Genomic DNA, 56,067 nt, shown 5'->3' on the forward strand with positions numbered 1-56,067 from the left:
GCGCCAGGCCCATCAGCCGGCGGGTGCCTTCGAAGATCAGCACCGCCAGCAGCGTACCCACCGCGAGATCGAGCCGGGTCGGATCGCCGTCCCGGGCGATCAGGTCAGCATAGAAGATCCACTGGTACAGGCCGCAGATGAAGCCAAGACCGCCGATGAACCAGCCGATGGCGCGGCCGGTGTTGTTCTTCGCGGTGAAGTTGCCGATCAGACCGAAGGTCATCAGGATCAGGAAGCCGACATGGACGCCGCGCACCACCTGGCTCGGCAGCACGTTCCACGCCGCGATCACCAGCTGGAAGGTCGCGAAGGCGATGCCGATCGCATAGGCCAGCTTGCCCCAGCCGCCCGGACCGAAGCCTTCGGGGAAACCGTGCTCGAAATTGTCGAACTCAACCTTGACGGGCTCCGCGCCCTCAGCCTGCAGCATCAACGTGGTCCTCGAATATGATCAACGCTCAAATTGGTCATGCCCGGCCAAGCGCGAAGCGTAGCTTCGCCGGATGTGCCGGGCATGACAGTCTTCATCGATCGCCCTGACAGACGGGATGGCCGGGACAGCGGCGCGACGACGCGCCGATAACGGCCATGACGACAGGATGGGCGCAATCGGCCTGTTACTTGATCAGGCCCTTTTCCTTGTAAAAGCGGATCGCGCCGGGATGCAACGGCACCGGGCTGCCGGCCGCAGCGGTCTCCAGCTTGATCTCCTTGCCGGCGGCATGGGAATTGGCCAGTTCGGGCAGCGATTCATAGACCAGCTTGGTCATCTGATAGGCCAGATCGTCGGACACCGCGGAACTCGTCACCAGATAGTTGACCACGGCGGCGGTCGGAACGTCCTTGTCCTGGCCGTTATAGGTCTTGGCTGGAATGACCACCGACACGAAGGGCGGGCCGATCTTGTCCACGGTCTCCTTGGGAACCGAGACCACGGTGATGTCGGTGGAGGTGCTGAGATCCTTCAGCGACGCGACGCCGAGGCCGGCCGACTGCAGCGTCGCGGCAAGCTGGCGGTTCTTCATCAGATCGACGGATTCGGCGAAGGGAAGGTATTCGATCTTGCCGAGATCCTTGTAGCTGAGCCCCGCTGCCGCCAGGATCGCGCGCGAATTCAGCTCGGTGCCGGACTTCGGCGCGCCCACCGACAGGCTCTTGCCCTTGAGGTCGGCCAGCGTCTTGATGCCGCTTTCGGCAGTGGCGACGATCTGGATGTAGTTCGGATAGATCGCACCGATCACCCTGAGCTTGTCGAGCTTGGCCTTGAAGCCGGCTTCCTCGTCGCCGTCCCAGGCGGCCTTCAGGGAATCGCCGAGGGCGAACGCGATCTCGCCGCGCCCCTGCTGCAGTAGGATCAGGTTCTCCACCGAGGCCTTGGTGGCCTGGACTTGGGTCTTCACGTTCGGAATCTTGTCGCTGTAGATCTTTCCGATGGCGACGCCGAGCGGATAGTACACGCCGGAGGTGCCGCCGGTCAGAACGTTGATGAATTGCTGGGCATGTGCGGCCGGCGCAGACAGCAGCGTGGCGGCGGCGAGTGCGACCGCGGTCATTTTCGATTTCATGATTTCTCTCCCGTCAAATTTGGCCGGAAAGTGGACGGATGAAGGCGCGCGGTCAACCCATCCGAATGGCCAATAATGCAGTCGCAGCAATATGTTTTGCAGATCCGGGCAAGCCGCAGCCGAAATTTCGCCGGACGGCACTTGCCACGCTTCGGCAAACCGGGATCAATATGCGGCAACAGATGAGACCGGCACAGCCGGCGCTGGGAAACGGTTCCGGGGGGAAGATGGCTGCAGACAAACCGCGCGATGTCGAAGAGACGGTGGTCGTTTCCAACGAAGCACTGCTCAAGGCGGAGGCCTATATCGAGGCGGACGAAGGCGCCACCAACCGGCTGATGGGATGGGCCGGGTGGATTTCCACCGCCATCGCCGTGGTCATGAGCCTGTTTCATCTCTACGCGGCCTACGCCATCGTGCCGACCCAGGAGCTGCGCTACACCCACGTCGCCTTCACGCTGGTGCTGAGCTTCCTGCTCTTCCCGCTGGCGACGCGGTTTCGCAACCGGGTGCGCTGGTGGGACGTGGTGCCGGGCATCGTCGCGGTCGGCACCATCGTCTATGCGCTGTGGGGCGGCGATGATTTCACCGACCGCGCGACACTGCCGGACCACTGGGACGTCATCGTCGGCGTGGTGTTCATCGCGCTGCTGCTGGAGGCGACGCGGCGCACCACCGGGCTGATCATGCCGGTCGTGTCGCTGTTCTTCATCGCCTATGCGATGCTCGGGCCGCATCTGCCGGCGCCGTGGACCCATCGCGGCTACGACCTGCCGCGCCTGGTCGGCCATCTCTTCATCACGCTGGAAGGCATTTTCGGCGTCGCGGTCGACGTCTCCGCCACGCTGATCATCCTGTTCACCATCTATGGCGCGTTCCTGGCGATGTCCGGCGCCGGAAAATTCTTCATCGACTTTTCGCTGGCGCTGATGGGCGGCAAACCCAACGCCGCCGGCCGCACCGTGGTGCTGTCGTCGTTCCTGCTCGGCGGCCCGTCCGGCTCCGGCGTCGCCACCACGGTGATGATCGGCACCGTCGCCTATCCGATGCTCGCCAAGGCCGGCTTCGAGAAGAACGCCGCCGGCGGCCTGCTGGCAGCGGGAGGCCTCGGCGCGATCCTGTCCCCGCCGGTGCTCGGCGCCGCGGCGTTCCTGATCGCCGAGTTTCTCAAGATCAGCTATCTCGACGTGATCTGGATGGCGACCATCCCGACCTGCCTCTACTACCTGTCGCTGCTGATCATGGTGGAGCTCGACGCCAAGCGCTTTGGCGCCCACGACGTCAACTTCAAGCCGGAGATGACCATCGGCCAGATGACGAAGCGTTACGGCTTCCACTTCATCTCGCTGATCGCCGTGGTCATCTTCATGCTGATCGGCTACTCGCCGTCGCTGTCGGTGTTCTATGCCACCGCCGTCACCTTCGCGCTCAGCTTCCTGCGCAAGGAAATCGCACTGGTGCCGAGGAAACTGGTCAAGGCGCTGGCCGACGGCTCGATCGGCGCGCTCAATGCCGCCACCACCTGCGCCTGCGCCGGCATCGTCGTGGGGGTCGTGACTCTCACGGGCCTCGGGCTGAAGTTCTCGTCGATCGTGATCGCCTATGCCGGCGGCAGCCTGCTGCTGACGGCGATCTATACCGCGCTGATCGTCTGGATTATCGGTCTCGCCGTGCCGGTCACGGCGTCCTACATCATCTGCGCGGTGATCGCGGCCCCCGCTCTGATCAAGCTCGGCGTGCCCGACTACGCCGCGCACATGTTCATCTTCTATTATGCGGTGCTGTCGGAAGTCTCGCCGCCCACCGCGCTGTCACCCTTCGCGGCCGCCGCGATCACCGGCGGCGATCCCTACCGCACCACGCTGCAATCGTGGAAATACACCCTGCCCGCGTTCCTGGTGCCGTTCGTGTTCGTGCTCGACCCGCAGGGCGTCGGGCTGCTGCTGGCGATCCCCAAGGGCGGCTCATGGATCGACGTCGTCGAGATCACCATCAAGACCACCTTCGGCCTGCTGGCGCTCGCCGCCGTCGCGCAGAATTGGGCCCTGCGACAAACCACCCCGCTCGAACGCGGCCTGCTTCTGCTATCGGGATTGCTGCTGGTGTTTCCCAGCCTGATCGAGGCGATCCTGGAATCGCTGACCGGGCGCGACATCAGCTATACTTTTGTCCCGGGTCTCGTCATCGGCCTGGGCGTGCTACTGTGGCAATACAGAACGCCGGCGCCTTCACGACCGGCCGTCACGATATGACAGGGAGACGCACGATGCTCAGCAGATTCAGGAAGACGACCGTTGCGCTGGCCGTCACATTGACGGCGGGATTGGCGTTTGCGGGTGGCGTCTACGCCCAGCAGAAGACCATCGCGATCGGCACCGGCGGCACCGGCGGCGTGTATTATCCGCTCGGCGGCGCCATCGCCAATGTGCTGTCGAAGGCATTGCCGAACACCCAGGCCACCGCGGAAGTCACCGGCGGCTCGGTCGATAACCTCAAGCTGATCGCCTCGGGCCAGAGCGAACTCGGCTTCAGCATGGCTGATGCAGCGCTCGATGCCTATAACGGCCAGGACAAGTTCAAGAGCGGCAAGGTGCCGCTGCAGAGCCTGCTGGTGGTCTATCCCAACCGTATGCATGTGGTGACCGTCGAGGGCACCGGCATCGAGAAGATGGCCGACCTCAAGGGCAAGCGCGTCTCGACGGGCTCGCCCGGTAGCGCCACCGAGGTGATGGCGTTTCGCGTGCTGGAAGCCGCCGGTATCGACAAGGACAAGGACGTCAAGCGCGAGCGACTTGGCGTCGCCGAATCCGTGAACGCGATCAAGGATCGCAAGATCGACGCCTTCTTGTGGGTCGGTGGCATTCCGACCGCGGCGGTGACCGATCTGGCGGCTTCCCCCGGCATGAAGATGAAGCTGATCGACCACAGCGACACGGTCGAGAAAATGAACGCCAAATACGGCAAGCTCTACAGCGCGAGCACCATCAAGGCCGGCGCCTATCCCGGCACCGACAAGGACAACGCCATTGCCGAGGTCTGGAACATCATCGTCACCGGCGACAAGATGAGCAATGACGACGCCTATAACATCGTCAAGACGCTGGTGGAGAAGAAGGCTGACATTGTCGCCGTGCACAAGGAGGCCGAGAGCTTCTCGCTCGACAACCAGATCCAGGAGCGCTCCCCGATCCCGTTCCACCCGGGCGCCTTAAAGTATTTCAAGGAGAAGGGCATCGGCGGGTAACACTGCTGCCGGTAGTTCGATAGCGCGGCGTTGCTTTTCTGCCATCGCTGTGGAACCGGATCGCCAGCGCGTCGTTGGCTGGCGACACGGCAGCAATAGCGAGGATCGTTTGGCAGGCGCGGATGCAGACAGGGTAAAGCGTCCGCTCGATGCGCTGAATTTCTTTCTCGCCGATGTGCGGGACGGGCTCGGGCCGTATCTGGCGATCTATCTGCTGACCGTCCAGAAGTGGGACGAGGCGTCGATCGGCGTGGTGATGTCGGTTGCTGCCTTGGCGGGGATCATCGCCCAGACGCCGGCCGGCGCGCTGATCGACAAGACCACGGCCAAGCGCGCGGTGGTCATCATCGCAGCCATGATCGTCACCCTCAGCTCGATCATATTGCCGCTCTATCCCGGCTTCCTGTTTGTCGCAGCGACCCAGTCGCTGACCGGAGTCGCCGCCGCGGTGTTCGCGCCGGCGCTTGCCGCCATCACCCTCGGCATCGTCGGCCCCAAGGCGTTCGCGCGGCGGATCGGCCGCAACGAGGCCTTCAACCATGCCGGCAACGCCGTTGCGGCGACGCTGGCCGGCAGCTTTGCCTGGTTCTTCGGGCCCATCGTGGTGTTCTGGCTGATGGCGGCGATGGCGGTTGCGAGCATTCTCGCAACGCTGGCGGTGCCCGGCGACGCCATCGACGACCATGTGGCGCGCGGCCTCGACGACAGCACCGCGCGCGGCGCCGGCCACGGCGACCAGCCGTCGGGCTTCCAGGTGCTGATCACCTGCCGGCCGCTGCTGGTGTTCGCCGCGGCCACCGTGCTGTTTCACTTTTCCAACGCCGCCATGTTGCCGCTGGTCGGACAGAAGCTGGCGCTGGTAAATAAGGAGCTCGGCACCACGCTGATGTCGGTGTGCATCGTCGCGGCGCAGCTGGTCATGGTGCCGGTGGCCATCGTCGTCGGCCGCACCGCCGATATCTGGGGCCGCAAGCCGATCTTTGCCGCCGCGCTGGCCGTGCTGGTGCTGCGCGGCGCCCTCTATCCGCTGTCGGACAATCCGTACTGGCTGGTCGGCGTCCAGTTGCTGGACGGCGTCGGCGCCGGCATTTTCGGCGCGCTGTTTCCGCTGGTTGTCGCAGACCTCACCCACGGCACTGGCCACTTCAACGTCAGCCAGGGCGCCATCGCCACGGCGGCGGGTCTCGGCGGTGCGCTCAGCACCGCGGCGGCCGGACTGATCGTCGTCAAGGCGGGCTATAGCGCTGCGTTCCTGTCGCTCGCGGGCGTCGCGGCCGTCGGGCTTGGTCTATTTCTCGCGCTGATGCCGGAAACCCGGCCGGAGTGAGCTGCGGCGCCAGGACGCAGATGCGGAGGCCCCCCATACTTAAGAAGTGGCAACCTGCACTGGTATCGGCGAGTGGGACCCCTTATTACCCTCGTCATGGACCCGGCGCACAAGATGCCGGCATATCGAGGACTCCCAACTGATGTCATCTGCTCCCTTCTCGCGGCCGTCCCGCCGCTCCCTGATTGTCGGCGCTGCCGCCACGCTCGGTACGTTGCCACTGCTCTCGCGCAAGGCGCGCGCCGACGTCTGGCCCGCACGGCCGGTCAAGATGGTCGTGCCGTTCGCCGCCGGCGGCACCACCGACGTGCTGGCACGGCTGGTGGCGGCAAAGCTGTCCGAAGAAATGGGCCAGCAGTTCATCGTCGAGAACAAGACCGGCGCCGGCGGCAACATCGCAGCCGACTACGTGGCCAAATCCGATCCCGACGGTTACACCTTCATCGTCGGCACGCCGGGCACCCACGCCATCAACAAGTACGTATTCAAGAACATGACGTACGACCCGATCAACGACATCGCGCCGGTGATCGTCATCGCACGGGTCCCGAATCTTTTCTCGGTGACTAATACGCTGCCGGTGAAATCGGTCGCTGAATTCATCGCGCTGGCCAAATCCAAGCCTGGCGAGTTCTTCTACGCCACGCCGGGGCTCGGCAGCACGGCCCACGTCGCCACCGAGCTGTTCAAATCCATGACCGGCGTCGATATCGTTCATGTGCCCTACAAGGGCAGTGCCCCGGCGCTGACCGACCTGATCGCCGGCCGGGTCCACCTGACCATCGACAACCTGCCGGCCTCGCAGCCCTTCGCCGAAGCCGGCTCGATCCGTGCGATCGCCGTCTCCACCGCCACGCGCTGGCCGCTGCTGCCGGAGATCCGGACCATCGCCGAGGCCGGCGTGCCCGGTTACGAAGCCGCCTCGTGGTTCACGGTCGCCGCGCCGGCGAAGACGCCGAAGGAGATCATCGTCAAGCTGAATGCCAGCATCGACAAGTACATCAAGACCGCGGATGGCATCGCGCGCATGCGCAAGCTCGGCGCCGAGCCGGCCGGCGGTTCGCCGGAAGACATGCAGGCCTATGTGCTGTCGGAAACCGAGAAGTGGGGCAAGGTCGCAAAGTTCGCAGGCATCAAGCCGGAGTAACCGACACTCTCACGGCAGGCAAAGGCTGCTTGTCCTTTGCCTGCCGTGAGTCCGCGCGCAGACCGTCTCGCGCGACCGACAAGCGCGCCCGGGAAACGAGAATCGTTCGCGCCCGCAGTCGCTCAAGTTTTAACTGCATTCGATCGTTTAACCTTACCGTCTCATTTCTGTGAGGGCTCCAGGAGTTTCCTCAATTTGAACCTCTGCGCAGCGGTAAACCCGACCCAATCCAAACTGGAGCGGGCATGCATCAACTGACAGAAGACGAACTGAGACGAGCGGCGTTCGGACATCGCAAGGTGACGCCGCGTGTCTGCGTGGCCGACAGCAAGGCCCATATCCGGACGTTTCTCGCCGAAGCGTTGGACGAACTCGGCTTTGTCACCAGCGACTGCGCACGCGCCGACGATTTGCACGCAATTCTCGAGACAGAGCTGCCCGATCTCATCGTCATCGGTCTCTCTGTGAAGGGTATCGAGGCCGGCAGAATCCTTGAAATCCTCGCTGCCGCAAAGTTCGACGGCAAGGTCCTGGCGATCGGCCCGCGCGAGTCGGTCATGCTCGTGGCGGTGCAGAAGCTCGCGGAGGACTACGGCATCGCCATGCTGCCGCCGCTGTCGACGCCGTTCAGCGCCGGCACGCTGCGCGACGCCGTGGCGCTGCTTCTGCCGACCGAGCCGGCGCCGCGCCCGGCAGTGGACGTGGCCGAGGCACTGAAGGCCGGCTGGCTCGAATTGTGGTACCAGCAGAAGATCAACACCCGCACGCTGGCGCCGTGCGGCGCCGAGGCGATGGTTCGGATGCGGCATCCGAACTGGGGCGTGGTCCCGCCGGATTACTTCCTGCCGGACGACAAGGATCCGCATTTCCGCGCGCTGTCGCAGTTCGTAATCTTTCGCGCCATGGAAGACTGGCGCACCCTGCTGGACCACCAGGGCCCCGTCGACCTCTCCATCAACCTGCCGGTCGCCTTTCTCAGGGATCCCCGGGCGGTGCGCGACTTGTGCCGCTGGATGCCGACCGATCCGGCGTTCAGCGGCCTGCTGCTCGAGATCAAGAGCGCCGAAGTGCTGGACAACCTCGATCTGGTCATCGACGTCGCCAGGCAGGTTCGGCCGCATAACATCGCGATCTCCATCGACGGCATCGGCGCGGACTGGCCGGCTCTGCTGTATATGGAGACGTTTCCCTTCGTGGAACTGAAGGTGGACCGCACATTCGTCACCGGTTTCGCCGACGACCGGCTGAAGCGGACGGTGTGCAGCCGAATCATCGAACTGGCCAACGGCTATGGCGCCCGCACCGTGGCCACCGGCGTCGAAACCCGCGCCGACTACCTGACCGCCCATGAGTTGGGATTCGGCCTGGTGCAGGGCTATCTGTTCGGAAAGCCGATGGGGGTCAGGAAATTCAGCCGCGCCGCCATGGCCCGTCCGCTGCTGGCGTCGGGCTGAGACGGCGCTAGTCGAACGTCATATCCAGGCACTTGGCGACGTCGGAGCCAAGTCCCGAGGCGATGGTGATGCAGCCGCGAACCTTTCGCGCGGTGTTGTCGCTGGCCCATACCGCATAGCCGCCGTTGCCGAAGAACGAATTGGTATTCGGCGGCTCGGTCTCGGTGGCGTCGAACGAGTAGCTGGAGTCGGTGTCGAAGATGCGCGGCTTTTTAACGCAGCCGCCATCGCTCTGGACGTTGATGATCTCCTTGGCGTCGCGGGTCATCGACAGGCTGACCGAGCAGCGGAAATATTCCGAGGTCTTCGCGTTGAACAGATAGGCATAGGATCGGCAGGTGGCGGTCGACAGCTTGCCGGCGCTCAGCCCCCGGCCGCAGGAAATGCGCTGGTTGCTGACCAGCTTGAAGTCATCGGCCGCCGCCGGCGACAGCCACCCGACCATCGCGACAATCAACCCGTACTTCGCCCGCTGTCGCATCCGAATCATCCCCGACTGTTGCCGGCCGGCGATCATTCGCCGCCCGGTCTGGCCCTGCATCCACGGTAGCTTCCGGCAGCCGCGCCGGGAATGACAGACTCGCCGGTGCACTGCAGGACATCCATCATGCCAACCGTTCGTTATTTGTTCAAGACAGCGGCCGAATTGGCAGCCACAATGGACGGATTGCGCGATGCACGATTGCCGTGGGTTGAAAACCCGCACGAACCATCGGAGATTTGCCGATGGCACCGACACGCGCCCCCCAGCTTGCGGGGGCGACATTTGGAGACACCCGTATGACCAGACCATCGACCATGATGCTTGCCGCCGCGATCGCACTCGCGACGCTGGCAGCCCCGGCCGCGGCGCAGGCGCCGACGCCATGGGTGCTGTCACCCGACATGGGCTATGGCTACGACGCCCAGGGCAAGACGCAGGCCTACAAGATGGGCACCAACAACGCAAAGTTTCTGCTCAAGGGCGCCAAGAAGGTGCCGAAGAACACGCTGTTCTTCATCGGCGAAAACGGCCAGCTCTACATGCGCAGCGGGCCGTTCCTGGAAGACGACGGCAGGTTCAAATTCGGCCCGGGCTGAGCCCGCATGACGACCAGATGACATCGAACGCCTCTCCCGAAGCGGCCGGAGAGGTGTTACAGAGCGCTTCGTTATTTCAGAACAGTTGAAAGCGCTCATGGCCCTCCCAGTTTCCCCGCTCGCCCCCACTGTTGTTCCTGACATGCCGGAGATCGCCGGCGTACGCCTCGCCACCGCCGCAGCGGGCATCCGCTACAAGGGCCGCACCGATGTGCTGCTGGTGGTGCTCGACAAGGGCACCACGGCAGCCGGCGTCTTCACCACATCGAAGTGCCCTTCCGCCCCGGTGGACTGGTGCCGTACCAACCTCAAGGGCGGGCAGGCCCGGGCGCTGGTGGTGAATTCCGGCAATGCCAACGCCTTCACCGGCAAGACCGGCAAGGCCTCGACCAAGCTGACCGGCGCCATCGCGGCGAAAGCGGTGGGCTGCAAGGCCGAGGATATCTTCCTCGCCTCCACCGGCGTGATCGGCGAGCCGCTCGACGCCAGCAAGTTCGACGGCGTACTCGGCACGCTGGCGGACAGCGCCAGCCCCGGTGGCTGGATGGATGCCGCGCGGGCGATCATGACCACCGACACATTTCCGAAAGTCGCCACCGCCACGGTGAAACTCGGCAAGGCCAAGGTGACGATCAACGGCATGGCGAAGGGCTCCGGAATGATCGCGCCGGACATGGCCACCATGCTGGCCTTCATCTTCACCGACGCGCCGATCAGCGCCCCCGCTTTGCAGGCGCTGCTCAAGGCCGGCGTCGGCGACACCTTCAACGCCGTCACGGTCGATGGCGACACCTCGACGTCGGACACCCTGATGATGTTCGCGACCGGTGCCGCCGCGGCGCATGGCGCGCCGAAAATCACCAAGACGAGCGATATCCGGCTGAAGGCCTTCGTCAAGGCGTTGCAGGCGGTGCTCGCCGACCTGGCCGAACAGATCGCCCGCGACGGCGAAGGCGCGCGAAAGCTGATCGAGATCATCGTCGAGGGCGCCACCTCCAAGGCATCGGCGCGAAAGATCGCCATGTCGATCGCCAATTCGCCGCTGGTGAAGACCGCGGTAGCCGGTGAGGACGCCAATTGGGGCCGCGTGGTGATGGCGGTGGGCAAGGCCGGCCAGCCGGCCGACCGCGACAAGCTCTCCATCTCGTTCAACGGCATCCGCGTCGCCAAATCCGGCGCCCGCGATCCGGCCTATGACGAGTCCGAGGTCTCGGCGACAATGAAGAAGGCCGAGATCCAGATCAAGGTCGCGCTCGGCCTCGGCCAAGGCCGCGACCGTGTTCTGACCTGCGACCTCACCAAGGAGTACATCGCCATCAATGGCGATTACCGGTCGTGAGACGCGAGAGCTCACCCCATTCGCTATTGTCATCGCCCGCGAAAGCGGGCGATCCAGTACGCCGTGACGGTCGTGCACGATCCGCGGCTGCGCCGAATGCTGGATCCCCCGCTTTCGCGGGGGATGACAGCACGTATGAGGCGAGCTGCTGCGCTCGCCATCAGGCACGTCCGATGAAACTCCTGTTCGTTGTTGCCGTGGCGCTGGTCGACGCCGACAATCGCGTGCTGATTGCGCAGCGGCCCGAGGGCAAGTCGCTGGCCGGGCTGTGGGAATTCCCCGGCGGCAAGCTGGAGCCCGGCGAGCGGCCGGAGGCGGCGCTGATCCGCGAGTTGCATGAGGAGATCGGCATCACCGTAAAGGAGGCGTGCCTCGCGCCGCTGACCTTTGCCAGCCACGCTTATGACGACTTCCACCTGCTGATGCCGCTGTATATCTGCCGGCGCTGGGAGGGACTTGCGGTGGCCCGCGAAGGCCAGAATCTGGCCTGGGTCCGGGCCAACAAGCTTCGCGACTACCCGATGCCGGCGGCGGACATCCCGCTGATCCCGCATCTGATCGACGTGCTGTAGTTACGGCTTTATCCCCCGCACCGCGTCCGCCAGGCTGGCTTTCGCCGAGCCGGGCCGCAGCGGCTTCTGCTGGCTTTCATGGGGCGCCCAGCCGGACAGCCAGATCACCTCGAAGGTGGCGCGGATGCGGCCGTCGGGATCGCTGAAACGCTCGGCATAGACCGCCGCCATGCGCAAAAGAGTCGCGCGGCGCAGCGGGATGCGGCGTCGTTCGACCAGCACGTTGGTGGCGCCCATCCTGCGCAGATCCTGCATCAGCGCGAAGGCACTGTCGTAGCGCACCACGATCCGATCGACGTCGGTCACCGGCAGCGCGAAACCGGTTCGCTGCAGCAGCGCGCCGATGTCGCGCAAATCGGCGAATGGCGCGACGCGCGGCGACACGCCGCCGTCCAGTTCGGCCTCGGCTGCCGCGAAGGACTGCCTGAGCTCGGTGAGCGTATCGCCGCCCAGCGTCGCCGCCAGCAGCAAGCCGTCGGGTTTCAGCGCGCGCCGGATCTGCGCCAGCACGCCGGGGAGATCGTTGACCGTCTGCAGCGCCAGCGCGGAGACCGCGAGGTCGAGGGATTCCGGCGCCAGCCGCAGGCCTTCGCGCTCGTCGTCGGGCACAGCTACCGGCGTCAACGTTTCGATGCGTGCCGCAAGCGCAGCACGGAGTCCCTCGCCGGGGGTGCCGATGTCGGCGGCAGCGGTGAACTTGCGCAGCACCGCCTGCAGGCGATCATCCAGGTCCGCGACGACCCGGTCCAGCAGGAAAGCTTCCGCGCCGAGCTTTGCGGCACGGGCCTGCCGCGACCGCAGCAAGGCACGGTCGAACAGGATCGGAGCGGTATTGGGATTGGCGGCCATGCGGCTTGGTACGCCGGATTTCGGGCCTGTGGCAACGCACTTGAGAGCCGGCATGGCCAAGAGTAGCGTTCGATCATGGACGCCGAAGCTGCATCTTCACGTTCCCTCGCGACGCCTTTGCGCGGCGCGCTGAGGCTGTGCCGGCAGGCATGGTATCACACCGCCCGCGCGGCGCTCGACATCGCGCTGCCGACCTTGTGCGTGGCATGCCGCGAACCGGTCGCTGGCGAAGGCTCTGCGCCACGTGCTGGGCGAAATTGTCGTTCATCGCGCCGCCGTTCTGTCCGCGGCTCGGCATTCCCTTCGTCTACGACCCCGGCCCCGGCCTCTTGTCGATGCAGGCCATCGCCGACCCGCCGGCCTATCAGCGGGCGCGGGCGGCGGTGCGCTATGACGAGGTCGCCCGGACCCTGGTTCATGCGCTGAAATACCACGACCGCACCGACCTGGCGCCGTCGATGGGGCGCTGGATGGCCCGCGCCGGACGGGAACTGCTCGAGGATGCCGACCTGCTGGTGCCGGTGCCGCTGCACTGGCGGCGCGGCTGGAGCCGCCGCTACAACCAGGCCGGGACGTTGGCCCGCGCCATCGCGCGGCATAGCGGCGTGCCGGTGGCTCGCGATGCGCTGCGCCGCATCCGCCCGACCGAGCACCAGGTCGGGCTGTCGCGCGCCGAACGCGCCAGCAACGTCCAGGGCGCCTTCCAGGTGGCGGTGGACCGCCGCCCCGAGATCCAGGGCCGCCGGGTGATCCTGATCGACGACGTGCTGACCTCCGGCGCCACCGTCGACGCCTGCGCACGGGCATTGCTGCGCGCCCACGCCCGCCAGGTCGACGTGCTGGTGTTTGCGCGGGTTGTGGACGCCCTCAAAGCTCCCATATAATCAGGGCATTATTCACAACAGAGCGTGCGCCATGACCGCTGCCGTCGAAATCTACACCCGTCCGGGCTGCGGCTACTGCAGCGCAGCGATCTCGCTGCTGAACCGCAAGAAAGTGGCGTTCACCCATTACGACGTGGCGACCGATCCCGATAAGCGCCAGCAGATGTTCGATCGCGCCGGCGAGGGCTCGACCTTCCCGCAGATCTTCATCGACGGCCGCAACATCGGCGGCTGCGACGATCTCTACGCCCTGGACCGCGAGGGCCAGCTTGACGCCATGCTGGCGGGCGAAAAGGCCAGTTCATGACCGATCTCGCCTTCAATGCCGCCATGGTGCAGATGCGCACCGGCCTGCTGCCCGAGCATAGCCTTGTGCAGGGTACCGCGCTGATCCGCGAGGCCGCCGCGGCCGGCGCCGACTACGTGCAGACTCCCGAGGTCAGCAACATGATGCAGCTCAACCGCACCGAGCTGTTCAAGCATCTGGCGACCGAGGAGAACGACGCCTCGCTGAAGGCCTATCGCGCGCTGGCGGCCGAACTGAAAATCCACCTGCATGTGGGGTCGCTGGCCGTGCTGGCGACGCCGGACCGCGCCGCCAACCGTTCGTTCCTGATCGGACCGGACGGCCAACTGCTGGCGAGCTACGACAAGATCCACATGTTCGACATCGACCTGCCGAACGGCGAGAGCTACCGCGAATCCGCCAATTACCAGCCCGGCGAGAGCGCCGTCATCTCCGACCTGCCGTGGGGCCGCGTCGGCCTCACTATCTGCTACGACGTACGCTTCCCGGCGCTGTACCGCGCGCTGGCCGAGAGCGGCGCGGCGTTCCTGACCGTGCCCTCCGCCTTTACCCAGAAAACCGGCGAGGCGCACTGGCACATCTTGCTGCGCGCCCGCGCCATCGAGAACGGCTGCTTCGTGTTTGCCGCCGCCCAAGGCGGCGTGCACGAGAACAAGCGCGCCACCTACGGCCATTCGCTGATCATCGATCCCTGGGGCAAGGTGCTGGCCGAAGCCACCGGCGCCGAGCCCGGCATCATCATGGCGCGGATCGATCCGGCCAGAGTGACCGAAGCGCGGGCTTCGATTCCGTCGCTGCAGCACGGCCGCCGTTTCGGCGTCACCGACCCCAAGGCCGGCCCGGACTATCTTCACCTCGTCCGGGAAGCGACATGATCCGCTACAACCTGCGCTGCGACCGCGGCCACGCGTTCGAGAGCTGGTTCCAGAGTTCGTCGGCCTACGATTCGCAGATCAGGCGCAAGCTTGTGAGCTGTCCGTCCTGCGGCTCGATCAAGGTCGAGAAGGCCATCATGGCCCCGCAAATCGCCCGCAAGAAGAAGGACGGCGCGCCGGCACCTCAGCCCGAGGCGACCACCGAGGTCAGCACCGTGCCCGCGACTCCGCTGATGATGGCGCAGGAACGCGAGCTGCGCGCCAAGTTGAAGGAATTGCGCGACCACGTCACCAAGAACGCCGACAATGTCGGCGAGCAGTTTCCCACCGAAGCGCGCAAGATGCATTACGGCGACATCGAGCATCGCCCGATCTATGGCGAGGCGACGCCCGACGAGGCGCGTTCGCTGATCGACGAAGGCATCGAGGTCTCGCCGCTGCCGGTGCTGCCGGAAGACCGCAACTAGACAGAGCGCATATGCCCCTCACGGTGAGGAGGCGCCCTTGCGCCGTCTCGAACCATAGGGTTGAACGGCCCATCCTTCGAGACGCGGCGAAGACGCCGCTCCTCAGGATGAGGCCTGGAAAGCGCAGAGTGAGCCGATCATGAACGCCGAGACCTTCTCGACCTGGCAGGCCTGGGCACTGCTGTCGGCAGTGTTCGCCGCGCTGACTGCGATCTTCGCCAAGATCGGCGTCAGCGACATCGATTCGGATCTCGCCACGTTCATCCGCACCATCGTGGTGCTGCTCAGCCTGGCACTGATCCTGTTCGCAACAGGCAAGTTTACCTCGCCCGCGGCAATCTCAACAAAGACATGGGTGTTTCTGGTGCTGTCCGGACTCGGCACCGGCGCGTCGTGGCTGTGCTATTTTCGCGCGCTCAAACTCGGACCGGCGTCGCTGGTAGCGCCTATCGACAAGCTAAGCGTCGTACTGGTGGCACTGTTCGCCGTCGTCTTCCTGGGCGAGCGCCCCTCCTTGAATGGCTGGCTCGGCATCGCCTTGATCGCGGCAGGCGCCGTCATCATCGTATTCAAGCGCTAGTGTGCATTGCAGGCTCGCCGCCATCGCGGCCGACCCGGTGAACTAGGCACGTTTCCGGATGCTGCGCCCCAGCGTGACGGACGGCAGCTCCCCGAAGGCCACGCGATAGTCCCTTGCAAAGTGGCCGAGGCTACTGAAGTTGCAGGCGATCGCGACCGCCGTCACGGTGACGGAGGACGATCCTGCATCCAGCATCGATCGCGCTTGTCGAAGGCGAACCTGCTTGACGAACTCGCGCGGCGAATATCCACGATGAGCCGAGAAGGCCCGCGCCAGCGTTCGCGCGCTGACGCCGGTCAGCCGCACCAGATCCTCGATTTCGATCGCACTGCGCCAGTTGGCTTCGATGAATTCCTCGGCGTACCGGACATGCCAGGGGGCGCCATTGCGGCTATCGCCATCCAGCAGATGATTGAAGCCGTGCCGCGTCGCGGCGAGGAAGGCCACCACGATTGCCTGCTCTAGTTCGCGCAGAACTGCCGAAGGCATCGCGCCATCTTCCGCATTGAATTCGGCGCAGCAAAAACCCACCAGCCGCAGGAGCGCCTTCGCGCGGACGGATTCAGTATCAAATGCTTCATGGAAAAGCAGATCGCCTTTCGGCAGCGTCCCTGTCAGCGCCGCGAGCTTCCTCTTCATGGCATCGCGTTCGATGCGCAGCACGAGTTGCTCATAACCGGCGCCAAACGTCAGATTGGCAACACGGCCCGGTGACGAGATGCAGCCCTGCCGTGCGGTGACGTCCACAGTTTCACCGTTGACCGTCGTGGCCGCACGCCCCTTGAGGTTGATCTGCAGACGCGCAAAATCAGCCTCTGGAAACTCCGCCGATGCCTCCGAATGATAGGCGCAGAACGCCAATGTCAGGTAATCGAGATTGACGCCATTGCTGCGCGCCTCGAAAGCCGGCCCCTTCGTCGATGCGGCAAACCCGCTGGCTCCGAATCGAGCGAGCATTTCATGCCGCATTTCATCCGGCTCGCGCGTGTGAATCAACGGATGACGATGGAGCGGATCGTCGTGGAATTGAAATGACATGACTGCGTACCATTCGCGATCGATGAAGCAAGCCGAACCTCGGGAAGCAATACCATTCGCGCGGTAAGTCGACCACTCGCAAATGCGAAACAGGACTCCGTAATCTTACGGGTTTTTGGCTGAATTCGAGCGAAACTGTCAATCCACGGATTAACAGGAACTTTTCAAAAACACGGCACTCTCGCCTTGCCTTCGAATCGCGCACCGCACGTCTCAACCGTGTATTTCGACCTAATTCGATCGCAGGATTTCCGGCTGATCAATTACGTGACGCCTTACTACAATTAGAGCTCTTGCAGGACAACCGCTACGAACCGGGAGGCCCTTGGATTATGATGCGACGGAATTTCCCGACCGTATCGCCGGGCGCCCCTCCAATTCGTAGCCAACAAAGATCCATAAATGCCGGACGTCAACTATCCAGCCCCGACTGAGGAAACATACCATGATAACCGATCGTCGTTCGCTAATGCGCGGAGCACTTGCCTGCGCTTGCTGCTTCAAGGCCGGCGCGGCAATGGCCTCGGACGCGCCAGCGCACGGCGGCGCGCCCGCGCACTGGAGCTATGAAGGTAAAACCTCTCCGGAAAAGTGGGGCGAACTGCAAGCGGACTTCAAGGTTTGCCAGCTCGGCCTAGAACAGACGCCGATCGATCTCGCCAGCGCCATCAGAGGCGACGTCGGGACGGTCGACTATGACTACAAGCCGCTGCCTTTGCACCTGATCAACAACGGTCACACCATCCAGGTCAATGCCGATCCCGGCTGCGCCGCCGTGATTGGCGGCACACGCTTCGAACTGCTGCAGTTTCACTTCCATCACCCGAGCGAGCACCTGCTGGCGGGAAAGAACTTCGACCTCGAATGCCACTTCGTCCACAAGTCCAGCAACGGCGCGCTCGCCGTCAGCGGCGTGTTCATCCGGCCTGGCGCGGCCAACGCGGCGCTGAAGACCTTCTTCGACTCACTGCCGGCCAAGGAAGGCCCCGAGGTAAGGGTCAACGGCACGATCGATGTCGGCGCGATGCTCCCCAGGAACGGCGGCTATTTCCGCTACATGGGCTCGCTGACCACGCCGCCCTGCTCGGAAGGCCTGACCTGGACCGTCCACAAGGAGCCCATCGAGGCATCCGCCGAGCAGATCAGGAAGTTTGCCGCCTTGTTTCCGAACAACGCGCGCCCCGTCCAGAAGCGCAACAGCCGTTTCCTGATCGACGCATCCTGAACACGCCTGCGCCCGCTCGTCATCGCGCATTTTGCTATCGAAGGATTTAGACCGTGAGAAAGTTTTCGAAGACTGCCAGTACCACTCCCTCCGGCCTGTTCGGGGTGTTCACCAACCGCAGGATCAACACCAAGATCATGATCGGCTTTGCCGTGGTGCTGGCGCTGACCGCGGTCCTGTCGGTGACGTCCTATCGCGGCTTCAACAGGGTGTCCGAAGGGTTCGCCGGCTTTAACCAGCGCGTCAAGATCGTCGGCATTGCCCGGGAAATGGACCGCGAATTTGTCGCGTTGCGGCGCTTCGTCCGAGAATATTCCGCATCGGGTGAAGAAGCGCTGGTCGAGCCGGCGCAGAAGCAGCGGGAGACGGTCGCGGCGCGGATCGCCGAGGGCCTCGCCCAGGTCAAAAATCCGGAGCGCCGGGCCAAGATTTCCCATATCAACGATGAGTTTCAGCGCTACGGCAAGGATTTCGACAGGCTGATCGGGCTCAAGCGCGAGCAGAACAAACTAGTCGCCGAGGTGATCGATCCGATCGGCCGCAAGGCACGCGCCGAGATCGAGGATTTGCAGTCCATGGCGGTCAGCAAGGCCGGTAGCGCCAACAGTATGGTGGTGGCCGGCGAGGCCTTGAAGCAGTTGATGACGGCCCGACTGAATGTGGAAAAGGTGATCTCGCGGCACGATCAGGCATCCGCCGAACAGGCCGAGAAGGCGCTTGCCAGCCTGAAGGTTGCCATGACCGCCTTCGGCGCAGGCATCAGCAGCGATGACATCCGCAAGGTCTTCACGGACGTCAACGCCAATGTGGTGAAGTACACCGACGCGTACCACAAGGCCGCACACGATGCCCACGAGATCGAAACGCTCGCCAATGGCGAGATGGTAAAACTTGCCCAGGGCATCGGCGACGATGCCGAGGCCGTGAAGGCCAGCGGCCTCGCCGAGGAGAAGCAGATCGAGCACGAGACGACGGAGACCATCGGGTCGGCCGAGAGCCTGATCATGACGCTGGCCGTCGGCAGCATGGTGCTCGGGATCGCGCTGGCGTGGCTGATCGGGCGTGCGATCTCCAGGCCGGTGATCGGCCTCTGCGCCGGCATGCGCGAGCTCGCCGACGGCAATTTCCAGGTGGTGCTGCCCGGCCTCGGCCGCGGCGACGAGGTCGGCGACATGGCGCAGGCGGTCGAGACCTTCAAGGTCAAGGCCGAGCAGAAGGCGCGCGAGGAAGCCGAGGCCAAGATCGAGCAGGACCAGATCGCCGCGGCACAACGCAAGCGGGAGATGATCCAGCTCGCCGATACCTTCGAAGGCGCGGTCGGCAGCATCATCGAAACCGTATCGTCGGCATCCACCGAACTGGAGGCGTCGGCAACGACATTGACGGCAACCGCCGAGCGCTCGCAGGAACTCAGCACGATCGTGGCTGCGGCGTCCGAAGAGGCCTCGACCAATGTCCAGTCCGTGGCCTCTGCCACCGAGGAAATGGCATCGTCCGTCAACGAGATCAGCCGGCAGGTGCAGCAATCGGCCCGGATCGCCGGCGAGGCGGTGTCGCAGGCGGAGAGGACCAACGACCGTATCAGCCTGCTGGCCAGTGCAGCCAACCGGATCGGCGACGTCGTCGAACTGATCAACAACATCGCCGGCCAGACCAACTTGCTGGCTTTGAACGCGACCATCGAGGCGGCGCGTGCCGGCGAGGCCGGCCGAGGCTTCGCGGTGGTGGCTTCCGAAGTGAAGGCGCTGGCCGAGCAGACCGCCAAGGCGACCGGCGAAATCAGCGCGCAGATCTCCAGCATGCAGGCAGCGACCGGCGACTCGGTCAGTGCCATCCGGGAGATCAGCACCACGATCGGGCAGATGTCCGAGATCGCCTCGACCATTGCAGCCGCAGTGGAAGAACAGGGTGCTGCGACACAGGAGATCTCCCGCAATGTGCAGCAGGCCGCACAGGGCACGATGGAGGTCTCGGCGAACATCGGCGACGTGCAGCGCGGTGCCGGCGAGACCGGCTCCGCTTCGTCACAGGTACTCGCCGCGGCGCAATTGCTCGCGACCGACAGCAACCGCCTGAAGCTGGAAGTATCGCGGTTCCTCGATACGGTTCGTGCAGCCTGACGACACCGCAACTCGGTCGGGCGTCTCCGGCGTCAGGGCGGATCGATAGGCCGGCTTTAACGCCGACCTGTCGGACCGCCTGTCGGCGCCCTGACCTGTCAGGGCTTTATAAACCGATAGGCGAAGCGATCGGTCTCGCCCTTGATCGAAGGGTCGAACACCTTGATCGCATGCGGATCGTCCTTTCTTGCGAGCACGGCGCTTTGCGCGTCCAGGCGGAACCCGGCCGCCTCCACCTCCTGGCGAACGGAGGCGGGGTCAATCCGATGCAGCGACTGGGCGTCGCGGGTGTCTGATGCAAAATCTGGCGAATGAGCTTCCTGCACTCGACGCCGATCTGACCAAACGGGTCGCGCGCGGATTTGTCGATTCAACCGAGATCGTTGCGGAGCATTTCAGGGGGTGCGGTTTCACGTCCGCGCGCGCATCGTCTACCGCAGCCGCATTGGTCGCTGCCGTCGAAGGCGCACGTACGATCGCCCGCCTGGAACGCACAGCGGCCATCTTCGAGGCACTGGCGGACGTGAGTGTCCAGGGCTGGGCGGCACCCGAGGCGAGGCCCGGTTCCGAGGTCAGTTCCCGGCGGCGCGGACGGTAATTGGGCTACGGGCTTATGAGTCCCTGGCTCACGCCGCCACCAGCAGCGCCACGCCGATCACGATCAGCACGATGCCCGACAGTTCGCGCAACGACAGCGGCTGCTTGAAGGAAAAATACGCCACCGCCTGCGCGAACAGCACCTCGACCAGCGCCAGCGTGCGCACGTTGGCGGCGGCGGTGAGCGCGAAGGCGAGAAACCAGAATTGCGATGCCGCCGCTCCCATGAATCCGGCCAGCATCGACGGCTTCCACAGCGTCAGGATGTCCTTCAGCACCTTCGGCGCACGCGCCAGCAGGTAGATCGTCAGCACCAGGGTCTGCACGAACAGCGCCAGCACCAATGTGTAGGACGCCGCGGTGACGAACGACACGCCGGGCACCACGATGATGGCGCCGCGAAATCCCACCGCCGACAGCGCGAAGAAGGCGGCGGCGACCAGGCCTTGCAGCGTCGGCTTGATGCTACCGAGCTCGCGGGCGGCGCCCGGCCGCAGTGCGGTGACCACCACGCCGGCGGAGGCGATCAGGATGGCGATCACCTTCAGCATGGTCAGATGATCGCCGAGAAACACAAAGCCGAAGATCGCAGCCTGGATCGCCTCGGTCTTGAGATAGGCGGTGGTGACCACGAAGGAGCGGTCGTTCATGGCGGCCAGCATCAGGCCGGTGGCGGCGATCTGGCTGAGCGCGCCGAGCAGCAGCCACGGCCAGAACGCCGCGCCCGGCCAGGGAATGGCGTCGCCGGTGGCCACCAGCACGACGGCGAAGAACAGAACCGAGAACGGGAAGCCGAACAGGAAGCGGATATTGGTGGCGCCCCAGGTGCCGAGCGGCCCGGTCAGCGAGCGCTGCATGGCATTGCGCGCGACCTGGCCGAGCGCGGCGATGATGGTGAACGGGATCCACAGGGACGCGATGCTGAACATGCGCGTGGTGTGCATGGCCGGAATCCGGCGGTCAAGCGGCGCCACGGTATGGCGGCAATGCGACCTGGATCGCGGCGCCCGGGCGCCCGGGGCCGGCCTGAAACAATTCATTCACCAACGAAGCAAATTCACCGCGCGACGAAACACTTCCGGAAGCTGACGCCATCGGGCGGAAACCAGTTGCGGATACTCATCGAACAACGGGAAAACCGGGAAGGCGGCAGGAGGCCTCCATGAATCACTCAATTCACAGCGCGGACCGTAGCACCCACCTGAAGATCGTGATCCTGGCCCTGGTGGCCGGGGGCATCCTCGCCGCCTTCGGCTTTGCCGCCCACGACGGCGCCGCCGATGGCCGCACCCAGACCGCCCGGGTCATGAAGGCCGGCAAGCCGGTCGTGTTCACCAGCTCGGACGTCGTCGCGACCCGCTGATTCCGAACGCGCTTCGGGCTCAATGGCCTTTCCGGCCAACCCGGGAGCCCGGCGCATCCTTGATCCCGGGACTGATGGCCAGCGAGGCGCCGGCGACACCGCCAGCCTCATAGGCGGTCATCGAAACCATGCGGCTTGAGCTGCGCTGCGTTTTCAGTTTCAGGTCGAGTCGTTCGAATTCGGCGTCGACCACCGAGGTTTTCAGCACCACGAGCCCCCGCCCGGTGCTTTGATTCACCGCATCGCGGCTGGCCTTCATGGCGGTCAGCTTGTCGGCGATCGAGGCGACCATCCCGAGTGAGAACGAGGCATTGGCGAGATGCCTTTCATTGTGCCGGAAGTCGGCATAGGCAGCCGAGGTCTTGAAGCGGCCAAGCTCGGCGCGAACGGCGGCGTCGATCAGTTCGGTCAGGTAATGGGCCACCTCAATATCCGAACGCAGGCCGAAATAGACATAGCTGCTCTCGCCGGCCGGGCTCTTCTCGCGCCAGACCCGGCAATCGCAGAAATTGGCGATGGACCCGATACAGTCGTCGAGCGGAATGCGTTTCTTGCGGTTGGTCTCGAAGCTGCGCCGCTCGCAGGTGGCGGCGCGGATTTCCACATCCGACAATGACAGGTCATAGCGGTCCAGCAGTTCGGCGACCTTGGCTGCGGCGGACAGCGCCTCGTCCTCGGTGCAGCCATTGTCGATGGTCTTGGCGCGCAGCGCCTGGATGCGCGTCTTGAGCTTGTCGAGCGCGGCAAGATTGGTCGGCTGATCCACTGAGACGGCACCCCGGCAAGCCCGCCTCAACGATGGTGCGGCGGGTCGAAGTCCGTAGCATCGCCATCCCGCGAACTCCAGAGTGCCGGAGGCGCGCGGATGCGCCCCTCCTAAAGCGTCTTGAGATACTCGATCAGCTCGTAGCGCTCGTCGTCGGTCAGGGTGCGGCCGATGACGCCTGGCTTGCCCGGACCCGGCGTGCCCTCCAGGGAGTGGCCGAGCACGCTGTTGCCACGAATCGCCGATCCGTCGGATTTCGTCGTTGCAAAGCGGGTTTCACCCTTCTTGCAGCTCGCCGTCGCGCCGGCCGCGACGCGAAAACCGACCTGCTGCGGATCGAAGTCGCGCTCGCCGATGCAGAACGCCGTCGGCCGCTCCGCCGCCGGCTTGAGCAGCCAGTACAGCGAGGGCACCGAGCCGTTATGGAGGTAGGGCGCGGTGGCCCAGACGCCATTCAGCGGGCGTGCGCGATAATGCGGGGTCGACACCGGATTGGGGCAGTTCTTGAGCGGACCCCATAGTTCGGAGAGTTGCGGATCCTTGATCCCCCTATCCTCGATCCATTTGTCGCTGAGCTTGTTCACAGCGATCATCAGGCCGATCGCGAAGGACATGTCGGTGGTGGAGGTCGAGGTCACGCCGGCGCATTCCCAACGTGCGCCGATGTCGCGCGCCGGCTGCATGTCGAGGAAGCCCGGCACCTTGACCTGGCGGGTCAGCAGCACATCGGCCTGGGCGGTATCAGTCCCCATCTCGGGCTTGATCACCGGCTTCAGCACCTTGCTGACCGGCTTGGGCGCAGCGCCGACGGTCAGCCAGCGGTCAGACGACCAGACGCTCTTGTCGGGGAATTGCGTATCGAAGGCGGGATCGTTGACCGGTCCGAGATGGCACTCGGCGCAGATCGCCGCATAGAGCGCGCGGCCCTTGCCCAGCTTGGCCTGATCGATCTTCCACGCGGGATCGTCGGGGAACAGATGCGCCGGCCATTTCGGCGGCGCCAGCCCGTTAAAACCCTTCGGCGTTTGCGCGAACGGATCGGAGCCGCGCAGCATCTCCTCGATGCGCACCAGGTTCTCGATCGCCACCGAGGATCGAAACAGGTCGCTCAGCGGCGCGTTCGGCGAAAAGTTGACCAGCGCGGTGACACCCATGGCCTCGCCGGCGTTGCGGATCAGCGGCTGTTCGATCGAGCCGTCATATTGCGCCCACAGCAGCCAGGGCACGGTCCAGACCGGCGGGAAACTCACCGGCGCATCGTTGGCGTGGATGTTCTGCTCGTAGCCCTGCAGACCGTTCTGGATCAGGTTGGTGAAGAACACCTGGTTGCCGATGCGGTTGAGCGCGTCGAGCCGCCCGTTGCCTTCCTCGGTGTTCTCCTGGTGCTTCTCCTCGAGCGTCTTCTCTGTGAGCTTGACCAGTCCGATCAGATCGTCGCCGATCGACGTCAGATTCTTCTCCAGCTTGTCGCGCTCCTCCTTGCCGGCGTCGGGACCGAGAACCCGATCGGCGAAACGCTTGAAGCGACCGGGGACGTGCAGCGTGTAGGCGATCGACAGGCCAGTCACGAGCTCGAGCTTGCGCAGGTCGACCATGGCCGGGCCGCCGTCGAACCGCACGCTGACGCCATTGTAGCGGATCGATCCGGCGTGACAGGCGGCGCAGGTCAGCCCGATCCGGTCGGGATCGCGAAAGCCGGTGGTCGGATTGGTGCCGCCGACCATCCGCGCGAATCCGACCGGCAGACCGTCGAGGTTGTCGGCCGGCAACGGCTTCAGGCCGGCGACGGTTTCAGGTGCCGGTTTGGCATCGGACGAGGCGGGATAGCCAAAGCGGCGCAGGGTCGCTTCGTCGACGCGGACCGATTTCGGACTCGGCATGAAGCCGAAGCGTTCGAGATAGCCGCTGTCGGCGACCAGGCCGGGCCGGCCGAGCAGATGAAGCACCGGCTGCTCCAGCGCGATGAACCAGTTATACGGCACAGGAAATGTCGCGGTGCCCTGGCTGGCATGGTGAAACCAGTGCCGGTCGTCGGTGGTCCAGTTCTGGTCGAGCCAATACGCCGCCTTGATCGAAACGCGATCCGGCAATGGCGGCGGCAGAAGTTGCGCAAGCTTGGCCGGCAGGATCGCCCGCACTTGGTCGGGAAATGCTGCGACGGCGACGATCAGGGCGCCGACAAGCACGACCAGCCCGAGCGCAGCCGTGACCAGCTTGCGGACCACACCAGCCCCTTGTTTGGCGGGCAGCGCGGACAGCCGCGCCGCGATGCGGGCGGGCAGCCGCGTGTCGACGAACAACGTCCTGACTTCCGCCACGCTGAGATAGCGCCCTGCGCCCTCCCCCTTGCCCATGATGTCGAGCAGCACCGGCCATTCGCCCTTCATGAGCAACCGGTCGATCGGACGCCGCGAGCCTTTGGCGCGGTCGAAGTTGGCGTCCATATAGGCGGTGATTTCCTCAGCGGTCAGGCCGCGCTCGGATCCGCCCGCGGGGTCCGGACGGTCCCGGCCAAACTCGGCGAGACGCGCGAGTTCAGCCTCGCTGACATGGGCGTTGGCATCGAGAATGCGCGAACCGCTGCCGTGTTTGTCCAGCGGACCGTCGCGCAGTTCGTCCAGCCGGGCGCCAGACCACATGCTGCGCAACAGGCTGAGCGGGCCGAGTCCGTTGGCGATCAGGGCGATGGGGTAGGTCTTCACACCTGCCAGCCATTTTTTCAGCCCGGTTGCGCCGGTCGCGGCCTCGACCGTGCTGCACAAGCGCGACAGCGGCGCCACATGGCCATCGACGACGCCGGCCGTCACCACCGCCCGCAGAAATGGACAAGGATTGTCGGGCGAAACCGCAGGTCCCGGGGCGGACACTTCGGCGGAAGCTATACCGATACGGTCGTCGTGCATGGACCCCATCCTTCAAAACGTCGAACCAGCCGCATCCCAAACGGCGAGCGCGCCCCGCAACAGGCCGATCCGGACAAGCCGTCCTGACTGGCGAATTCACGCGCTTCGGATTTCGTCGCGGAAACGACGCGCTTTGTTCAAGGCAAGCGCGATCATTTTACCTTTTCCCCAGCAATGACCCAACTTGAGGTTGCAATTGTTTTCCCGGATTTCCGGACAAGTCAACTGAACGAAAACAGACGCGTGAACATTGCCTGCCGCGACCCGGCCGCGGGTGCCGCAGATCACCGGTCCGGCCGGATGCGATCGTGGTCAGGACTCCGCCGCGCGCTTTGCAGGGCCAACCAGCGTGAGCCTGTTCAACGGCACGCCGGCCTTGAGCAGCCCGTCGCGATAATGGGCGGTGTCGGCGGGATTCTTCCAGCGGAAATTCCGGAGGTGGCGTTCAACGGTGAAGCCCGGAAAGCTGTCCTGCAGCAGTTCGGCGGCCTTTGCCGCCTCCTCCATGCGCTCCAGTTGCGCCAGCGCCGCCGCCCTGACCCCAAGCACCTGCATGTGGCTCGGGTTGAGGTACAGCGCCTCGCGGGCCCACGACAAGGCAGCGTCATATTGTCCCAGCAGATAATGGCTGAACGCGTTCAGCGCCGGCCATTGATAGCGCGGGTCGCTGTTGCCGCGCTGCACGGCCTGGGAAAACAGTTCGATGGCCTGCCGATGCTCGCCCACCATGAAATGGCATATCCCGAGAATGCCGCGGGCGCCCATGTCGTAGGGGTTCAGTTCCACCGCCTTTTTCCCGGCATTGAGGGCGGTGTCGTAGTTGCCCTGCATCGCATGCACATAGCCGAGCAGCCCGAACGCGAATGAGGAGCGGGGATCGAGCCGGACGCTGCTTTCGGCGAGCTCCATGGCCTCGGTCCACAATTCGCTCGTGCTCCGGATCCATCCGAACTGCACGCCCTGCACCAGGATCGTGGCAAGATAGGCGCGCGCGATGGACAGGCCGGGATCGAGCGCGATGGCCTCCCTGAACAGGCCGATCGACGCCTCGTAGTCCGCCTTGGTCTGCTGGTAGTAGTGCGACAGCCCCTTCAGAAAACGATCCCACGCGGTCAGATCAGCCGACGACGACCGGGCCGGGGCGGAGGCTTCGGCGCGGTAGATCTCCGGCGCCAGCGCGGCCGACAGGTGCGTGGTGATTTCGTCCTGCATCGCAAAGAGATCGCCGATGTCGCGGTCGTAGCGACCGGTCCACAACTGCTCGCCGTTCTCCGGTGCGATCAGTTCGGCAGTCACGCGGATCTTGGTCCCGGCGCGCCGCACCGATCCCTGGATCAGATAGGTGGCGTCGATTTCCCGCGCGATCAGCCGCGCACTGAGGCTTTTGCCCTTGAACGCGAAGGTCGAGTTGCGGCTGAGCACCCGATAGAATGACTGCAGCGACAGCGCATGGATCAGATCTTCGGTGAGCCCGTCAGAAAAATACTCGTCGGCGCTGTCGCTGAGGTTGACGAAGGGCAGCACGCCGACGATCGCCGTACGATATTGGGCCGGCAGGCTCGACGTGTCCCTGAGCTCGCGATGGCGCGCCTCCGAACCGTCCGGCGCCCAGGTCCAGACCCCGACCGGCTCGGTAATGTTCTTGAAGCGATGCGTGCCGGCGTCGACGAGGGCGATGCCGAGGTGCTTGCTGGCCTCGTGATAGGCTTTTCCCGACACGGCCACGCCACCCGGCACGGCCACCGACTCGAGCCGGGCGGCGATATTCACCCCGTCGCCGAACACCTGGTCGTCCTCGACCACCACATCGCCCATATGGACACCGAGGCGAAAGTGCATGGCGCGGTCTTCGGGGAGATGGTGGTTGCGCTCGGCCATCAGCGTCTGCATGGCAACGGCAGACTCGATCGCTCCGACGATGCTCGGGTATTCGAGCAGGAAACTGTCGCCGGCGGTGTTCACGATCCGGCCACCGTGATTGAGGATGACCGGATAGAAAGCGGCCTTGTGGGCCTTCAGGGCGGCGAGCGTGCCGGCATCGTCGGCCCCCATCATGCGGGAGTAACCCGCGACGTCAGCGCAGACGATGGCCGCTAGCCGTCTCTCCATCTCCCGTGCTCCTGAACATGCGGATACCACGGTACGTGGCTGGCAAACCAATTCCAATGGTTTTGAGGTACCGACCCGGCGCCCCTAAACTAGCGCTGGATACCACGTTGGCGCAATCCGCTTGTGCTGCCATGAACGTGGTGGATCGGCGCTTCGGCGCCAGCCTGAAAGAAGTATTAACGAGTAGCGGTGCATTCCATTATCTAGCGTTGAGCTGCGCCAATGAGGATTTGACCATGATACGCCGATCCCTCGCCATCCTCGCCGCCCTGTCATCCATGATCGGCGCGGCACATGCGCAGGGGTTGCCGGCGCACATGGCGCCGATCGCCGGCCGCACCACAACCACCCCCGCGGAGATCGCGACCGCCAACACGCTGGCGCTCAACACCGGCATGTTCGAGCTCTACGGCAACGCCGCCAAGATCTTCCAGAAGAACATCCTGAGCCAGCACCCGGTGATCCTCGGCATGTTCTCCGGCGCCGGCGGACGCTTCACCCTGTTCCGCCCGAACCAGCCGCCGCTCGAGGCGCCTCAGGTGCCAGTGGTCTATCAGTTGCTGAAGTCGGCCGGCCATTCGGCCATGGCGCTGGCCGAGGTGGTCGGTCCGTATCTCGACAATCCCGCCGACACCTCTTGGCGCGCGCCCATGCTGGCCTATCGCAGCCGCATGCAGGCCGCCATCGAGACCCTCGATGCCACGCCGATGCAGGCCGAGTGGCGCGGCACCGTGCGCAGCATCCTGACCGCCAACCTGGCTTTCATGGACGACTGCATCGCCAAGAACACGGTGTCATACGCAGCGCTCGAGGCATTCAGCAGGAAACAGGCGCCGGATCTGGCCAAGGTGGTGAGCTGGGCCGCGCAGACCCAGGTCGCTCACTGGATGGAAGTGCTGGCCGGCTGGAAGGCGATGCTCGGCGCCGACTGGGACAAGACCTACGCGGCCTCCAACACTATCTATGTGGCGCGGCAGAACAACGTGTTGTTCAGCGTGCTGGCGCAATTCTTCCCGCCGGAAGCGATCAACGACCGGCTGCTGCTGATCGAGACCATCGCCTTCACCACGACCCAGACCGACATGCTGGAGTCCCTCACCCGCATCATCGCGGACCGTTCCGTGGGTGCGCTGTTCTTCGGCAACTATCATTTGATGGACTACGAGCTGATGGGCGGCGACGCGCGCCTGGCGATCATCGCCGAAACCGCCAAGCGCGGCATCAAGACCAACCTGCCGCCGGCGGTGCCGTTCGGCTCGCATCAGTGGCCGGCGCTGATCACCGAAGGTCCCGGCCCGGCATCGCTTGCGGATCTGAAATAGCCTGTGGCTTGCCGCGCTCGCCAGCAGACGTCCTGATCCTGAGGAGCGGCCGTCTTCGACCGCGTCTCGAAGGATGCGACAAACGCTTCATGGTTCGAGACGCGCACCAAACGTTGCGCTCCTCACCATGAGGACCGTGAAACTGGAACATCCGAAGAAGCGTCAGACGCCTTCGGCCACCACCATGTAGTTGACGTCCAGGTCGGACGACAGGCTCCAGCGATCGGCGAGCGGGCTGTAGACCACGCCGGACTGTTCGGTGATAGCCAGCTTGTTGCGCGCCAGGTGATGGGTGAGTTCGTCGGGGGTGACGAACTTGTCCCACTGATGGGTGCCGCGCGGCAGCCAGCGCAGCACGTATTCGGCGGCGACGATGCCGAGCGCAAAGCTCTTCCAGTTGCGGTTCAGGGTGGAGACCACCATGAGCCCGCCGGGCTTCAGCATCAGCGCACAGCGGTCGAGGAAAGCGCCGACATCGACCACGTGCTCGATCACTTCCATCGCCAGCACGATATCGAAGCGCTCGCGCGGATCCATCTCCTCCACCGTGGTGCAGCGGTAGTCGATCGACATCTGCGCCCTGTCGGCATGCAGTTTGGCGACGGCGATGTTGGTCGCCGAGGGATCGATGCCGATCACCTGGGCGCCGAGCCGGGTGAACGGCTCGCACAACAGACCGGCACCGCAGCCGATATCGAGCATACGCAGGCCCGCCAGGCAGTTCAGGCTTTTGACGTTGCGTTCGAACTTGCGGCAGGCGGCATCGCGGATATAGGTCAGGCGCAGCGGATTGATCTTGTGCAGCGGCGCCATCTTGCCCTTGGGATCCCACCACTGCTCGGACAGCTTCGAGAATTTTGCGACTTCGGCAGGATCGACGGACGCTGATGCGGCGCTGGGAGAAGCTGATTGCATGGACATGGCTTGAGCCCGTTATTCCTATCGCGCGGTAATGTGACTGCGGAACGCCAATGGAGAAGCAATCGTTCGGATGATCAGCTCGGCGTCGCCCATGTTTTCAATCGTGACGTCACCATAGTCCAGGATTCGTCCCATGATGCCCTGATTGACGTTAACGCTGGCGACCTTATCGATGCTGATCTCGAAGGTTTTCCGCGTGATGAAGCCTTCCTTGTGCACCACCCGCAGGTTGGTGACATCGGTCTCCGTAGTCCAGCGTCGGAACCAGGCGCGCATTGACCAGTACAGCGCAACCAGCGCCACCACGGCCGAGCAGGCCAGGCAAAACAGGATCAAACTCTCATTGAGCGTGTATCGCGTCGCCACCAGCAAGGCTGCGGCTGCGATCCACGCCGCAATCGCCCACCCATAGACAACCCAATGCAGACTGCTGGAATACAGCACTTTCTCGCCCGGCTGCAGGATATCGTCGATATAGCGCCCCATAACCGATCCAGTTGCCTTTTCTCGATGTGTTCCAGGCGTCGCGGACCCCGGGTTGCTTGCCCCCCGTGGCGCCGTTATGTATACGCGCCTTTTCGCCACCGCGTCTGCGTGGGCGGTATCTTTACCCGCAGTTCTCAGGGAATGCACCAGTCGTCATGGGTCGCCTCGTCATGAAGTTCGGCGGCACGTCCGTCGCCAATATCGACCGCATCCGCAACGTCGCCCGTCACGTCAAGCGCGAGGTCGACGCCGGCCACGACGTCGCCGTGGTGGTCTCGGCCATGTCCGGCAAGACCAACGAGCTGGTGGCGTGGTGCAGCGAGGTCTCGCCGCTGCACGATGCCCGCGAATACGATGCCATCGTCGCCTCCGGCGAGCAGGTCACCGCCGGCCTGCTGGCCATCGCGCTGCAGACCATCGGTATCCAGGCGCGCTCCTGGCAGGGCTGGCAGATCCCCATCAAGACATCCGACGCCCATGCCTCGGCGCGAATCCTGGAGATCGACGGCTCCGAGCTGATCGACCGCTTCAAGGCGCGCAAGGAAGTCGCAGTGATTGCCGGGTTCCAGGGCATCAATCCGGACACCAACCGCATCACCACGCTGGGACGCGGCGGCTCCGACACCTCCGCGGTGGCGATCGCCGTGGCCATCAAGGCCGACCGCTGCGACATCTACACCGACGTCGACGGGGTCTACACCACCGACCCGCGCGTGGTGCCGAAGGCGCAGCGCCTCAACAAGGTGGCGTTCGAGGAAATGCTGGAACTGGCCTCGCAGGGCGCCAAGGTTCTGCAGGTCCGCTCCGTGGAAGTCGGCATGGTCCACAATATGCCGATTTTCGTGCGCTCAAGTTTCGACAAACCCGAAGACATCGATCCCCACGGCACGCCGCCGGGCACGCTGATCTGCAGCGAGGAACAAATCATGGAAAGCCACGTCGTCACCGGGATCGCCTTTTCCAAGGACGAAGCCCAGATCTCCGTCCGCCAGATCGAGGACAAGCCGGGGGTCGCCGCCTCGATCTTCGTGCCGCTGGCCGAGGCCAACATCAACGTCGACATGATCGTGCAGAACGTCTCCGAGGACGGCAAGACCACCGACCTGACCTTCACGGTGCCGGCGTCAGACTATGCTCGCGCCAAGGAGACCATCACTTCGGCCAAGGCCAGGATCGGCTATGCCCGCATCGACAGCGCCACCGACGTCGCCAAGGTCTCGGTGATCGGCTCGGGCATGCGCAGCCACGCCGGCGTCGCCGCCCAGGCCTTCGCCGCTTTGTCGGAGCGTCAGATCAACATCCGCGCCATCACCACCTCGGAAATCAAGTTTTCGGTGCTGATCGACGCCGCCTACACGGAACTGGCGGTGCGGACGCTGCACACCCTCTACGGACTGGACAAGGCGTAGAAGATTTTTCTTTAAATTATCGGCGTTTTGAGCCGAACGGTGTGTTTCTGCCGGTGGCAGGCGTTTTGCTTGGCAAAACTGGCTTCAATTCGCTATACGGCCAGAGCGGGCGGTCGTTGCGGTTGAGTGGCGCGGTTGCGTACAATCTGAGTCGGTCTGGGCCTTCATGTCCATTGCGGCATGATGTCTAAAATTCTATTGTTTTCTGGGACTTAGTGCTGGCGCGAAGATTTCGGCGCGCCGGCCTCGCGGGGAGGGTGTCAGCACATGCGGAGCGCGTCGGGTGGCCCCCGCGTCTTGCTGAGACGGCTCCGCGAAGTGATGGCGGAGCAGGTCAGCGCTCAGGAACGCCTCGACAAGATCGTGGTGCTGATCGCCGCCAACATGGTGGCGGAGGTGTGCTCGACCTATGTGCTGCGGGTCGACAATACCCTTGAGCTGTACGCCACCGAAGGCCTCAACCGCGACGCGGTCCACCAGACCGTGCTGAGCGCCCATGAGGGCCTCGTGGGTCTGGTCTCATCGGAGGCCACCCCGCTCAACCTCAACGACGCCCAGAGCCATCCGGCGTTCTCGTTCCGCCCGGAAACCGGCGAAGAAATCTACCACTCGTTCCTGGGCGTGCCGATCCTGCGCGCTGGCAACACGCTGGGCGTGCTGGTGGTGCAGAACCGCGCCAAGCGCACTTACGTCGAGGAAGAAGTCGAGGCGCTGCAGACCACGGCCATGGTGCTGGCCGAGATGATCGCCTCCGGCGAGCTGTCGGCGCTGGCCCAGCCGGGCGCCGAGCCCGCCGCCCGCCATTCGCTGCACAAGACCGGCGCTGTTCTGTCCGACGGCATCGCGCTCGGCCACGTGGTGCTGCACGAGCCGCGCGTGGTCATCACCAACTACATCGCCGAAGATCTGCCCAAGGAAATCAAGCGGCTCGACACCGCATTGGCCAAACTGCGCGCCGACCTCGACCGCATGCTGGAACGCGGCGACGTCGCCGAAGGCGGCGAGCATCGCGACGTGCTGGAAGCCTACCGGATGTTCGCCAACGACCATGGCTGGTCGCACCGGCTGCACGAGGCGGTGGCTACCGGCCTCACCGCCGAAGCGGCTGTCGAGCGCGTACAGTCCGACACCCGCGCGCGGATGCTGCGCTCCACCGATCCCTATCTGCGCGACCGGCTGCATGACCTCGAGGATCTCGGCCATCGCCTGATGCGCCAGCCGGTCGGCCAGGATCACGCGCCGTCGCGCGAGCAGATGCCCGACAACGCCATCCTGATCGCGCGCTCCATGGGTCCCGCCGCCCTGCTCGACTACGACCGCAAGAAGCTGCGCGGCCTGGTGCTGGAAGAAGGCACCGCCAATTCCCACGTCTCCATCGTGGCGCGCGCGCTCGGCATTCCCGCCATCGGCGAAGTCGCCAATGCGCCGGGCATTGCCGATCCCGGCGATGCCATCATTGTCGACGGCACCTCGGGCTCGATCTACATCCGGCCGTCCCAGGAAATCGAATCGGCCTATGCCGAACGGGTGCGCTTCCGCGCCCGCCGGCAGGCGCAGTATTCGGCGCTGCGCGACCGGCCGTGCGTGACCAAGGACGGCCAGAAGGTCGACCTGATGATCAATGCCGGCCTGATCATCGACCTGCCGCATATCGACGACACCGGCAGCGCCGGCATCGGCCTGTTCCGCACCGAGCTGCAATTCATGGTCGGCGAAAGCCTGCCGCGCTCCAGCGACCAGCCGGCGCTGTATCGCGCAGTGCTCGACGCCGCCGGCCCCAAGCCGGTGACCTTCCGCACGCTGGATATCGGCGGCGACAAGGCGCTGCCCTATATGGAAACCATCACCGAGGAGAACCCGGCGCTGGGCTGGCGCGCGATTCGCCTCGGCCTCGACCGGCCCGGCCTGCTGCGCGGCCAGATCCGCGCGCTGCTGCGCGCCGGCGGCGGTCGCACACTGCGCATCATGTTCCCGATGATTTCCGAGGTCGCCGAGTTCGATCAGGCCAAGGCGATCATCGAACGCGAATTGACCTATTTGCGCCAGCATGGCCATTCGCTGCCGGAACGCATCGACGTCGGCACCATGGTCGAGGTGCCGGCCCTGCTCTACCAGATGGACGAGCTGCTGAAGAAGGTCGACTTCGTCTCGGTCGGCTCCAACGACCTGTTCCAGTTCCTGTTCGCGGTCGATCGCGGCAATGCCAAGGTGTCGGAGCGCTTCGACACCCTGTCGGCGCCGATCCTGCGGGTGCTGCGCGAAATCGTGCAGAAGGCCAACGCCGCCAGGAAGCACGCCTCGCTGTGCGGCGAGATGGCTTCAACGCCGATCGGCGCGCTGGCGCTGATCGCGCTCGGCTATCGTTCGCTGTCGCTGTCCGCCACCGCGCACGGTCCGGTGAAGGCGCTGGTCCTCGATGTAGACGCCAGCAAGGCCGAGGCGATGATGGCGCCGCTGCTCGCCGCGCCGTCGGGCAGCGTGTCGATCCGGCAGAAGCTGACCGAATTTGCCGAGGCCGAGGGGCTGTCGTTGTAGCGAGGCTGTTTCCCGCACAATGCCGCCTCTCCCTTCCGCGATTCCGAGATACGTCCATGTCCCTGCTGCCCGAAACCAAACTCGACGTCCTGCTCGCCCACCACGCCTCACTGGAATCCCAGTTGCAGAGCCAGATGAGCGGCGAAAATTTCGTCAAACTAACGCGCGAGTTTGCCGAGTTGAACCCGCTGATCGACGCGGTGAAGACCTATCGCGCGGCGGCCAGGGAAGTCGCCGAACTCGATGCCATGATCAAGGATGCCGCCACCGACGCCGAGATGCGTGAAATGGCTCAGGCTGAAAAACCGGCGCTGGAAGCTCGGGTGGAAGAACTGGCGCAGGAGATCCGCGTCGCGCTGCTGCCTAAGGACGCCATGGACGAGCGCAACGTGGTGCTGGAAATCCGCGCGGGCACCGGCGGCGACGAGGCGTCCCTGTTCGCCGGCGACCTGTACCGGATGTATGAGCGCTTCGCCGCTCTGCAGGGGTGGAAGGTGGAAGTCGTTTCGGCGTCCGAAGGCACCATGGGCGGCTTCAAGGAAATCATCGCCGAGGTGCAGGGCCGCGGCGCCTTCGCCAAACTGAAATTCGAATCCGGCGTGCACCGCGTGCAGCGCGTGCCGGACACCGAGACCCAAGGCCGCATCCATACGTCGGCGGCGACGGTGGCGGTCATGCCCGAGGTCGAGGAGGTCGATGTGACGATCCGCGACGAGGATCTGCGAATCGAGACCATGCGCGCCCAGGGCGCCGGCGGCCAGCACGTCAACAAGACCGAATCGGCGATCCGCATCACCCACATTCCCACCGGGCTGCAGGTGATGATGCAGGACAGCCGCTCGCAGCACAAAAACCGCGCCTCGGCCATGAACATCCTGCGCTCGCGCATCTACGACGCCGAGCAGCAGCGCATCGATCTCGATCTCGTTCCGCCGAGCGCAAGGAAAAGGTCGGCTCCGGCGACCGCTCCGAGCGCATCCGCACCTACAATTTCCCGCAGGGCCGCGTGACCGACCACCGCATCAACCTGACCCTCTACAAGCTGCCGCAGGTGATCGCCGGCGAGGCGCTGGGCGAGCTGGTCAATGCACTGACGACCGAGCACCAGGCCGCACAATTGGCGGCGCAGGGCAACGCGGCGTGAGCGCTTCCTTCTTCCCCTCTCCCCGAGCGCTGCGCAGCAGCGCGAAGCGGGAGAGGGTGCCTAGGCGGCCTTCGGCCGCCGTTCTTAAGATAGACGCCGATGCGCAGCATCGGCTATGGCGAAGTGAGGGCGGGAGAGGGCTTCCTGTTGCCGCGACGGCCCCCTCTCCCGTCTCGAACGCGCTTCGCGCTTTCGAGACACCCTCTCCCGCCTGCGCAGCCGCGCTGCTTGGGGGAGAGGGGAAGAAAGGGCGGCGCTCGTGACCAATGCCTTCACCGGAGTTTCCGTCGCCGCGGCGCGGCGTGCGCTTGCCGCAGGGTTGCACGCGCATCAGATCGACTCCCCGGACCTCGATGCACGACTGCTTGTCGGCGCCGTGCTGGGGCTCGACTTCACCGCACTGATCGGCGCGTCAGCGCGCATTCTCACCGGTGACGAATCATCCCGCCTGCAAGACTTCGCGCAGCGGCGTATCAGCGGCGAGCCCGTCGCGAGGATCCTCGGCGTCAGGGAGTTCTGGAGCCTGCCGCTGCGGCTGTCTGCCGATACGCTGGTGCCGCGGCCCGATACGGAGACCATCGTCGAAGCGGCGCTCGAATTGCTGGACGGCGATCACCGCCGTCACGATCCGCTTGATATCGCCGACCTCGGCACCGGTTCGGGCGCGATCCTGCTGGCGCTGCTATCCGAGCTGCCGAACGCATGCGGCGTCGGCACCGATATCAATGTCGCCGCACTACAGACTGCGCGGCAGAACGCGCGGGACCTCCGCTTTGCGTCGCGCGCGCGCTTCGTGGCCTGCAACTATGCCGACGCGCTTGCCGGCGGCTGGGACGTGATCCTGTCGAATCCGCCCTACATCCGCTCTGCGGACATCGCGGGCCTGTCGATCGAGGTCCGCGAGCACGACCCGCACCGCGCACTCGACGGCGGCGCCGATGGCCTTGACGCCTACCGCACCATCGCCCCGGACGCGGCGCGGCTGCTGGCACCCGGCGGGCTGCTGCTCGTCGAGGTCGGCCACGACCAGAGCGGCGAGGTGGCCCGCCTCATGGAGGCCGCGGGGCTGACGCTGCCCGGACCACCCAGGGCCGATCTTGCCGGCATCCGCCGGGTGGTCATCGGGCAGAAACCCATTGGGCAAGACGGAACCTAAACGGAAAAAACCACTTGGAATATCCGCCCGGAGCGACTACGTTCCAGATACAACATCGGTTCAGGGTTGGCTCGCCCCGTAGATTTACGGCTGGAAGTCAGAATTCTCGATAGAGAGCCCGTCCGAGTGAAAGGTTCCACCAGGCAGGTCAGATTGAGCGCGATGGCTGAGAAGCTGCGCAGCTGGCGACCGCAAAGCGAACGAAAGCCTGATATTGCGCTTTGAAATTCACGCAAAAACACCCGGGCACATTCTGGCAGGGTGACGATTTGATCCGGCTGGCGATGTGCGCCGGCGGTTGGGGAACGCGTCTTTGTCGAACGCGACATACGGCAAGATCGATGCAGCAATGATCTGCATGGCAACTCGGGCACGCATGATGGAGCCCGAATCGGGTGTCGCGCCCGTGGCACAAAATCACCCTGCGACAACACTTTCTTTGACGACAATCCTGGATCGGTAAAAAGGCGAGACATGAGAAACGGTCAGAATAACAACAACAAGCGGATGCGTAATAACAACAACCGCAACAGCAACGGCGGCGGCAACAATAACAACAACCAGAACCGCCGCGGACAGAATCCCATGACCCGGGTGTTCGAGTCCAACGGGCCGGATATCAAGATTCGCGGTACTGCCTCTCATGTCGCCGAGAAATACGTTCAGCTTGCGCGCGACGCGCGCTCATCCGGCGATCCGGTCGCAGCCGAGAACTACTACCAGCACGCCGAGCACTACTTCCGCCTGATTGCCGCTGCCCAGGAACAGTTTCGTCAGAACCAGCCGCAGCCGCGCACTGAAAACGAGATGGCCTCGGAGGACGGCGACGACGACGGCGAGACGTTCTCGAACTTCGGCGCCGAGCCCGGCTTCGTGCCGGTGCAGCCGCAGCCGTTCGTCCCGCGCGATCCGCCGCCGCCGCGCGAGCAGAACCAGCAGCGAGACGGCCAGCCCTACCAGCCGCGCGACAATCAGCAGTATCAGCCACGCGAGCCTCGGGAACCGCGCGAGAACAATCATCGCGATCAGCGTCCGCAGCATCAGCCGCAGCCGCAGTTTCAACCGCAGCCACAGCCGGTCATTCCGGTCAGCGACAGCGTCGACCGTCTGCCGTCCTTCATTACCGGCCCGCAGCCGGTGGTGAACGGTCCGGTGCCGTTCGATGCCGCCGCCGGCGAGCGCTTTCCGCCGCGCCGTCGCCGCCGTCCGCACGGCCCGCGCCCGGAAGGCGCCGCCCCCGCGCCGGTGACGCCGGGTGACGATTTCGGGAATACGTAAGTACTAAGCCAGGCTACACGACATCCTCTCGTGCCCCGGACGCGATGCGATACGAAGTATCGCTTCGCAGATCCGGGGACCACTTTTTTGAGGAGTTGTTGGCGCTATGGGTCCCGCATCTGCGGAGCGGCATAAGAATGCCGCACCGCGTGCGGGACACACGGGCTTGACGTCAGAATGCCGCTGCCAGATTCTTGGCGCCAGGAAGATTGCTGTTGCTGTCCATCCGGTTGTTGGTGATCGCCAGCAGCTTGGCCACGGTGTTGTGGCGGATCGCGACCGGATTGCGCTCATAGCCGCCGCGCTGGAAGAAGTTGGCAGTCGGCACCTGATCGCGGAGCGCTTGCGGCATGGTCACCATGTCGAGCCCGGTGCCATCGCCGGTGAGATTCATCATCTCCAGTTCGGCGGCGCTGAGCGGCCGCGTGTAGCCTTTTGCCTGCGCGAAGATCACCGACGTCATCAGCTTGTGCAGTTGCAGTTGCGGACCGACGTCGATGTCCAGCACCATGGCGTGCACAGCCCAGCCCTGCGGCGTGTTGGCGAGCTTTTCGTGGTCGCTCCAGGTGTCCGGCACGGTGCGCGTGAAGGCGTACATGCGCTTGAACACTGCGATCTTGTGATCCATCGCCTTGCGCGCCGGACCCGACAAGCGCGCAGCCTTCTCGGTCAGCACCTTCAGGATCTCATGGCCCTGCTCGGCAACCAGTTCGACGCTGTTGGTGGTCAGCAACTGGTTGTAGCCGATCGCGGTGGAGATGGCGCGCGAGCCAGGCTTGGCGCTGAGGCCCGACTGCATGTCATAGCCGCCATTGCCGCCGGTCTCGAACGAATAGACCCGCACCGCCTGCTCGCGGGTCAGGCCGGATGCCGTCACCGCGCGCGCATAAGCGCGCTTGAATTCCATTTCGTTGGCAGGACGCTGCGGCGTGAACTGAAAATGCTGTTGCGCCGCCTGGATGAAATCGGCGACGACAGGCAGTTCCTTGCGGGTCCGCGGCGTGCCTTCCTCCGGCTCCGGATTGACCGGGCGCTTCGGCCCGTCATAGAGCGGCGCCTGTTCCAGCACGTAGTCATCCAGCCCGATCGGCTGCCGGTCGCGGCGCTTGGCGTTGCGGATGCGGCGCTTGTCCGCGATCGCTTTCCAGTAAGGCACCGCCTCTTCGTCGAAGGCGGCGCGAGCCTGCTGATATTCGGCCAGCCGGCGCTGATACTCGGCAATCGCCTGCGGCGATGCGGCCTGCGCCATGGCATTGGCGATGGCCGGGGCCAGCGGTTCGGCCTGTAGCGGCGACAGGCTCAGTAGCAGCAAGGGAATGGCGAGACGCGTACAGGACGGATAAAGCGGCATGAGACCTTCGGCGTTGGTGGGCGGCGTCATCGCGCGCGCTGAACATCGGTGCAACTCGGCCCGGCTCGGGCTGGAACCGGCCTGACCGGACTGCGTGTCGCCCCAGGACCTTGGAGGATCATGGTGAACAATGTCTTTCCAAGGTCGGACGTGATCGTCGCAGCCGGAGCCGGCCGAGGAAAAAGGCATCTGAACGCCGGATCTCCGGTTGGCCCTTTGCGACCTCACGCGCCGCCTGATCGAAAGGACGGGTTCCTAATCTTCCCTGGCGCCGGTTATCTTGACGATCCGCGACCACTTGGTTTCGTCCCTGTCGATGAATGCCGCATAGTCTTCCGGCGTGCCGGGGGTCGCATCGGTGCCGTCCTGCGCCAGACGCTTCTTCACGTCATCGGAGGTCAACGCATTCCGCAACTCCCTGTTGAGCCGCTCGATGATCGGCCGCGGCGTACCGGCGGGCGCAATAAGTCCGTAATACAGCGCCGCATCGAAATCCGGCAGGCCGGATTCGGCGATCGTCGGCACGTCCGGCAACAGGCTGGCGCGGGTCGCACTGGTCACAGCCAAAGCCCGCAACTGGCCACCCGAGATATTGGCATGGGCCGCCGGGATCGGCGCGAAGGCCATCGGGATGTGACCGCCCAGCAGATCGACCAGCGCCGGCCCGGTGCCCTTGTAGGGCACGTGCACCAGCACGATACCGGCGGCACGGCTGAAATATTCGCCGGTGATATGGCTCGCGGTGCCGGCGCCGGCCGAACCGAAATTCACCGTGCCCGGATTTGCTTTCGCATATGCGATCAGCTCGGCCAGCGTCTTGGCCGGAAACGACGGATGCACCACCAGCGAGTTCGGTGAATTGCCGATCAACCCGATCGGCGCGAAATCCTTGCGCGGATCATATCCCGCCTTGCTGGTCAGCGTCGGCGCGATGGCCAGCGTCCCGGTATAGCCGAGGCCGATCGTGTAGCCATCAGGCGCGCTGCGCGCGACCGCACGCGTGCCGACCGCACCACCGGCGCCCGGCCGGTTGTCGACCACCACCTTCTCGCCGAGGCTCTCGGTCATCTTGTCGGCGATAACCCGGCCGACGATCGAGGTGCTTCCACCGGGCGCGAATGGGATGATCAGCGTGATCGGCCGACTCGGATAGGTCTGTGCGCCGACATCCTGATGGACGCCCAGCGCGATCAACGCGATGACGGTTGCGTACAGCCATCTGCCCCATGACGACATGGCAGTTCCTCCCCAGACTCTCATTGTTGTTGGCGTGGATCGTCGCCGAAAGGCGGCGACAGCGCAACCGCGCCTGTCACCGCCAGGCGAACACGGGCTGTTCCAGTTCGGCGACGCGGGTGACGCGGCCGGCCAGCACTTCGCTGAACTGGTAGATCAGCGCTGCCGTCGGCGCATGGATGAACTGGCCGCGGTGGCTGTAGCGGATCACGCGGCGCCGGCTCTCCGGAATCTCGGTGAAGTCGAAGGCGCCGGCGCGCTCGACATCCGACAGCGCGATGCGATGCACCGACGCGACTTCATCGGGATTGGGCGTCAGCGGCGCGCGGGCCGCGGCCCACATCAGCACCGGCGTAATCAGATAGCCGGATCGCGTCGGGTAGTCGTCGAAGCTGCCGAGCACTTCGTCCGTCGTGAGCGTCAGTCCGAGTTCCTCGTCGAGCTCCCGCAGCGCGGCCTGCACCGCTGTCTCGCCGGGATCGCAGCGGCCGCCCGGCAGCGCCCATTGGTTGCTGTGTGCGCGCAGGCCGGAGGCCCGCAGCGTCAGCAGCAGCGACGTGCCCGCCGCATTGTCGGATTCAACCAGCACGATGGCCACCGCCGCGCGCTTCAGCGGCGACGCGGCGTCGCCGGCCAGGCGTGGAAACGCTGCACAGCGTCCGGCGATCAACCGTCGCGTGGTGTCATCGAAGGGACGGATCATTTGACCTGCATACACCACCACAGGGGTCGCGGAAACGCCGAGGCGGTCTGCCAAACCCGCCCCTAGGCACCGCGGTCCGGCTTTTGTAAGAACGACGCGCCGCTCCTCCGATCGCAGCTGCAAGGAAACACCATGAACTATCGCCAACTCGGCCGCAGCGGCCTGAAGGTCTCACCGATCTGCCTGGGCACCATGATGTTCGGCGGCGCCACCGACGAGCCGACATCCGCCCGCATCATCGACAGCGCGCGCGACGCCGGGGTCAATTTCATCGATACCGCCGACGTCTATTCCAGCGGCGGATCGGAACAGGTGGTGGGACGCGCCATCGCCGCGCAGCGGCAGCACTGGATTCTCGCCACCAAGCTCGCCAATGCCATGGGCACCGATCCCAATCGTGGCGGCCTGTCGCGGCGCTGGGTGCTGCAGGCGGCCGAGGAGAGCCTGAAGCGGCTCGGCACCGACGTGATCGACATCTACTACCTGCACAAGGAGGATCACGCGACGCCGCTGGACGAGACCGTGCGCGCCATCGGCGACCTGATCCGCCAGGGCAAGGTGCGCTATTTCGGCCTGTCCAACTATCGCGGCTGGCGTGTCGCGGAAATCTGCAACATCTGCGACCGGCTCGGCATGGACCGGCCGATCGTCAGCCAGCCCTATTACAACGCCATGAACCGGATGCCCGAAGTGGAGCATTTTCCGGCTTGCGGACATTACGGCATGGGCGTAGTGCCCTACAGCCCGCTGGCGAGGGGCGTGCTGACCGGAAAATACGCGCCCGATGCGCCACCCGCCGCCGACACCCGCGCCGGTCGCAACGACACGAGGATGATGCAAACCGAATGGCGGCCGGAGTCGCTGCGGCTGGCACGGCAGATTCGCGCCTATGCCGAAGCACGCGGCATCACCGCTGGACAATTTGCGGTGTCCTGGGTGCTCAACAGCGCGTTCGTCACCTCGGTGCTTGCGGGCCCGCGCACCGTAGCGCAGTGGGACGACTACCTGAAGGCGCTGGACTATCGTTTTACCAAGGACGACGAAGCGCTGATCGATAGCCTCGTGGCCAGCGGCCATCCGTCCACACCCGGCTACAACGATCCCGCCTATCCCATCGAAGGACGCCGTCCGCGCACGGCATAACGCGGCATGCGCCGGAAGGACGATGAATGACGGAAGCGGCGAACGCCAGGCTTTGCGCCGATGGCTGGACCATCATGGACGATGACGGATTCATCAACCTCGTCGGACCGCTGTGGCACCGGATGGTCGGCGCGGCGCCCGAATATGCCATTCTCGGCCAGGACAAGCATCGCAACCGCCGCGGCGTGGTCCAGGGCGGCGTGCTGATGACGCTGGCCGATCGCACCTGCGGTATGACCGCGCGCTTCGTCTCGGGCGCGGAAAGCCTCGCCACCATCCAGATGGACACGCACTTCATCGACGCTGCGCGGATCGGCGACCTCATGATCTCCAGGCCGCATGCCGTTCGCACGACAAAGAGCCTCATCTTCATGACCACGCAGGTATCGGTCGACGACCGCCTGGTCGCAACGTCTCATGGTGTGTTCAAGGTGATGCGCGACCGGATCCACCCGGCGCATGCACACGTCTCGTAGCAAATGTCCGGTACCAATCATTGAGCAGACGTAATTGTGCAGGCTTCGTCCGGCGCAGGGGCGGAACCATTGCTGCGCCAGTTGCTTGGTCAGTGTTACCTCACCGTACATTCCGGCCATGCGCCGCGGCGGCTTTTGTGACGCCGGATTTTTGATCCATGACTTCTTTTAGTTCGCGCCCCCAACTTCATTCCTTGGACCATGGTACCGCTCATCAAAATCCAGAGTCCATGGCAGACACATCCTCGTCAGCCACGCTTGTTCTTGTGGTCGAGGACGATGCGCTGTTGCGCATGCATGCCGCGGAGATGATCGAGGAGGCCGGCTTCCAGGTTCTGGAGGCCGATGGCGCGGACGTTGCCATCCGCTTGCTGGAAAGCCGCACCGATATCCGAATCATATTCACCGATATCGACATGCCCAGCTCCATGAACGGCCTCAAGCTCGCCCATGCAGTCGCTCATCGATGGCCGCCGATCGGGATCATCGCCACGTCCGGGCATTTCCATGTCCGTGACGGTGACCTGCCCGATGGCGGGCGGTTCATCGCCAAGCCGTATCGATCGAGCCAGATTATCAGCACGCTGTGCGAACTCGCGGGCACTGCCGCTCCGTCCGCCTGATCCGCGTTCAAGTATCGTGGGCCGAATGACAGAAAAGGCCGGGATCGCTCCCGGTCTTTCTATTTGGAGCATGTTTCGCGCCGCTGGCTGGCGGCAGTGACGGCCGGCCCCGAAGAAGCCCGGCTTCTGGATGTGCTGGAAAACACGCCGCTTATCGCAATTGAATCAATCGGTTTCGCAACGCACGAAGAGCCGGCGGAGTACTACACCGCCTATTACCGTACCGACATCGGGCGGCTGCACTTCTCGGTTGGCTAACGCCGAACGCGATATATACTGCAGCAAAATGCAAGGGCACCGAGAGGAAGCCGCCTGGCCTGAATAGGCCATCGTCTCGTCGACAACGAGCGCTTCGCTCCTCGTCGCGCAGGACGGACAAAACTAGCCAGGAGACAGCCAGGAGATCCGCGATGCAACGGCCATCCAGTGAGGCGCATATCCGTCGGGTCGAGCGAGTCATCGCCGGCGCCGAAGCGGCCAGTTCTGCGCTCGCTGCCTCTTGGCGGCGGTCCGGACGCCTGCACGCGCTGGATCCCGCCAGCAATGCGCCGTCGCTTCGTTTGACAGAATCCGAAGTTCACCAGGCCCAGCACAAGCTCGGGCCGCTGTTGCGCGCCGCGCAGGCCACCCTCGACAGGCTGCTTGCGGCGGTGGGCAGCGTCGGCTGTTGCGTCCTGCTCTCGGACCGCGATGGCATCGTCGTCGATCGCCGCGGCGCGCAGGGCGATGATCGAACCTTCGAGTCATGGGGGCTATGGACGGGCGCGATCTGGAGCGAACAGTACGAGGGGACGAACGGGATCGGCACTTGTCTGGCCGAAGAACGGGCGCTGACGATTCACCGCGACCAGCACTTCTTCTCGCGTAATTCGCTGCTCGGCTGCACCACCGTTCCAATCTTCGACGAGCACGGCGAGATCGCTGCCGCCCTCGATGTCTCATCGTGCCGTGCCGATTCCACAGAGGGCTTCGTCCAACTGATCGCGGTCGCCGCGGCGGACGCCGCGCGCCACATCGAGGCGGAGAACTTCCGCCTCGCCTTTCCGGATGCGCGCATCGTATTGGCACCGGGCAGCGAGCGCGCCGGCAGATCGTTGCTGGCGGTGGATCACGACGACCTCGTTATTGGCGCGACGCGCGCCGCGCGCATGGCGCTCGGCATCAACGCGGCCACTTTGGCGAGGCCGATACCGGCTGCGGATCTGATCGGACAGGTCAACGAGAGACACGACGATCTCGAGACCGCCGAACGCGCGGTTTTGCAACGCGCTTTGGCCCGGGCCGATGGCAACGTATCCAAGGCAGCAAAAGACCTCGACATGTCGCGCGCCACGCTGCACCGCAAGATGAGACAGCTCGCCTTGCACCGCTGACAGATATCGTCGCGCACTGTCGCAGATTTGCGACACCCTCGCCCACCGAACGGATCGGCCCTCCTTGGCCTGCGGGCCGCATCGATGCGACCTTGAGTCCAACGCCCCGTTGAGGGCGTGTTTTCAGGAGGTCACGATGAACAAGGTGGACTTGAATATTGCGTTACAGGCGCCCTTCGCCAAGCGCTATGACAACTACATCGGCGGCGAATGGCGCGCGCCAAACAGCGGACAGTACTTCGACAACATCTCGCCCATCACGGGACAGGCGGTTTGTCAGATCGCCCGCTCCGACGCCGCGGATGTCGAAGCGGCGCTTGACGCCGCCCATGCCGCCAAGGAGGCCTGGGGCCGCACCAGCGTGGCCGAGCGCTCGTTGATCCTGAGCCGCATCGCCGATCGCATGGAAGAGAACCTGGGCAAGCTTGCGCTGGCCGAGACCTGGGACAACGGCAAGCCGATCCGCGAAACCACCGCCGCTGACATGCCGTTGGCGATCGATCACTTCCGCTATTTCGCCGGGGTCATCCGCGGACAGGAAGGCTCCCTGAGCGAGATCGACCACGATACCGTCGCCTACCATTTTCATGAGCCGCTCGGCGTCGTCGGCCAGATCATTCCATGGAACTTTCCGATCCTGATGGCGTGCTGGAAGCTCGCGCCGGCTCTGGCGGCCGGCAACTGCATTGTGCTCAAGCCCGCCGAGCAGACGCCCGCGTCGATCATGGTCTGGATCGACCTGATTGGCGACCTGCTGCCGAAGGGCGTGCTCAACATCGTCAACGGTTTCGGTCTCGAGGCCGGCAAGCCGCTCGCCTCAAGCAAACGGATCGCAAAGATCGCCTTCACCGGCGAGACCACGACCGGCCGGCTGATCATGCAGTATGCATCGCAGAACCTCATTCCGGTGACGCTCGAACTGGGCGGCAAGTCACCCAACATCTTCTTCAAGGACGTTGGGGCCAAGGACGATGATTTCTTCGACAAGGCCATCGAGGGCTTCGTTATGTTCGCGCTCAACCAGGGTGAGGTTTGCACCTGCCCGAGCCGGGCGCTGATCCACGAATCGCTCTATGACCGTTTCATGGAGCGGGCACTGAAGCGGGTCGCGGCGATTTCGCAGGGCAGCCCCCTCGATCCGACCACCATGATCGGCGCGCAGGCGTCGTCCGAGCAGCTGGAAAAGATCCTGTCCTATATCGACATCGGCAAGCAGGAAGGCGCCAAGGTCCTGATTGGCGGCGAGCGTAACGTGCTGCCAGGCGAGCTTGCGGGCGGCTACTACGTCAAGCCGACCGTGTTCGAGGGCCACAACCGGATGCGCGTCTTCCAGGAGGAGATCTTCGGCCCGGTGGTTTCAGTGACAACGTTCAAGGACGATGACGACGCACTGGCGATTGCCAACGACACGCTCTACGGGCTTGGCGCCGGGGTCTGGAGCAGGGACGCCAATCGCTGCTACCGCTTCGGCCGGGCTATTCAGGCCGGACGGGTGTGGACTAATTGCTACCACGCCTATCCGGCGCACGCGGCCTTCGGCGGATACAAGCAGTCCGGAATCGGTCGCGAAAACCACAAGATGATGCTCGACCACTATCAGCAGACCAAGAACGTGTTGGTGAGCTACAGTCCGAAGAAGCTCGGCTTCTTCTAGACGCGCGCCGAACCGGCGCGTTGCTTCTGCAAAAAGCGCCGCCCGCGATCGATCCACCTCGAACAGTTGGAGCGCAACGAAAGTTGCGCTCCAACATGCTGACGGCGCGTGACGGGCGCCGCCTCCGTTCATATTGGCGGAAAATTGGAAATCGAAGCGATGATCAACAAGGTGACCGCGACGCCGGAGGCGCTCAAGCTTCTCGCCGAAATCGTCGCAGACCACGGCCCGGTGCTGTTTCACCAGTCCGGCGGCTGTTGCGATGGCTCGTCACCGATGTGCTACCCGACAGGCGATTTCATCATTGGCGATAACGACGTCAAGCTCGGCGAGATTGGCGGCGCGCCGTTCTATATCGGCGGCCCGCAGTACGAGGTTTGGAGGCACACCGACCTGATCATCGACGTGGTGCCGGGCCGCGGCGGCATGTTCTCGCTCGACAACGGCCGCGAGCAGCGTTTTCTCACCCGCTCGACCATTTGTATCCCAGCCGAAAAATGAACCTTTGCGGCTTGCCAAATGGCGCGCCGCTCAAAGCAAATACCCGTCTCGACGTCGAACTTCAGCTTGGTCGGCGTCAATTGGCGAATTCTGCTTTCAGAGTGTCCGCTCGCCCTGGATCGACGTCGGAGCGTCGGGTTGCCCGGTAGCGGCCAGGCGACAGGCCGTGATGTCGATTGAACAGCTTCGAAAACGCCGCAGTGGTCTCGTAGCCGACAGAGGTCGCAATCCGTGCAATCCCCTCGTCGCTTGTTTCGAGCAGGAACGCGGCCTCCGACATACGGCGCGCGATCAGATAGCGGTACATGGACTGGCCGACGAGCCTGGTAAAGCGAGCCGAAAACGCCGAGCGACCGAGCCCCACGCGTTGTCCGAGGTCGTCAAGGGTCCAGGCCAGATGCGGCCGTTCGTGGATCAGCTGAAGCGCCGGTCCGATGTGCGGGTCCGCCATCGCCCCGAGCCACCCGCCTTCTCCGGGACCGAGAGACTTGACCCAGCTTCGCAATACCTCGACGAAGAGCACTTCTGTCAGTCGCGAAAGCGCGACGCCCTGGCCAGGACGCGGACGCGCCGACTCGCTCACCATGCGTCGCAGAATCGCCTCAAGCCACTCGCCGTCTTCCGTCGGCTTCAGGAGAAGCACGGGCGGAAGCAATTCCAGCACGCTACCGCGCGAGGGCCACGCCATCGTGAACTTGCCACAGATCATCGTCGCATACGGCGGCGCGCTGCCGCCGTGACGAACGACGCCAAGATGCGCCGACGACCGATCGAGGTCGATGACCGAAAAGGATGGCGTCCGGCTATCCGAATAAAGCTTATGAGGCTCGCCGCGTGAGAGGACGACAAAGTCGCCTGCGTTCATGCGGATTTCTTGTCCCTGTTCGAGTGCGAGGGTCGCGGAGCCACGACTGATATAATGGAACAGGGCGTACGGGCGTTGTGGCAACGCCAGATTCCAGGGATGGCCGAGCTCGAAGTGGAAGAGCAGAGTCCCACCGAGGCGAACGCGGTCGAGTACTTCGGCGAGGATGTCCATGGCGGTGATGCTAATCCCGCGGACGATCCGACGCAATACTTGGACGATTGGGCTCTACCGTCCGAAACATCTTCCTATTAGGTCCTGCGACGTGCGCTGACGCATCGTGCGGTCACCCATCTCCCAAAGCGGCAGATGGACGAACCGTGGTTTGCTGAAGCGCCTGCCCACCGCGACCTCGCGTCGTCCGTCATCCAGCAGGAGCTATTATGCGAAATCTTCTTTTATCGACTGCCGCCGCCCTCATGGCCGGAGCGGCATTTGCCGCCACCGCCCAGTCGGCTGAACTGCCCAAGGGGGCAGCTCACAACATTGTCCTCGTCCATGGCGCTTTTGTCGACCAGACGAGCTGGAAGCCCGTCGCCGACATCCTCACCAAGAAGGGCTACAATGTCACGCTCGTCGAGAATCCCCTCACCTCCCTTGCCGCTGACGTCGATGCTACCAAACAAGCGCTGGCGAAGCAGAGCGGCAAGACCGTTCTCGTCGGCCACTCCTGGGGCGGCGTGGTCATCACGCAGGCCGGTAACGATCCCAAGGTCTCGGCGCTGGTCTACGTCTCTGCTTTCGCGCCTGACGTCGGCCAATCTCTGGCGACCCTCGCCAAGAGCGGTCCGGCAACGGAAGGCACCGCGGCGATTCATCCTGACGACAAAGGCAATCTCTATATCGATCCCAAGGTGTTTCCTTCCGCGGTCGCGGCTGACCTGCCTCCGCAGATCGCCGAATCCCTGGCAAACCATCAGCTTCCGTTGAACCACACGGCGTTCGAGGCGCCGGTCGATACGGCCGCCTGGCGCGACAAACCGACGTTCTACGTGATCAGCACCAGGGACAAGGTAATCGCGCCCGAGGCCCAGAAGTTCTTCGCCACCCAGATGAAGGCGCAGACGACGGATGTTGCCGGCAGCCATGCTTCGCTCGTCGTTCACGCGGAGGAGGTCGCCGCGGTGATCGAAAAGGCCGCGCTCGTGAAGTGACAGGAGCGCTCCCGGCACGTTCGCGCCGGGAGCGCCCACACCATTCCCTCACTGCAATATTTCATGCCCAGCATCCGGAGGATGACATGACTGCACGCGACATCGCGAGCCAGGACACCACGCTTGAGACGGCACCCACCCGTTACGTGGAAGGCCGCGGAATCCGCTTCGCCTATCGCCGCCTCGGCCCATCAGCCGGAACGCCGCTGGTTCTGCTGCAGCACTTCTCGGGCAACATCGACGCGTGGGATCCCGCCGTGGTCAACGCGCTCACCGCCGATCGCCCGGTGATCGCCTTCGACAATGCCGGGGTCGGCCGCTCGACCGGTCAAACGCCGGACAATGTTGCGGCGATGGCCCGAGACGCGGTCGACTTCATCCACTTGCTCGGCCTCTCCGAAGTCGACCTGCTGGGTTTTTCCCTGGGCGGCTGCGTCGCCCAGCAGATCGCTGCCGAGCACGGACGGCTGGTGCGCAAGCTCATCCTTGTCGGCACCGCGCCGAAAGGCGGAGAGGAGCACCTGTTGGCGGTTCTGCGGGAGGCGTTTTCCCAAACCGATGCGCCGGACCCCCGCCTGCCGCTGTTCTTCACGAGGTCATCCGCCAGCCAGTCGTCCGGCCTGGCATTCCTGAAGCGGGCGAAGGTGCGCAAGGACGATCGCGACACCGACAACGGCAGCGCGGTCACCGATCCGCAGGCCAAGGCGCTGATCACCTGGTGCGCCACGCCTGATCCCGGGCACGCCATGCTGCACGCCATCGGCCAGCCCACGCTGGTGGTCAGCGGCAGCCACGACACCATGCTGCCAGCAAGCAACGCCTACGCCATGTTCGAGGAGCTCAGCAACGCCCAGTTGGTGCTCTATCCCGATTCAGGACACGGCGCGCTGTTTCAGCACCACGAGACGTTCGTCAGCCACGTCCAGACCTTTCTGGAAGCGTGACCGGCGGCTGCATGATCCTCGGCGCATTCCGATGCGATCGGATGCGCCTTACCCATGAGAGTTGTTGCGGAGGACAAAATGACAACAGAGAAGATCGAGGTCGAACGTTTCAGCCTCACCAGTTCAAAACCATTCGACGCTGTCGTCGCCGCACTCAAGTCGGCGGTCGGTCAGCCTGACATGGTCGAATTTTTCAAGGCGACGCGGGCGGCAACGTCCTTCCCGGATCTGGAGCGCGTCGTGCAAGGCGCGCTAGGCCGCACGGGCCTTATGCTGTTCGCGGAATTCGATCTGGGTGCCGTTCTGCGTCGCGAAACCGGCTCCCGGACGCCTAACAGCATGCGGCTTGTGGTGGGCAATCCTCTCATCATGAAAGAAATGGTCAAGCACGTCTCCGATGCTGGATCCTACGCACCAGTCACGATCCTCATCGATGAACGGGCCGATGGCGTGCATCTCTCTTATGACCTGATGGAAAGCTATCTGCTGTCATATGGCAGCGCAGAAGCACTTGCTGTCGCCCGCAATCTCGATGCGAAAATCACAAGCTTGCTGCGCGAATCTGCAAGCTAAAACGTGCCGATGACGTTTCGACCGGTGGCAGCGAGCGCTTCAAGCGGCCATCGCGCCACGCGCGAAGGCAACGGCGCGAAACGAGCCGGACGAATGGCACCAGAACCGGAAGGGAATTCCGACATGTACAAGACGCTTCTTGCTGCCCTCACCGCGGCGGCGCTTTCCACCTTGGCGCCCGCGGCCAGCGCAGAGCCGCTGGATGCCAAGACTTTCGACACGATCAAATCGCAATTCTCCAGGCTCATAGAATTGGCCAATAGGCACGATTTCAAGGCGCTGCACGAGATGTTCTGGCAATCGCCCTCTGCCCTGCTGGTGGCCAAGAGCGCGATTGCGTCCGAGGGCAACTGGGCCGGCTTCTGGGGCAATGAGGCGATTGATCAGAAGCTTCACGACATCGGCAGCTCCGGTCCGGTCGTGCTCGCGCCGGATTATGCGAAGCTCAAGGTCGTCGGCCTGACGGACGACGTCGCGGAGTCCTATGTGCCGATGAACATCACAGTCTCCTATGCGGGACAGGATGGAACGGCCCGGCCGTTTCTGATGATCATCAACTGGCTTCGCGTCGGGAAGGACTGGAAGGTCGCTTCGGAAATTATTCTGCCGGTACCGCCGGCACCCGCTGCGAAGGGTTAAGCGCCAAGCCTCAGTTCTCATACGGCACTGACGGCTTCGTGACGCGCCTGCGGGTCGCGACTGACCTACACTTTCAAAGAGGCCTGAGAAAGTCAGCTTATCAAACAGGAGAGAGACCATGGCGATGAACAGACGGGTGTTTTCGGCGGCGTTGGTGACGAGCGCAGCAGCTTCGCTGTTTCCCCGGTTGGGAATTGCTGCAAGCTTTCCCACCGTCAAGGCCCGCAACGTCGTGCTCGTGCACGGACTGTTCGCGGACGGCTCGTGCTGGTCGGAGGTGATCGGGCGGCTGCAGGCAGCCGGTCTCAACGTTACTTCCGTGCAAAACCCGCTGACGACGCTGCCTGAGGCAGTCGCGTCTGCCGCACGGGTGCTGGCGCGGCAGGATGGCCCGACAGTTCTGGTTGGCCATTCTTTTTCCGGCATGATCGTCACGGAAGCGGGCGTTCATCCGAACGTCGCGGCACTTGTCTATGTGGCGGCACGCGCGCCGGATGCGGGCGAGGACTATACGGCGCTTGCGAAAACCTACCCGACACCGCCGGCTTCGGCCGGGATCGTGTTCGACGGCGATGAAGGGCGCCTCACCGAGGAAGCCTTCCTGCGCGATTTCGCGGGCGATCTGCCGAAGGCAAAGGCAAAGCTGCTCTATGCAGTCCAGCAGCCGTTTCATAAATCGCTTCTCGAGGGCAAGACGACGAATGCGGCGTGGCGGTCGAAGCCGAGCTACTACGCCGTTTCCACCAATGATCGCACGATTAACCCCGACCTCGAGCGCTTCATGGCCAAGCGCATGGGCGCCAGGACGATAGAGGTCAAAGCGAGCCACCTTTCGCTGATCTCGCATCCCGAGGAGATCACGCGGCTGATTCTGGAGGCAGCAGGACAAAAGCGGTGAAGCAGAACGCAGTTTGGATGGATCGGTGCGCGCGAAGAAGCGACGCGCCGACGCGTCCGCGATCGTGCCCCGGTTGAATCAAAATGGAGGGGGAAATGAGATCAGCAAAGGGGCAAATCGTCGTCGCGACAGGAGTGTCTCTCCTCATCTGCTCGGCACTAATGTTTGGCGTACCGGCACGCGCTCAAAGTCCGCAACCGCCGAAAGCGGCCGATGCATCCGCCTACCTGCCAAGCGTGAGCGATCTTATGATCGCGACAATTCAACCGCGCCATATCAGAATATGGCTTGCTGCCAAGCGTCAGAACTGGGAGTTCGCGAGCTATGAGCTCGGTAACCTGAAAGGCGCGTTCCGCCGGCTGAGCGTTGCCCACCCGATGCAGGGCAACGTACCACTACAAGACATGATTGCTTCTGTAACAGCGGATCCGATTGCCGATCTGGAAAAGGCGATCAAGGCGAAAGACCTGACCTCATTTGCCAAAGCCTATGACAGCCTTACGGAAGGATGCAATTCGTGCCATGCAGCTTTGAACCATCAAGAGGTGGTGATCAAAGTTCCGGAAGGCTTTCCAGCCTCAACTGTGGACGATCTGGACCTCTCGCCCCAGAAGCGCTGACTGTGATCTGACGAGCCTCCACCACCTGGCTAAGCGCCAGGCCATCAGATCGTGCATAGATCTGAACTGCGAGAAAATGAGGAGCTTGCGGCCTACTGCGCCCAGCTCCCTCAAACATCTCCATCAGCCGCTCGAGTTTGGCTGAGCCGGACTCCACCGCACCCGACACGCCTTCTAGGGGGACGCGGTTCGTAACGGGTCGGCCTACCGGTTTCGTTCTGCCTCCGTCAGGAGGCGCCGAGCAGGCGGTCATAGACCAAGCGCAGGATTCGCCGTTTGTGCTGAAGGCCGGGAAATGGTGCCCAGGGGCGGGATCGAACCACCGACACTGCGATTTTCAGTCGCATGCTCTACCAACTGAGCTACCTGGGCGCCGCCCGGATCGTGGCCGGGAGCGCCGGTTTATAGTCAGGCCGGGCAGCCATGTCCACCCGTCCAAGACATTTCGTTGAACAGAACCGAAGTTGTTCGATTCAAACGCGTTTCCGCCGTTTCCGGATGCCCTGCCCGGCCCGTCCCGGGCCAGGCAGGATGTCAGTCGGCGTCTTCGTCATCCGTGGGCTTGCCGGGAATCGCGTAGGAATTCGACAGCCAGCGGTTGAGATCGACGTCGCGGCAGCGCTCCGAACAGAACGGCTTGGAGGTCTCCACCGACGGCTTGCCGCAGATTGGGCACGGCTTGGCGGGTTTTACCCCTGGTTCGGGGGACTTAGCCGGCATTGAGCCACCCGAAGCGAATCGGGAAACCTTCGCCGCCCAGCAGTGAAACGGTCTCGTACAGCGGCAGACCGACAATATTGGTGTAGGAGCCGACCATCTTGACCACGAACGAGCCGGCAATGCCCTGCACGGCGTAGCCGCCGGCCTTGCCGCGCCACTCGCCGGAGCCGATGTAGGTCTCGATATCTTCCTCGGACAGCCGCTTGAAACGCACCCGGGTCTCGATCAGGCGCTGGCGGAAGCTCTCCTTCGGGGTCACCAGGCAGACCGCCGTATAGACCCGGTGGTTGCGGCCGGACAGCAGCCGCAGGCACTGGGAGGCCTCGTCGACCAGCTCCGCCTTGGGCAGGATGCGGCGGCCCACCGCGACCACGGTATCCGCGGCCAGGATGAAGGAGCCGCGCAGTTCGTCGTCCAGCTGCACGGATTTCAGGGCGGCGTCGGCCTTGGCCCGCGCCAGGCGGTTGGCGCAGGCGCGTGGCAGCTCGCCCCGCGTCGGCGTCTCGTCGACATCGGCAGGGCGCAGGGCGTCGGGCTCGATGCCGGCCTGGTTGAGCAGGCTGACGCGGCGCGGCGAACCGGAGGCGAGAACAAGTTTGGGGCGGCCGAGCATGCGGGCCTATCGATTGGAGGGGTTGAAATTCGCGCGGAACCTATCGGAAGGGCATCACTTCGACAACCGCGGAAGCGCCTGCGGAACCGCGATTACCCGCTCGCCGCGCCACCTTTGGCAAAGCGCTTGCGGATCCGCAGCAGCAGGCTGTCGCAGACCTCGCGATAGGCCTCCAGGCGCTGCTCGCGGTTGCCCTCGACGCCGGTCGGGTCCTGGGTCGGCCAGTATTCCACATCGACGGCGTTGGTCCGGGTCAGTTCCAGCGCCTTGTGATGCGCTTCCGGCGACAGGGTGATGATCAGATCGAAGTTCAGGCCTTCCCAGTCGTCGAGTTCCTCGAAGGTGGTCGGCTTGTGCTTGGAGATGTCCTGGCCGAGTTCCGCCATGACCGCCACGGCGAACGGATCGACTTCGCCCTTCTTGACGCCGGCGGAGCGCACATACAGGGCCTGGGGAAACATCTGCTGCAGCAGGCTGGCCGCCATCACCGAGCGAATGCTGTTCTGGCCGCATGCGAACAGCACGGCCTGCGGAGCGCGCACCGCCATCCGCGCTAGGCTTTCTTGCGAAGGAGCATGGCCTTGCCAGAAAACCGGCTGCCACTTTTCCGGGCCATGCTCACCCCTTCCAGTGCAGCACGGAGATCAGCGTGAACAGCCGCCGCGCCGTCTCGAAATCGATCCGCACCTTGCCCTTCAGCCGTTCCATCAGCGTGTGCGATCCTTCGTCATGGATGCCGCGGCGCCCCATGTCGATGGCCTCGATCTTGTCCGGCGTGGCGGTGCGAATCGCCTGGTAGTAGCTGTCGCAGATCATGAAATAGTCCTTCACGATCCGCCGGAACGGGGTCAGCGACAGCAGGTGCGCCACCACCGGGGTGCCGTCCTCGCCGCGAATGTCGAACATCAGGCGATTGCCGGTGATGCCGATGTGCAGCGTATAGGGTCCGGCTGCCGCCCCTTCCGGCGCGAACAGGTTTTTTTCCACCAGATCGTAGATGGCGATGGCGCGTTCGTGCTCGATATCGGGCCCGGAACGCCCGATCGACTCCTCATCGAGCGTCACCGCCACGATGCGATTGTCCGTATCATCCACTGGTAGCGTTTTGTTCATCCGAGGTTGAGGCGCAATCCAACAGAGCGTGCATGGGCATCGAGGCCTTCGGCCTTGCCCAGCGTCATCGCAGCCGGTCCCAGCGCCCGCAGCTCGTCCGGCCCGCATTTCAGGATCGACGTTCGCTTCATGAAGTCAAGCACGCCGAGCCCGGACGAGAACCGCGCCGAGCGCGCCGTGGGCAGCACATGGTTGGAGCCGCCGACATAATCGCCGATCGCCTCCGGCGTATGCGGCCCCAGAAAGATCGCGCCGGCATTGCGAATCCGGGCGGAGATCGCCTCCGGGTCCACGGTCATGATCTCGAGATGCTCGGCGGCGATGGCATTGGCCAAGGTGACGGCTTCGTCGAGGTTCTGCACCAGGATGATGGCGCCGAAGTCCTGCCAGGATGCCCGCGCGATATCGGCACGCGGCAGGGTGGCGAGCTGCCCCTGCAGGGCCTGCTCGACCTCGTCCGCCAGCGCCGGGCTGTCCGTCACCAGAATCGACTGCGCATTGACGTCGTGTTCGGCCTGCGCCAGCAAGTCGGCGGCGATCCAGCCGGCATTGCCGGTGTGGTCGGCGATCACAAGCACTTCCGAGGGGCCGGCGATCATGTCGATGCCGACCTTGCCGAACACCTGGCGCTTGGCGGCCGCCACATAGGCATTGCCGGGGCCGACGATCTTGGCGACCGGCGCGATGGTTTCGGTGCCATAGGCCAGTGCGGCCACGGCCTGGGCGCCGCCGACACGGTAGATTTCCGAAACGCCGCCGAGCTTGGCCGCAGCCAGCACCAGCGGGTTGAGCTTGCCGTCCGGCGA

54 protein-coding genes, 1 tRNA gene and 3 pseudogenes (2 of these 58 running past the window's edge) are annotated in these 56,067 nt (G+C 64.3%); 36 read left to right on the forward strand and 22 right to left on the reverse strand.

The window, feature by feature from the left end; genetic code table 11:
- Positions 1 to 430 carry the 5' portion of a TRAP transporter permease gene (locus ACUXVA_RS02910; protein ID WP_265081661.1) on the reverse strand. 1,676 nt of this gene lie to the left of the window's left edge, so the window shows 430 of its 2,106 coding nt (coding positions 1–430); its start codon is at positions 428 to 430; the stop codon falls past the left edge of the window.
- Positions 431 to 617: 187 nt separating this feature from the next.
- Positions 618 to 1,565 (reverse strand): TAXI family TRAP transporter solute-binding subunit, encoded by a 948-nt coding sequence (locus tag ACUXVA_RS02915; protein ID WP_265081660.1) that lies wholly within the window; start codon positions 1,563 to 1,565, stop codon positions 618 to 620.
- Positions 1,566 to 1,792: 227 nt separating this feature from the next.
- Here ACUXVA_RS02915 and ACUXVA_RS02920 point away from each other — a divergent pair, with 227 nt between their 5' ends.
- The 5 genes from ACUXVA_RS02920 to ACUXVA_RS02940 all read left to right on the forward strand — a co-directional run bounded on the left by ACUXVA_RS02920 (position 1,793) and on the right by ACUXVA_RS02940 (position 8,737).
- The gene (locus tag ACUXVA_RS02920) at positions 1,793 to 3,817 is read left to right on the forward strand and encodes a TRAP transporter permease (protein WP_445490752.1); all 2,025 of its coding nucleotides are present in this window, start codon (positions 1,793 to 1,795) and stop codon (positions 3,815 to 3,817) included.
- 14 nt (positions 3,818 to 3,831) lie between these two features.
- Entirely contained in the window at positions 3,832 to 4,809 is a 978-nt protein-coding gene (locus tag ACUXVA_RS02925; protein WP_445490754.1) for a TAXI family TRAP transporter solute-binding subunit, read from the forward strand.
- Between the two features lie 109 nt (positions 4,810 to 4,918).
- Positions 4,919 to 6,136: an MFS transporter gene (locus ACUXVA_RS02930; protein ID WP_265081656.1), complete on the forward strand. Its 1,218-nt coding sequence runs from the start codon at positions 4,919 to 4,921 to the stop codon at positions 6,134 to 6,136.
- A 142-nt stretch (positions 6,137 to 6,278) separates the two neighbouring features.
- Positions 6,279 to 7,283 carry a Bug family tripartite tricarboxylate transporter substrate binding protein gene (locus tag ACUXVA_RS02935; protein ID WP_445490757.1) on the forward strand — a complete coding sequence of 335 codons (1,005 nt, stop codon included), beginning with the start codon at positions 6,279 to 6,281 and terminating at the stop codon, positions 7,281 to 7,283.
- A 245-nt stretch (positions 7,284 to 7,528) separates the two neighbouring features.
- A complete protein-coding gene (locus ACUXVA_RS02940) occupies positions 7,529 to 8,737 on the forward strand; it encodes an EAL domain-containing response regulator (RefSeq protein WP_265081654.1) in 1,209 nt (402 codons plus the stop codon).
- Between the two features lie 7 nt (positions 8,738 to 8,744).
- Here the strand turns inward: ACUXVA_RS02940 and ACUXVA_RS02945 are convergent, their stop codons facing one another.
- On the reverse strand, positions 8,745 to 9,218 hold the full coding sequence (locus ACUXVA_RS02945; protein WP_413776438.1) for a hypothetical protein: 474 nt from the start codon (positions 9,216 to 9,218) through the stop codon (positions 8,745 to 8,747).
- A gap of 299 nt (positions 9,219 to 9,517) precedes the next feature.
- Between ACUXVA_RS02945 and ACUXVA_RS02950 the strand changes: the two genes are divergently transcribed.
- The 3 genes from ACUXVA_RS02950 to mutT all read left to right on the forward strand — a co-directional run bounded on the left by ACUXVA_RS02950 (position 9,518) and on the right by mutT (position 11,728).
- Positions 9,518 to 9,817 carry a hypothetical protein gene (locus ACUXVA_RS02950; RefSeq protein WP_265081652.1) on the forward strand — a complete coding sequence of 100 codons (300 nt, stop codon included), beginning with the start codon at positions 9,518 to 9,520 and terminating at the stop codon, positions 9,815 to 9,817.
- Positions 9,818 to 9,914: 97 nt separating this feature from the next.
- A complete protein-coding gene (gene argJ / locus ACUXVA_RS02955; RefSeq protein ID WP_265081651.1) occupies positions 9,915 to 11,156 on the forward strand; it encodes a bifunctional glutamate N-acetyltransferase/amino-acid acetyltransferase ArgJ in 1,242 nt (413 codons plus the stop codon).
- Between the two features lie 173 nt (positions 11,157 to 11,329).
- Entirely contained in the window at positions 11,330 to 11,728 is a 399-nt protein-coding gene (gene mutT / locus ACUXVA_RS02960) for an 8-oxo-dGTP diphosphatase MutT (protein ID WP_445490760.1), read from the forward strand.
- Here mutT and ACUXVA_RS02965 read toward each other — a convergent pair whose 3' ends face one another.
- Entirely contained in the window at positions 11,729 to 12,577 is an 849-nt protein-coding gene (locus ACUXVA_RS02965; RefSeq protein ID WP_265083542.1) for a methyltransferase domain-containing protein, read from the reverse strand.
- Positions 12,578 to 12,652: 75 nt separating this feature from the next.
- Between ACUXVA_RS02965 and ACUXVA_RS02970 the strand changes: the two are divergent.
- The 5 genes and pseudogenes from ACUXVA_RS02970 to ACUXVA_RS02990 all read left to right on the forward strand — a co-directional run bounded on the left by ACUXVA_RS02970 (position 12,653) and on the right by ACUXVA_RS02990 (position 15,690).
- Positions 12,653 to 13,461, forward strand: a pseudogene (locus tag ACUXVA_RS02970) (ComF family protein).
- Between the two features lie 31 nt (positions 13,462 to 13,492).
- Positions 13,493 to 13,768, forward strand: coding sequence for a glutaredoxin 3 (grxC, locus tag ACUXVA_RS02975; protein ID WP_265081649.1), 276 nt, complete (start codon positions 13,493 to 13,495; stop codon positions 13,766 to 13,768).
- Positions 13,765 to 14,643 (forward strand): carbon-nitrogen hydrolase family protein, encoded by an 879-nt coding sequence (locus tag ACUXVA_RS02980; protein ID WP_265081648.1) that lies wholly within the window; start codon positions 13,765 to 13,767, stop codon positions 14,641 to 14,643. Before grxC ends, ACUXVA_RS02980 begins: the two co-directional genes overlap by 4 nt.
- Positions 14,640 to 15,110 carry a DUF1178 family protein gene (locus ACUXVA_RS02985; RefSeq protein ID WP_265081647.1) on the forward strand — a complete coding sequence of 157 codons (471 nt, stop codon included), beginning with the start codon at positions 14,640 to 14,642 and terminating at the stop codon, positions 15,108 to 15,110. Before ACUXVA_RS02980 ends, ACUXVA_RS02985 begins: the two co-directional genes overlap by 4 nt.
- Before the next feature lie 139 nt (positions 15,111 to 15,249).
- Positions 15,250 to 15,690: an EamA family transporter gene (locus tag ACUXVA_RS02990; RefSeq protein WP_265081646.1), complete on the forward strand. Its 441-nt coding sequence runs from the start codon at positions 15,250 to 15,252 to the stop codon at positions 15,688 to 15,690.
- 42 nt (positions 15,691 to 15,732) lie between these two features.
- Here the strand turns inward: ACUXVA_RS02990 and ACUXVA_RS02995 are convergent, their stop codons facing one another.
- Positions 15,733 to 16,728, reverse strand: coding sequence for an AraC family transcriptional regulator (locus tag ACUXVA_RS02995; protein WP_265081645.1), 996 nt, complete (start codon positions 16,726 to 16,728; stop codon positions 15,733 to 15,735).
- Positions 16,729 to 17,245: 517 nt separating this feature from the next.
- Here ACUXVA_RS02995 and ACUXVA_RS03000 point away from each other — a divergent pair.
- Positions 17,246 to 17,953 carry a carbonic anhydrase gene (locus ACUXVA_RS03000; protein ID WP_445490764.1) on the forward strand — a complete coding sequence of 236 codons (708 nt, stop codon included), beginning with the start codon at positions 17,246 to 17,248 and terminating at the stop codon, positions 17,951 to 17,953.
- 53 nt (positions 17,954 to 18,006) lie between these two features.
- Positions 18,007 to 20,073: a HAMP domain-containing methyl-accepting chemotaxis protein gene (locus ACUXVA_RS03005; protein WP_265081643.1), complete on the forward strand. Its 2,067-nt coding sequence runs from the start codon at positions 18,007 to 18,009 to the stop codon at positions 20,071 to 20,073.
- Positions 20,074 to 20,171: 98 nt separating this feature from the next.
- On the opposite strand, the pseudogene ACUXVA_RS03010 reads toward ACUXVA_RS03005, so the two are convergent.
- A pseudogene (locus ACUXVA_RS03010) lies at positions 20,172 to 20,363 on the reverse strand (class I SAM-dependent methyltransferase); the annotation flags it as partial.
- Positions 20,364 to 20,368: 5 nt separating this feature from the next.
- Between ACUXVA_RS03010 and ACUXVA_RS03015 the strand changes: the two are divergent.
- Positions 20,369 to 20,671 carry an LmrA/YxaF family transcription factor gene (locus ACUXVA_RS03015; protein WP_445490767.1) on the forward strand — a complete coding sequence of 101 codons (303 nt, stop codon included), beginning with the start codon at positions 20,369 to 20,371 and terminating at the stop codon, positions 20,669 to 20,671.
- A gap of 28 nt (positions 20,672 to 20,699) precedes the next feature.
- On the opposite strand, the gene ACUXVA_RS03020 is transcribed toward ACUXVA_RS03015, so the two are convergent.
- A complete protein-coding gene (locus ACUXVA_RS03020) occupies positions 20,700 to 21,599 on the reverse strand; it encodes a DMT family transporter (RefSeq protein WP_265083541.1) in 900 nt (299 codons plus the stop codon).
- Between the two features lie 233 nt (positions 21,600 to 21,832).
- On the opposite strand from ACUXVA_RS03020, the gene ACUXVA_RS03025 reads away from it, so the two are divergent.
- The gene (locus ACUXVA_RS03025; protein WP_265081642.1) at positions 21,833 to 22,033 is read left to right on the forward strand and encodes a hypothetical protein; all 201 of its coding nucleotides are present in this window, start codon (positions 21,833 to 21,835) and stop codon (positions 22,031 to 22,033) included.
- 19 nt (positions 22,034 to 22,052) lie between these two features.
- On the opposite strand, the gene ACUXVA_RS03030 is transcribed toward ACUXVA_RS03025, so the two are convergent.
- From ACUXVA_RS03030 to ACUXVA_RS03040, 3 genes are all read right to left on the reverse strand, one after another.
- Positions 22,053 to 22,799: a DUF2786 domain-containing protein gene (locus ACUXVA_RS03030; protein ID WP_265081641.1), complete on the reverse strand. Its 747-nt coding sequence runs from the start codon at positions 22,797 to 22,799 to the stop codon at positions 22,053 to 22,055.
- A 110-nt stretch (positions 22,800 to 22,909) separates the two neighbouring features.
- On the reverse strand, positions 22,910 to 25,702 hold the full coding sequence (locus tag ACUXVA_RS03035; protein WP_445490769.1) for a di-heme-cytochrome C peroxidase: 2,793 nt from the start codon (positions 25,700 to 25,702) through the stop codon (positions 22,910 to 22,912).
- Positions 25,703 to 26,014: 312 nt separating this feature from the next.
- Entirely contained in the window at positions 26,015 to 27,811 is a 1,797-nt protein-coding gene (locus tag ACUXVA_RS03040) for an adenylate/guanylate cyclase domain-containing protein (protein ID WP_265081640.1), read from the reverse strand.
- Between the two features lie 236 nt (positions 27,812 to 28,047).
- On the opposite strand from ACUXVA_RS03040, the gene ACUXVA_RS03045 reads away from it, so the two are divergent.
- Positions 28,048 to 29,133: a hypothetical protein gene (locus ACUXVA_RS03045; protein ID WP_265081639.1), complete on the forward strand. Its 1,086-nt coding sequence runs from the start codon at positions 28,048 to 28,050 to the stop codon at positions 29,131 to 29,133.
- Between the two features lie 162 nt (positions 29,134 to 29,295).
- Here ACUXVA_RS03045 and ubiG read toward each other — a convergent pair whose 3' ends face one another.
- Complete coding sequence (ubiG, locus tag ACUXVA_RS03050) at positions 29,296 to 30,054, reverse strand: bifunctional 2-polyprenyl-6-hydroxyphenol methylase/3-demethylubiquinol 3-O-methyltransferase UbiG (RefSeq protein ID WP_265081638.1); 759 nt, start codon at positions 30,052 to 30,054, stop codon at positions 29,296 to 29,298.
- An 18-nt stretch (positions 30,055 to 30,072) separates the two neighbouring features.
- Entirely contained in the window at positions 30,073 to 30,540 is a 468-nt protein-coding gene (locus ACUXVA_RS03055) for a PH domain-containing protein (RefSeq protein ID WP_265081637.1), read from the reverse strand.
- A 155-nt stretch (positions 30,541 to 30,695) separates the two neighbouring features.
- Between ACUXVA_RS03055 and ACUXVA_RS03060 the strand changes: the two genes are divergently transcribed.
- From ACUXVA_RS03060 to ACUXVA_RS03080, 5 genes and pseudogenes are all read left to right on the forward strand, one after another.
- Complete coding sequence (locus ACUXVA_RS03060; RefSeq protein ID WP_445490773.1) at positions 30,696 to 31,949, forward strand: aspartate kinase; 1,254 nt, start codon at positions 30,696 to 30,698, stop codon at positions 31,947 to 31,949.
- A gap of 267 nt (positions 31,950 to 32,216) precedes the next feature.
- Entirely contained in the window at positions 32,217 to 34,484 is a 2,268-nt protein-coding gene (ptsP, locus tag ACUXVA_RS03065) for a phosphoenolpyruvate--protein phosphotransferase (RefSeq protein WP_445490775.1), read from the forward strand.
- A 56-nt stretch (positions 34,485 to 34,540) separates the two neighbouring features.
- Positions 34,541 to 35,628: pseudogene (gene prfA / locus ACUXVA_RS03070) on the forward strand (peptide chain release factor 1).
- A 259-nt stretch (positions 35,629 to 35,887) separates the two neighbouring features.
- Positions 35,888 to 36,784 carry a peptide chain release factor N(5)-glutamine methyltransferase gene (prmC, locus tag ACUXVA_RS03075; protein ID WP_265083540.1) on the forward strand — a complete coding sequence of 299 codons (897 nt, stop codon included), beginning with the start codon at positions 35,888 to 35,890 and terminating at the stop codon, positions 36,782 to 36,784.
- Between the two features lie 474 nt (positions 36,785 to 37,258).
- Positions 37,259 to 38,062, forward strand: a complete 804-nt coding sequence (locus ACUXVA_RS03080; RefSeq protein ID WP_265081634.1) for a DUF4167 domain-containing protein — start codon at positions 37,259 to 37,261, stop codon at positions 38,060 to 38,062.
- Between the two features lie 172 nt (positions 38,063 to 38,234).
- Here ACUXVA_RS03080 and ACUXVA_RS03085 read toward each other — a convergent pair whose 3' ends face one another.
- From ACUXVA_RS03085 to ACUXVA_RS03095, 3 genes are all read right to left on the reverse strand, one after another.
- Positions 38,235 to 39,413 (reverse strand): hypothetical protein, encoded by a 1,179-nt coding sequence (locus tag ACUXVA_RS03085; RefSeq protein ID WP_413776492.1) that lies wholly within the window; start codon positions 39,411 to 39,413, stop codon positions 38,235 to 38,237.
- A gap of 255 nt (positions 39,414 to 39,668) precedes the next feature.
- The gene (locus ACUXVA_RS03090) at positions 39,669 to 40,649 is read right to left on the reverse strand and encodes a Bug family tripartite tricarboxylate transporter substrate binding protein (RefSeq protein ID WP_445490777.1); all 981 of its coding nucleotides are present in this window, start codon (positions 40,647 to 40,649) and stop codon (positions 39,669 to 39,671) included.
- Positions 40,650 to 40,725: 76 nt separating this feature from the next.
- Complete coding sequence (locus tag ACUXVA_RS03095) at positions 40,726 to 41,352, reverse strand: NUDIX hydrolase (protein WP_445490779.1); 627 nt, start codon at positions 41,350 to 41,352, stop codon at positions 40,726 to 40,728.
- A gap of 132 nt (positions 41,353 to 41,484) precedes the next feature.
- Between ACUXVA_RS03095 and ACUXVA_RS03100 the strand changes: the two genes are divergently transcribed.
- The 7 genes from ACUXVA_RS03100 (at position 41,485) to ACUXVA_RS03130 (ending at position 47,122) form a co-directional block, all read left to right on the forward strand.
- Complete coding sequence (locus ACUXVA_RS03100; protein WP_265081630.1) at positions 41,485 to 42,495, forward strand: aldo/keto reductase; 1,011 nt, start codon at positions 41,485 to 41,487, stop codon at positions 42,493 to 42,495.
- 26 nt (positions 42,496 to 42,521) lie between these two features.
- A complete protein-coding gene (locus tag ACUXVA_RS03105) occupies positions 42,522 to 42,971 on the forward strand; it encodes a PaaI family thioesterase (RefSeq protein WP_445490782.1) in 450 nt (149 codons plus the stop codon).
- A 230-nt stretch (positions 42,972 to 43,201) separates the two neighbouring features.
- A complete protein-coding gene (locus ACUXVA_RS03110; RefSeq protein ID WP_265081628.1) occupies positions 43,202 to 43,594 on the forward strand; it encodes a response regulator in 393 nt (130 codons plus the stop codon).
- 63 nt (positions 43,595 to 43,657) lie between these two features.
- Entirely contained in the window at positions 43,658 to 43,852 is a 195-nt protein-coding gene (locus tag ACUXVA_RS03115; protein ID WP_265081627.1) for a UTRA domain-containing protein, read from the forward strand.
- A gap of 152 nt (positions 43,853 to 44,004) precedes the next feature.
- Complete coding sequence (locus ACUXVA_RS03120; RefSeq protein WP_445490784.1) at positions 44,005 to 44,967, forward strand: GAF domain-containing protein; 963 nt, start codon at positions 44,005 to 44,007, stop codon at positions 44,965 to 44,967.
- A 136-nt stretch (positions 44,968 to 45,103) separates the two neighbouring features.
- A complete protein-coding gene (adh, locus tag ACUXVA_RS03125) occupies positions 45,104 to 46,621 on the forward strand; it encodes an aldehyde dehydrogenase (protein ID WP_445490786.1) in 1,518 nt (505 codons plus the stop codon).
- A gap of 159 nt (positions 46,622 to 46,780) precedes the next feature.
- Positions 46,781 to 47,122 (forward strand): DUF779 domain-containing protein, encoded by a 342-nt coding sequence (locus tag ACUXVA_RS03130; protein WP_265081625.1) that lies wholly within the window; start codon positions 46,781 to 46,783, stop codon positions 47,120 to 47,122.
- A gap of 76 nt (positions 47,123 to 47,198) precedes the next feature.
- Here ACUXVA_RS03130 and ACUXVA_RS03135 read toward each other — a convergent pair whose 3' ends face one another.
- The gene (locus tag ACUXVA_RS03135; RefSeq protein WP_265081624.1) at positions 47,199 to 48,161 is read right to left on the reverse strand and encodes an AraC family transcriptional regulator; all 963 of its coding nucleotides are present in this window, start codon (positions 48,159 to 48,161) and stop codon (positions 47,199 to 47,201) included.
- A 209-nt stretch (positions 48,162 to 48,370) separates the two neighbouring features.
- Between ACUXVA_RS03135 and ACUXVA_RS03140 the strand changes: the two genes are divergently transcribed.
- From ACUXVA_RS03140 to ACUXVA_RS03165, 6 genes are all read left to right on the forward strand, one after another.
- Positions 48,371 to 49,141 carry an alpha/beta hydrolase gene (locus tag ACUXVA_RS03140; protein WP_445490789.1) on the forward strand — a complete coding sequence of 257 codons (771 nt, stop codon included), beginning with the start codon at positions 48,371 to 48,373 and terminating at the stop codon, positions 49,139 to 49,141.
- 86 nt (positions 49,142 to 49,227) lie between these two features.
- A complete protein-coding gene (locus ACUXVA_RS03145; protein ID WP_265081622.1) occupies positions 49,228 to 50,085 on the forward strand; it encodes an alpha/beta fold hydrolase in 858 nt (285 codons plus the stop codon).
- A 78-nt stretch (positions 50,086 to 50,163) separates the two neighbouring features.
- Positions 50,164 to 50,658, forward strand: coding sequence for a DUF302 domain-containing protein (locus ACUXVA_RS03150; RefSeq protein WP_445490791.1), 495 nt, complete (start codon positions 50,164 to 50,166; stop codon positions 50,656 to 50,658).
- Positions 50,659 to 50,781: 123 nt separating this feature from the next.
- The gene (locus ACUXVA_RS03155; RefSeq protein WP_265081620.1) at positions 50,782 to 51,297 is read left to right on the forward strand and encodes a hypothetical protein; all 516 of its coding nucleotides are present in this window, start codon (positions 50,782 to 50,784) and stop codon (positions 51,295 to 51,297) included.
- A gap of 118 nt (positions 51,298 to 51,415) precedes the next feature.
- Positions 51,416 to 52,195 (forward strand): alpha/beta fold hydrolase, encoded by a 780-nt coding sequence (locus ACUXVA_RS03160; RefSeq protein ID WP_265081619.1) that lies wholly within the window; start codon positions 51,416 to 51,418, stop codon positions 52,193 to 52,195.
- A gap of 95 nt (positions 52,196 to 52,290) precedes the next feature.
- Entirely contained in the window at positions 52,291 to 52,815 is a 525-nt protein-coding gene (locus ACUXVA_RS03165; protein ID WP_265081618.1) for a cytochrome family protein, read from the forward strand.
- A 296-nt stretch (positions 52,816 to 53,111) separates the two neighbouring features.
- On the opposite strand, the gene ACUXVA_RS03170 is transcribed toward ACUXVA_RS03165, so the two are convergent.
- The 6 genes from ACUXVA_RS03170 to hisD all read right to left on the reverse strand — a co-directional run.
- Positions 53,112 to 53,187 (reverse strand) — tRNA-Phe (locus ACUXVA_RS03170).
- 162 nt (positions 53,188 to 53,349) lie between these two features.
- Complete coding sequence (yacG, locus tag ACUXVA_RS03175; RefSeq protein ID WP_265081617.1) at positions 53,350 to 53,535, reverse strand: DNA gyrase inhibitor YacG; 186 nt, start codon at positions 53,533 to 53,535, stop codon at positions 53,350 to 53,352.
- On the reverse strand, positions 53,525 to 54,148 hold the full coding sequence (locus ACUXVA_RS03180; RefSeq protein WP_265081616.1) for a Maf-like protein: 624 nt from the start codon (positions 54,146 to 54,148) through the stop codon (positions 53,525 to 53,527). Before ACUXVA_RS03180 ends, yacG begins: the two co-directional genes overlap by 11 nt.
- Positions 54,149 to 54,240: 92 nt before the next feature.
- Positions 54,241 to 54,696 (reverse strand): arsenate-mycothiol transferase ArsC, encoded by a 456-nt coding sequence (locus tag ACUXVA_RS03185; RefSeq protein ID WP_265081615.1) that lies wholly within the window; start codon positions 54,694 to 54,696, stop codon positions 54,241 to 54,243.
- Positions 54,697 to 54,766: 70 nt separating this feature from the next.
- On the reverse strand, positions 54,767 to 55,261 hold the full coding sequence (locus tag ACUXVA_RS03190) for a UPF0262 family protein (RefSeq protein WP_445490795.1): 495 nt from the start codon (positions 55,259 to 55,261) through the stop codon (positions 54,767 to 54,769).
- Positions 55,258 to 56,067, reverse strand: the 3' portion of a protein-coding gene (hisD, locus tag ACUXVA_RS03195) for a histidinol dehydrogenase (protein WP_445490797.1). The gene runs 486 nt beyond the window's last position; the window shows 810 of its 1,296 coding nt (coding positions 487–1,296); its start codon lies off the right edge, out of view; the stop codon is at positions 55,258 to 55,260. Before hisD ends, ACUXVA_RS03190 begins: the two co-directional genes overlap by 4 nt.

Source organism: Rhodopseudomonas sp. RCAM05734, from assembly GCF_052658035.1.

Coding starts and splice junctions, on each gene's coding strand:
- ACUXVA_RS03020 (WP_265083541.1), bottom strand. CDS start 21,599: ATGTTCAGCATCGCGTCCCTGTGGATCCCGTTCACCATCATCGCCGCG.
- ACUXVA_RS03085 (WP_413776492.1), bottom strand. CDS start 39,413: ATGCCGCTTTATCCGTCCTGTACGCGTCTCGCCATTCCCTTGCTGCTA.
- ACUXVA_RS03105 (WP_445490782.1), top strand. CDS start 42,522: ATGACGGAAGCGGCGAACGCCAGGCTTTGCGCCGATGGCTGGACCATC.
- adh (WP_445490786.1), top strand. CDS start 45,104: ATGAACAAGGTGGACTTGAATATTGCGTTACAGGCGCCCTTCGCCAAG.
- ACUXVA_RS03150 (WP_445490791.1), top strand. CDS start 50,164: ATGACAACAGAGAAGATCGAGGTCGAACGTTTCAGCCTCACCAGTTCA.
- ACUXVA_RS03180 (WP_265081616.1), bottom strand. CDS start 54,148: ATGCTCGGCCGCCCCAAACTTGTTCTCGCCTCCGGTTCGCCGCGCCGC.
- grxC (WP_265081649.1), top strand. CDS start 13,493: ATGACCGCTGCCGTCGAAATCTACACCCGTCCGGGCTGCGGCTACTGC.
- ACUXVA_RS03015 (WP_445490767.1), top strand. CDS start 20,369: ATGCAAAATCTGGCGAATGAGCTTCCTGCACTCGACGCCGATCTGACC.
- ACUXVA_RS03135 (WP_265081624.1), bottom strand. CDS start 48,161: ATGGACATCCTCGCCGAAGTACTCGACCGCGTTCGCCTCGGTGGGACT.
- yacG (WP_265081617.1), bottom strand. CDS start 53,535: ATGCCGGCTAAGTCCCCCGAACCAGGGGTAAAACCCGCCAAGCCGTGC.
- ACUXVA_RS02945 (WP_413776438.1), bottom strand. CDS start 9,218: ATGCGACAGCGGGCGAAGTACGGGTTGATTGTCGCGATGGTCGGGTGG.
- ACUXVA_RS02980 (WP_265081648.1), top strand. CDS start 13,765: ATGACCGATCTCGCCTTCAATGCCGCCATGGTGCAGATGCGCACCGGC.
- ACUXVA_RS03120 (WP_445490784.1), top strand. CDS start 44,005: ATGCAACGGCCATCCAGTGAGGCGCATATCCGTCGGGTCGAGCGAGTC.
- ACUXVA_RS03025 (WP_265081642.1), top strand. CDS start 21,833: ATGAATCACTCAATTCACAGCGCGGACCGTAGCACCCACCTGAAGATC.
- ACUXVA_RS02925 (WP_445490754.1), top strand. CDS start 3,832: ATGCTCAGCAGATTCAGGAAGACGACCGTTGCGCTGGCCGTCACATTG.
- ACUXVA_RS03165 (WP_265081618.1), top strand. CDS start 52,291: ATGAGATCAGCAAAGGGGCAAATCGTCGTCGCGACAGGAGTGTCTCTC.
- ACUXVA_RS03110 (WP_265081628.1), top strand. CDS start 43,202: ATGGCAGACACATCCTCGTCAGCCACGCTTGTTCTTGTGGTCGAGGAC.
- ACUXVA_RS03055 (WP_265081637.1), bottom strand. CDS start 30,540: ATGGGGCGCTATATCGACGATATCCTGCAGCCGGGCGAGAAAGTGCTG.
- ubiG (WP_265081638.1), bottom strand. CDS start 30,054: ATGTCCATGCAATCAGCTTCTCCCAGCGCCGCATCAGCGTCCGTCGAT.
- ACUXVA_RS02940 (WP_265081654.1), top strand. CDS start 7,529: ATGCATCAACTGACAGAAGACGAACTGAGACGAGCGGCGTTCGGACAT.
- ACUXVA_RS03035 (WP_445490769.1), bottom strand. CDS start 25,702: ATGCACGACGACCGTATCGGTATAGCTTCCGCCGAAGTGTCCGCCCCG.
- ACUXVA_RS03045 (WP_265081639.1), top strand. CDS start 28,048: ATGATACGCCGATCCCTCGCCATCCTCGCCGCCCTGTCATCCATGATC.
- ACUXVA_RS03100 (WP_265081630.1), top strand. CDS start 41,485: ATGAACTATCGCCAACTCGGCCGCAGCGGCCTGAAGGTCTCACCGATC.
- ACUXVA_RS02985 (WP_265081647.1), top strand. CDS start 14,640: ATGATCCGCTACAACCTGCGCTGCGACCGCGGCCACGCGTTCGAGAGC.
- ACUXVA_RS02990 (WP_265081646.1), top strand. CDS start 15,250: ATGAACGCCGAGACCTTCTCGACCTGGCAGGCCTGGGCACTGCTGTCG.
- ACUXVA_RS03095 (WP_445490779.1), bottom strand. CDS start 41,352: ATGATCCGTCCCTTCGATGACACCACGCGACGGTTGATCGCCGGACGC.
- ACUXVA_RS02915 (WP_265081660.1), bottom strand. CDS start 1,565: ATGAAATCGAAAATGACCGCGGTCGCACTCGCCGCCGCCACGCTGCTG.
- ACUXVA_RS03130 (WP_265081625.1), top strand. CDS start 46,781: ATGATCAACAAGGTGACCGCGACGCCGGAGGCGCTCAAGCTTCTCGCC.
- ACUXVA_RS03155 (WP_265081620.1), top strand. CDS start 50,782: ATGTACAAGACGCTTCTTGCTGCCCTCACCGCGGCGGCGCTTTCCACC.
- ACUXVA_RS02920 (WP_445490752.1), top strand. CDS start 1,793: ATGGCTGCAGACAAACCGCGCGATGTCGAAGAGACGGTGGTCGTTTCC.
- ACUXVA_RS03080 (WP_265081634.1), top strand. CDS start 37,259: ATGAGAAACGGTCAGAATAACAACAACAAGCGGATGCGTAATAACAAC.
- ACUXVA_RS02935 (WP_445490757.1), top strand. CDS start 6,279: ATGTCATCTGCTCCCTTCTCGCGGCCGTCCCGCCGCTCCCTGATTGTC.
- ACUXVA_RS03145 (WP_265081622.1), top strand. CDS start 49,228: ATGACTGCACGCGACATCGCGAGCCAGGACACCACGCTTGAGACGGCA.
- ACUXVA_RS02950 (WP_265081652.1), top strand. CDS start 9,518: ATGACCAGACCATCGACCATGATGCTTGCCGCCGCGATCGCACTCGCG.
- ACUXVA_RS03185 (WP_265081615.1), bottom strand. CDS start 54,696: ATGGCGGTGCGCGCTCCGCAGGCCGTGCTGTTCGCATGCGGCCAGAAC.
- mutT (WP_445490760.1), top strand. CDS start 11,330: ATGAAACTCCTGTTCGTTGTTGCCGTGGCGCTGGTCGACGCCGACAAT.
- argJ (WP_265081651.1), top strand. CDS start 9,915: ATGGCCCTCCCAGTTTCCCCGCTCGCCCCCACTGTTGTTCCTGACATG.
- ACUXVA_RS02965 (WP_265083542.1), bottom strand. CDS start 12,577: ATGGCCGCCAATCCCAATACCGCTCCGATCCTGTTCGACCGTGCCTTG.
- ACUXVA_RS02995 (WP_265081645.1), bottom strand. CDS start 16,728: ATGTCATTTCAATTCCACGACGATCCGCTCCATCGTCATCCGTTGATT.
- ACUXVA_RS03090 (WP_445490777.1), bottom strand. CDS start 40,649: ATGTCGTCATGGGGCAGATGGCTGTACGCAACCGTCATCGCGTTGATC.
- ptsP (WP_445490775.1), top strand. CDS start 32,217: ATGCGGAGCGCGTCGGGTGGCCCCCGCGTCTTGCTGAGACGGCTCCGC.
- ACUXVA_RS03190 (WP_445490795.1), bottom strand. CDS start 55,261: ATGAACAAAACGCTACCAGTGGATGATACGGACAATCGCATCGTGGCG.
- ACUXVA_RS03140 (WP_445490789.1), top strand. CDS start 48,371: ATGCGAAATCTTCTTTTATCGACTGCCGCCGCCCTCATGGCCGGAGCG.
- ACUXVA_RS03060 (WP_445490773.1), top strand. CDS start 30,696: ATGGGTCGCCTCGTCATGAAGTTCGGCGGCACGTCCGTCGCCAATATC.
- ACUXVA_RS03160 (WP_265081619.1), top strand. CDS start 51,416: ATGGCGATGAACAGACGGGTGTTTTCGGCGGCGTTGGTGACGAGCGCA.
- ACUXVA_RS03040 (WP_265081640.1), bottom strand. CDS start 27,811: ATGGAGAGACGGCTAGCGGCCATCGTCTGCGCTGACGTCGCGGGTTAC.
- ACUXVA_RS03000 (WP_445490764.1), top strand. CDS start 17,246: ATGGCCTCGGACGCGCCAGCGCACGGCGGCGCGCCCGCGCACTGGAGC.